General features: G+C 36.3%; 48 protein-coding genes and 1 pseudogene (1 of these 49 running past the window's edge). 35 read left to right on the plus strand and 14 right to left on the minus strand.

What is annotated here, in order from left to right; genetic code table 11:
* From ACTJIW_RS22485 to ACTJIW_RS22570, 18 genes are all read left to right on the plus strand, one after another.
* The coding region (locus ACTJIW_RS22485) for a DUF7507 domain-containing protein (protein WP_440718484.1) at positions 1-2,160 on the plus strand (2,160 nt) is incomplete at its 5' end.
* Between the two features lie 324 nt (positions 2,161-2,484).
* Complete coding sequence (locus tag ACTJIW_RS22490; RefSeq protein WP_440716383.1) at positions 2,485-2,925, plus strand: hypothetical protein; 441 nt, start codon at positions 2,485-2,487, stop codon at positions 2,923-2,925.
* Positions 2,926-3,094: 169 nt separating this feature from the next.
* On the plus strand, positions 3,095-3,391 hold the full coding sequence (locus tag ACTJIW_RS22495; protein ID WP_440716419.1) for a DUF4134 domain-containing protein: 297 nt from the start codon (positions 3,095-3,097) through the stop codon (positions 3,389-3,391).
* Entirely contained in the window at positions 3,391-3,705 is a 315-nt protein-coding gene (locus ACTJIW_RS22500; RefSeq protein WP_440716384.1) for a DUF4133 domain-containing protein, read from the plus strand. Before ACTJIW_RS22495 ends, ACTJIW_RS22500 begins: the two co-directional genes overlap by 1 nt.
* A gap of 33 nt (positions 3,706-3,738) precedes the next feature.
* Positions 3,739-6,210 carry a TraG family conjugative transposon ATPase gene (locus ACTJIW_RS22505; protein ID WP_440716385.1) on the plus strand — a complete coding sequence of 824 codons (2,472 nt, stop codon included), beginning with the start codon at positions 3,739-3,741 and terminating at the stop codon, positions 6,208-6,210.
* A gap of 9 nt (positions 6,211-6,219) precedes the next feature.
* Positions 6,220-6,903 carry a conjugal transfer protein TraI gene (locus ACTJIW_RS22510; protein WP_440716386.1) on the plus strand — a complete coding sequence of 228 codons (684 nt, stop codon included), beginning with the start codon at positions 6,220-6,222 and terminating at the stop codon, positions 6,901-6,903.
* Between the two features lie 23 nt (positions 6,904-6,926).
* Positions 6,927-7,541, plus strand: a complete 615-nt coding sequence (locus ACTJIW_RS22515) for a hypothetical protein (RefSeq protein WP_440716387.1) — start codon at positions 6,927-6,929, stop codon at positions 7,539-7,541.
* Between the two features lie 9 nt (positions 7,542-7,550).
* Complete coding sequence (locus ACTJIW_RS22520; RefSeq protein ID WP_440716388.1) at positions 7,551-8,192, plus strand: TerB family tellurite resistance protein; 642 nt, start codon at positions 7,551-7,553, stop codon at positions 8,190-8,192.
* A gap of 70 nt (positions 8,193-8,262) precedes the next feature.
* Complete coding sequence (gene traJ / locus ACTJIW_RS22525) at positions 8,263-9,396, plus strand: conjugative transposon protein TraJ (RefSeq protein ID WP_440716420.1); 1,134 nt, start codon at positions 8,263-8,265, stop codon at positions 9,394-9,396.
* Between the two features lie 22 nt (positions 9,397-9,418).
* Positions 9,419-10,039, plus strand: coding sequence for a conjugative transposon protein TraK (gene traK, locus ACTJIW_RS22530; RefSeq protein WP_433811303.1), 621 nt, complete (start codon positions 9,419-9,421; stop codon positions 10,037-10,039).
* 6 nt (positions 10,040-10,045) lie between these two features.
* Positions 10,046-10,246 (plus strand): hypothetical protein, encoded by a 201-nt coding sequence (locus ACTJIW_RS22535; protein WP_440716389.1) that lies wholly within the window; start codon positions 10,046-10,048, stop codon positions 10,244-10,246.
* 74 nt (positions 10,247-10,320) lie between these two features.
* Positions 10,321-11,592 (plus strand): conjugative transposon protein TraM, encoded by a 1,272-nt coding sequence (gene traM / locus ACTJIW_RS22540; protein ID WP_440716390.1) that lies wholly within the window; start codon positions 10,321-10,323, stop codon positions 11,590-11,592.
* Positions 11,593-11,613: 21 nt separating this feature from the next.
* Positions 11,614-12,471, plus strand: coding sequence for a conjugative transposon protein TraN (gene traN, locus ACTJIW_RS22545; protein ID WP_440716391.1), 858 nt, complete (start codon positions 11,614-11,616; stop codon positions 12,469-12,471).
* Positions 12,472-12,499: 28 nt separating this feature from the next.
* Entirely contained in the window at positions 12,500-13,282 is a 783-nt protein-coding gene (locus ACTJIW_RS22550) for a hypothetical protein (protein ID WP_440716392.1), read from the plus strand.
* A 5-nt stretch (positions 13,283-13,287) separates the two neighbouring features.
* Positions 13,288-13,599, plus strand: a complete 312-nt coding sequence (locus ACTJIW_RS22555; RefSeq protein WP_012024761.1) for a hypothetical protein — start codon at positions 13,288-13,290, stop codon at positions 13,597-13,599.
* Positions 13,596-13,931 (plus strand): helix-turn-helix domain-containing protein, encoded by a 336-nt coding sequence (locus ACTJIW_RS22560; RefSeq protein WP_440716393.1) that lies wholly within the window; start codon positions 13,596-13,598, stop codon positions 13,929-13,931. Before ACTJIW_RS22555 ends, ACTJIW_RS22560 begins: the two co-directional genes overlap by 4 nt.
* Positions 13,932-14,095: 164 nt before the next feature.
* Entirely contained in the window at positions 14,096-14,464 is a 369-nt protein-coding gene (locus ACTJIW_RS22565) for a hypothetical protein (RefSeq protein WP_440716394.1), read from the plus strand.
* A 420-nt stretch (positions 14,465-14,884) separates the two neighbouring features.
* A complete protein-coding gene (locus ACTJIW_RS22570; RefSeq protein ID WP_012024764.1) occupies positions 14,885-15,718 on the plus strand; it encodes a T9SS sorting signal type C domain-containing protein in 834 nt (277 codons plus the stop codon).
* Positions 15,719-16,070: 352 nt separating this feature from the next.
* Here ACTJIW_RS22570 and ACTJIW_RS22575 read toward each other — a convergent pair whose 3' ends face one another.
* The 5 genes and pseudogenes from ACTJIW_RS22575 to mnmE all read right to left on the minus strand — a co-directional run bounded on the left by ACTJIW_RS22575 (position 16,071) and on the right by mnmE (position 20,212).
* On the minus strand, positions 16,071-16,460 hold the full coding sequence (locus ACTJIW_RS22575) for a hypothetical protein (RefSeq protein ID WP_440716395.1): 390 nt from the start codon (positions 16,458-16,460) through the stop codon (positions 16,071-16,073).
* A gap of 203 nt (positions 16,461-16,663) precedes the next feature.
* Positions 16,664-16,726, minus strand: a pseudogene (locus tag ACTJIW_RS22580) (cold-shock protein); the annotation flags it as partial.
* 123 nt (positions 16,727-16,849) lie between these two features.
* Entirely contained in the window at positions 16,850-17,998 is a 1,149-nt protein-coding gene (locus ACTJIW_RS22585; RefSeq protein ID WP_440716396.1) for a tyrosine-type recombinase/integrase, read from the minus strand.
* Entirely contained in the window at positions 17,985-18,557 is a 573-nt protein-coding gene (locus tag ACTJIW_RS22590; RefSeq protein WP_440716397.1) for a helix-turn-helix domain-containing protein, read from the minus strand. The genes ACTJIW_RS22585 and ACTJIW_RS22590 overlap by 14 nt, the downstream gene beginning before the upstream one ends.
* Before the next feature lie 254 nt (positions 18,558-18,811).
* Complete coding sequence (mnmE, locus tag ACTJIW_RS22595) at positions 18,812-20,212, minus strand: tRNA uridine-5-carboxymethylaminomethyl(34) synthesis GTPase MnmE (RefSeq protein WP_440716398.1); 1,401 nt, start codon at positions 20,210-20,212, stop codon at positions 18,812-18,814.
* A gap of 182 nt (positions 20,213-20,394) precedes the next feature.
* On the opposite strand from mnmE, the gene ACTJIW_RS22600 reads away from it, so the two are divergent.
* The 10 genes from ACTJIW_RS22600 to ACTJIW_RS22645 all read left to right on the plus strand — a co-directional run bounded on the left by ACTJIW_RS22600 (position 20,395) and on the right by ACTJIW_RS22645 (position 39,041).
* Positions 20,395-21,228 (plus strand): universal stress protein, encoded by an 834-nt coding sequence (locus ACTJIW_RS22600; protein ID WP_012024769.1) that lies wholly within the window; start codon positions 20,395-20,397, stop codon positions 21,226-21,228.
* Positions 21,229-21,297: 69 nt separating this feature from the next.
* Entirely contained in the window at positions 21,298-23,070 is a 1,773-nt protein-coding gene (locus ACTJIW_RS22605; RefSeq protein ID WP_440716399.1) for a MutS-related protein, read from the plus strand.
* Between the two features lie 410 nt (positions 23,071-23,480).
* Entirely contained in the window at positions 23,481-24,491 is a 1,011-nt protein-coding gene (locus tag ACTJIW_RS22610; protein ID WP_121361135.1) for a LacI family DNA-binding transcriptional regulator, read from the plus strand.
* 283 nt (positions 24,492-24,774) lie between these two features.
* Positions 24,775-27,867, plus strand: a complete 3,093-nt coding sequence (locus tag ACTJIW_RS22615; protein WP_440716400.1) for a SusC/RagA family TonB-linked outer membrane protein — start codon at positions 24,775-24,777, stop codon at positions 27,865-27,867.
* 12 nt (positions 27,868-27,879) lie between these two features.
* Positions 27,880-29,394 (plus strand): SusD/RagB family nutrient-binding outer membrane lipoprotein, encoded by a 1,515-nt coding sequence (locus ACTJIW_RS22620; RefSeq protein WP_440716401.1) that lies wholly within the window; start codon positions 27,880-27,882, stop codon positions 29,392-29,394.
* 469 nt (positions 29,395-29,863) lie between these two features.
* Positions 29,864-31,825: a beta-mannosidase gene (locus ACTJIW_RS22625; protein WP_440718485.1), complete on the plus strand. Its 1,962-nt coding sequence runs from the start codon at positions 29,864-29,866 to the stop codon at positions 31,823-31,825.
* A 143-nt stretch (positions 31,826-31,968) separates the two neighbouring features.
* Complete coding sequence (locus tag ACTJIW_RS22630) at positions 31,969-34,230, plus strand: GH92 family glycosyl hydrolase (RefSeq protein ID WP_440716403.1); 2,262 nt, start codon at positions 31,969-31,971, stop codon at positions 34,228-34,230.
* Between the two features lie 138 nt (positions 34,231-34,368).
* On the plus strand, positions 34,369-36,648 hold the full coding sequence (locus ACTJIW_RS22635; RefSeq protein WP_440716404.1) for a GH92 family glycosyl hydrolase: 2,280 nt from the start codon (positions 34,369-34,371) through the stop codon (positions 36,646-36,648).
* A gap of 8 nt (positions 36,649-36,656) precedes the next feature.
* Positions 36,657-38,120, plus strand: a complete 1,464-nt coding sequence (locus ACTJIW_RS22640; protein WP_440716405.1) for a glycoside hydrolase family 125 protein — start codon at positions 36,657-36,659, stop codon at positions 38,118-38,120.
* 21 nt (positions 38,121-38,141) lie between these two features.
* A complete protein-coding gene (locus ACTJIW_RS22645) occupies positions 38,142-39,041 on the plus strand; it encodes an ROK family protein (protein WP_440716406.1) in 900 nt (299 codons plus the stop codon).
* Positions 39,042-39,095: 54 nt separating this feature from the next.
* Here the strand turns inward: ACTJIW_RS22645 and ACTJIW_RS22650 are convergent, their stop codons facing one another.
* Entirely contained in the window at positions 39,096-39,725 is a 630-nt protein-coding gene (locus ACTJIW_RS22650) for a DsbA family oxidoreductase (RefSeq protein ID WP_440716407.1), read from the minus strand.
* Positions 39,726-39,865: 140 nt separating this feature from the next.
* On the opposite strand from ACTJIW_RS22650, the gene ACTJIW_RS22655 reads away from it, so the two are divergent.
* The gene (locus ACTJIW_RS22655) at positions 39,866-40,522 is read left to right on the plus strand and encodes a hypothetical protein (RefSeq protein ID WP_149207172.1); all 657 of its coding nucleotides are present in this window, start codon (positions 39,866-39,868) and stop codon (positions 40,520-40,522) included.
* A 380-nt stretch (positions 40,523-40,902) separates the two neighbouring features.
* Here the strand turns inward: ACTJIW_RS22655 and dnaN are convergent, their stop codons facing one another.
* The 5 genes from dnaN to ACTJIW_RS22680 all read right to left on the minus strand — a co-directional run bounded on the left by dnaN (position 40,903) and on the right by ACTJIW_RS22680 (position 46,193).
* Complete coding sequence (gene dnaN, locus ACTJIW_RS22660) at positions 40,903-42,021, minus strand: DNA polymerase III subunit beta (protein WP_012024781.1); 1,119 nt, start codon at positions 42,019-42,021, stop codon at positions 40,903-40,905.
* Positions 42,022-42,128: 107 nt separating this feature from the next.
* Positions 42,129-43,814, minus strand: a complete 1,686-nt coding sequence (gene gldG / locus ACTJIW_RS22665) for a gliding motility-associated ABC transporter substrate-binding protein GldG (RefSeq protein WP_440716408.1) — start codon at positions 43,812-43,814, stop codon at positions 42,129-42,131.
* Positions 43,814-44,539 carry a gliding motility-associated ABC transporter permease subunit GldF gene (gene gldF / locus ACTJIW_RS22670; protein ID WP_121361145.1) on the minus strand — a complete coding sequence of 242 codons (726 nt, stop codon included), beginning with the start codon at positions 44,537-44,539 and terminating at the stop codon, positions 43,814-43,816. Before gldF ends, gldG begins: the two co-directional genes overlap by 1 nt.
* 203 nt (positions 44,540-44,742) lie before the next feature.
* Positions 44,743-45,039, minus strand: a complete 297-nt coding sequence (locus tag ACTJIW_RS22675) for an antibiotic biosynthesis monooxygenase family protein (RefSeq protein WP_121362868.1) — start codon at positions 45,037-45,039, stop codon at positions 44,743-44,745.
* A 326-nt stretch (positions 45,040-45,365) separates the two neighbouring features.
* Positions 45,366-46,193, minus strand: coding sequence for an SAM hydrolase/SAM-dependent halogenase family protein (locus tag ACTJIW_RS22680; protein WP_073411778.1), 828 nt, complete (start codon positions 46,191-46,193; stop codon positions 45,366-45,368).
* A gap of 311 nt (positions 46,194-46,504) precedes the next feature.
* Between ACTJIW_RS22680 and ACTJIW_RS22685 the strand changes: the two genes are divergently transcribed.
* From ACTJIW_RS22685 to ACTJIW_RS22710, 6 genes are all read left to right on the plus strand, one after another.
* The gene (locus tag ACTJIW_RS22685) at positions 46,505-47,455 is read left to right on the plus strand and encodes a PhoH family protein (protein WP_012024786.1); all 951 of its coding nucleotides are present in this window, start codon (positions 46,505-46,507) and stop codon (positions 47,453-47,455) included.
* 124 nt (positions 47,456-47,579) lie between these two features.
* Positions 47,580-47,942, plus strand: a complete 363-nt coding sequence (locus ACTJIW_RS22690) for a DUF1801 domain-containing protein (RefSeq protein WP_440716409.1) — start codon at positions 47,580-47,582, stop codon at positions 47,940-47,942.
* 138 nt (positions 47,943-48,080) lie between these two features.
* Entirely contained in the window at positions 48,081-48,911 is an 831-nt protein-coding gene (locus ACTJIW_RS22695) for a Cof-type HAD-IIB family hydrolase (protein ID WP_440716410.1), read from the plus strand.
* A 170-nt stretch (positions 48,912-49,081) separates the two neighbouring features.
* Positions 49,082-50,035 (plus strand): phosphoribosylaminoimidazolesuccinocarboxamide synthase, encoded by a 954-nt coding sequence (locus tag ACTJIW_RS22700; protein ID WP_073411773.1) that lies wholly within the window; start codon positions 49,082-49,084, stop codon positions 50,033-50,035.
* A gap of 32 nt (positions 50,036-50,067) precedes the next feature.
* Positions 50,068-51,219, plus strand: a complete 1,152-nt coding sequence (locus ACTJIW_RS22705) for a glycoside hydrolase family 26 protein (protein WP_440716411.1) — start codon at positions 50,068-50,070, stop codon at positions 51,217-51,219.
* A 466-nt stretch (positions 51,220-51,685) separates the two neighbouring features.
* A complete protein-coding gene (locus ACTJIW_RS22710; protein WP_440716412.1) occupies positions 51,686-52,069 on the plus strand; it encodes an ankyrin repeat domain-containing protein in 384 nt (127 codons plus the stop codon).
* A 179-nt stretch (positions 52,070-52,248) separates the two neighbouring features.
* Here the strand turns inward: ACTJIW_RS22710 and ACTJIW_RS22715 are convergent, their stop codons facing one another.
* The 3 genes in view from ACTJIW_RS22715 to ACTJIW_RS22725 are tightly spaced (at most 12 nt apart) and all read right to left on the minus strand, a layout consistent with a single transcriptional unit that may run on beyond the window.
* The gene (locus ACTJIW_RS22715; protein WP_440716413.1) at positions 52,249-55,347 is read right to left on the minus strand and encodes an efflux RND transporter permease subunit; all 3,099 of its coding nucleotides are present in this window, start codon (positions 55,345-55,347) and stop codon (positions 52,249-52,251) included.
* A gap of 3 nt (positions 55,348-55,350) precedes the next feature.
* The gene (locus ACTJIW_RS22720) at positions 55,351-56,436 is read right to left on the minus strand and encodes an efflux RND transporter periplasmic adaptor subunit (RefSeq protein ID WP_012024793.1); all 1,086 of its coding nucleotides are present in this window, start codon (positions 56,434-56,436) and stop codon (positions 55,351-55,353) included.
* Between the two features lie 12 nt (positions 56,437-56,448).
* Positions 56,449-57,671, minus strand: partial view of a TolC family protein gene (locus ACTJIW_RS22725; protein ID WP_012024794.1) — the 3' portion only. 25 nt of this gene lie beyond the right edge of the window; 1,223 of the gene's 1,248 nt are visible here — the last part of the coding sequence; the start codon falls outside the window, past its right edge — the gene reads right to left on this strand; the stop codon is at positions 56,449-56,451.

The following is a 57,671-nucleotide window of genomic DNA, read 5'->3' on the forward strand; positions in this document are numbered from 1 at the left end:
GATGGAGTCTGCGAGAATCTTCCCGGCACCCGGCAGGCCGTAACGGTAACAGTAAACGCTTTAGGGCAGGCTTCGGACATCGCCGTACCGGGTGCCGTAATCTGTTCAGGGTCTGCTGCATCGCTTACCGCCTCGTCTGTTACAGTGACAACGCCTGTATTTAATTGGTATGCCGATCAGACCAGCGGTGCCATTTTGAAAACCGGTGATACTTACGATGTTGTACCGGCAGCCACCACCACTTATTATGTAAGTGTCAGCGGCGATGGAGTCTGCGAGAATCTTCCCGGCACCCGGCAGGCCGCTACTGTAACGGTAAATCCTTTAGCAGTATCTGCTGATATTACAGCCTCGGTATCGAATCCTTCCGTTTGTACGGCAGGCACCTCTACCATAACAGTGTCAAGCGGGATCAGCAATCCTATATTCAATTGGTACCAAGATGCCGGTTTATCCGTACTGCTTTTTACGGGAAACGTATTTGTTACGCCTTCTCTTACTGCAAATGCATCGTATTATGTGACCGTACAGAATAACGCCGTCTGTGAGAACAGTATAGGAAATGCACTTCAAGTGGATATCAATGTGATCCCATGTTCTGATATTGCACTTACTAAAACAGCAGGCAGCCTTTCTCCTTTTGTCGGCAGCCAGATTGATTTTACCATCACCGTTACAAATAATGGACCCGATAACGCGGCGGGAGTAAGCACCAAGGATGTACTTCCTTCCGGATATACTTTTGTCAGTGCTGACAACGGGGGGACTTTAACCGGAAACACCATTACATGGCCGGCTTTAAGTATAACGGCCGGAACATCAGTGGCGCTGCAGTATACAGTGAAGATCAACGCTTCAACAGGAAGTCCTGATGAGTATAAAAATGTGGCTCAAATTATTGCTTCAGATAACTTTGATCCCAATTCGACCCCAAACAATAATGATCCGTTGGAAAACGATCAGGATAGTGAAACTATTACGCCAATAGTACCAATGCCTTCCCTTGAGGTATTAAAAGATGGTGCGTTTTCGGCGGCTGATGATACAAATGGGGATGGTTTTCCTGAAGCAGGCGAAACCGTTACATACACCTTTACGGTTCTCAATACCGGAAATATCAGATTAGAAAATGTAAAAATAAATGATGCGTATATTGGTGTGGCAAATCTTATTACGTCGCCTGATATACTAGAACCAGGGCAGACAGGGAATGCTCAGATACAGTATACTATTACACAGACTGATATTGAAAGCGGCGTGATTTACAACAGTGCAATAGGTCAGGGGAACACTGCTCCCACAGCGGATGATCCTGACGGCACTCTTGTCAATGATACTTCAACAGATCCTACCAATCCGTCCACGCCGGGTGATCCGTATTATGATCCGGCATGTCCAGACTGTACGGTAGTTCCATTACCAAATAATCCCAAAATTGCAATTGTAAAACAGATAGCCGCTTTCAGCGGAGATCTTAATAATGCCAAGGCGGGAGATAGGATCAGTTACTTGTTTACGGTAACTAATGCTGGAAATACGGTGTTAAACAATATACGGGTAAACGATCCAATGCCTGGGTTATCAGCCCCGGCTTTAGATCCCGCCAGTACAGCAGACAGCACGGGAGATCTTAACGGAAACGGAAGTCTGGATTTGAATGAGATATGGCTTTACAGGGCAGAATACACCATTACGACAAATGATATAGCTAAAGGTCAGGTAGTGAATCAGGCTCTGGCAGAAGCAACAGGGCCGCCAACACCGGCAGATCCGGCAGGAAAAGAAGTCTCTGATCTCTCTGACGGCTCTTCCCCGGCAGGAAACGGCCCGACAGTACTGGATATTCAGGGCTGTCAGATAATTGTGCACAATGCATTATCACCAAATGGAGACAGTCGTAATGATATTTTTAAAATCGATGGAATTGAATGCTATCCGCAGAATACCGTTGAGATTTACAACCGCTGGGGCGTTATAGTGTTCCATACCGATGGATATGATAATGAAGGGAATGCATTTAACGGCTATTCCAACGGTAGAGCCGTTGTAAAGCAGAGCGCAGGACTTCCTACAGGAACCTATTATTACATAATCAAATATCTTGATTCTGGCAGCAACCAGCAAAGTTATGCGGGATACCTTTATTTAAGCATGCAGTAGCGGTGTATCCGCTTGCTCAAATAAGACAAAGGAATTTAGATGAGTTTTAAACCTTTGCTTATTAATCCGGAATAATTTAAAGATGAGCCTCGCGCTCATCTTTTTTTTTAGGATTTGTAAGGGAACTGATAGATCAGTCAGGAGCGTTCACTCTGGGCATTACATCGTGATCCATTAGATTCACTCACTTTGCAATGGGTACAGAAGGGTACAGGAAAAGTTGTACTTGCAGAAGCTGTATTTCAAACGTTCCTTTGTCCTGTAAAACGATCAGAATTAAGACTGATTTTTTGAACGGATGTTTAATGATTAAATAGAGAGGTTATGCTCAGTACAATTTCATGGGAAGCTTATTGGATTACGGTTATCGTTTTGGTTGTTTTGTGGTACGGATTTGTGATTTTGCGATCCTATCCTGAGAAACTGAAGGACATTTTTAAAGGCGCCGGCAGGCCTGATTCTGATCAGGTAAAAAAAAGCAAAGCCGGTCCGTTTGCCCAGTACAATGAATCATTCAGCACTCTTGAAGACGCTGAAGAATTGTATCCTAAAATACTAGAGGTGTTTATTGAAAGTAATGATCGAGGTATTTCTAAAACGGAGTTTTGTCATTATCTGCAGTTTATATTCGCTGCATATCCTTTTGTAAAGCAGTCTGCTTTGCGTGAGAAAATAAATTCCCTTGTGGTTTTGGAAAGCCGGAAATATCCAGAGTTTGTACTTACTGAGGCAGAGGTGGACGGTTTATGGGAAAGTGAAGAGTAATCTTAAACAGAGAATGCCCCTGTTCGCTCTAGTGCGGTATGGCAGTTAGTGACAAAGAAATAGGTGTTGTAACAGCGGTAGTTCTCTGTTTTTATTTCAAGTAACAGTTTAATTTAAATGATAGGAGATGAGAAGGTGGAATTGGAAATTAAAATTCGTATGGAGCAGGATGAAAAATCTCGGTGCTTCCTCGCTTTTGATGCTGCTGGTCAGTCTGAAAGTTTACAGTCAGGACGGGGTTGCGGGAATCAACGAGGCCAACCAGAAGGTACGCAGTTATTTTGATGCAGGCACCGAACTAATGTATGCTGTGGGAGCTATTCTCGGGCTTATCGGAGCGGTTAAGGTGTATCAGAAATGGAATGCCGGAGATCCCGATACGGGCAAGGTAGCCGCAGCCTGGTTTGGCAGCTGTGTATTTCTTGTGGTGGTGGCAACGGTAATCAAATCCTTTTTTGGAGTCTGATGGCCGGCAGTATTTACCAGATCAATAAAGGCATTAATCGAAGCATTGAATTCAAGGGGCTGAAGGCGCAGTATATCTGGTATTTAGCAGGTGGCATGGTGATGCTCATGATTGTGTTTGCGGTGCTGTATATCATCGGGCTTCCTTCTGTTTTGTGCATCGGATTGGTTGGAGCTGCAGGTGCTTTTCTGGTATTCAAGATTTACAGCTTGAGCCGAAAGTACGGCCAATACGGCCTGATGAAAGCCCTGGCTTCCCGGCAGGTTCCCAGGTATGTAAAGGTGAGAAGCAGGGCTGTTTTTATTAAGTTATAGTTATGGAACGTTGAGAACACAAGTGGAGGGAAGATGGAGAAAAGGATGGAAGAAATACTGCCGATTATGGCAGTGGAGCACGACTGTATTGTGTCAAAACAGGGCGATGTAACGGTGGTATTCAAGGCGGAGCTGCCCGAGATTTTCACGCTGTCGGATCAGGAGTATGAGGCATTTCACCAGTCGTGGATCAAGGCTGTAAAACTGCTTCCCAAACATAGTGTTTTTCATAAACAGGACTGGTTTTTAGAGAAGAAGTATAAAGCGGATTTTTCGGGTTTGGACTGTAGTTTTCTAACCAGAAGCAGTGAGCGTTTTTTTAACGAAAGGCCTTTTCTGGAGCATTGCTGCTACATCATGCTGACCAAGAAACCAGCCGGCCGGAAAAATTCAACTTCGGTATTCTCCAGTCTGATTAAAAATACCTTAGTGCCGCAAGAAACTCTAAGTATGCCGCTGCTGCAGGATTTTATAGACTGCACCGGTCAGTTTAAAAGGGTTATGGAAGACAGCGGTTTTGTCAAACTGACCCGTCTGAACAATAATGCCCTTACAAGCGAGAGCAGAAGAAAGGGACTGGTGGAGCAATATTGTTTTTTATCGGAGCAGGAAAACACTTTTGTTTTTAATGATCTGAGCTTTGAGAATGGATTGACTGTTGGGGACAAACACTGCCAGCTTTTTACTTTGGGAGATGCGGCTGATCTGCCGGGTTTGTGCGGCTCGAGAATCAACTTTGACCGGTATTCGACTGATAAAACCAAATTCAGTGTGGGTTTTGCTTCCACGCTCGGACAGCTTTTGTCCTGTAATCATATTTACAATCAGTACCTCTTTATTGAAGATACGCAGAAGACCCTGCAAAAACTGGAAAGCAAAAGGCTGCGGCTTCAGTCCTTGGCGGCATACAGCCGGGAAAATTTGATTGCACGGGATGCAACAAATGATTTTCTCAATGAAGCCCTTTCGCAGCAGAGACTTCCCGTCAAGGCACATTTTAATGTGCTGGCCTGGAGCACGGATACCGAAGCGCTGAAAGAAATTAAAAACAAAGTTTCCTCGGCACTGGCGCAGATGGATGCGGCAGCCAAGCAGGAAACTGTTGGGGCGCCGCAGATCTACTGGGCCGGTATGCCGGGAAACGCGGCGGATTTTCCCATGAACGATACCTTTGACACCTTCACGGAACAGGCCGTCTGTTTTTTGAATATGGAGACAGGATATAGATCGTCTTTAAGCCCTGTTGGAATCCGCTTAGGGGACAGGCTTACCGGAAAACCGGTTCATGTGGATATCAGTGATGAGCCCGTCAGGATGGGGATCTGCACCAACCGCAATAAGTTTATACTGGGACCTTCCGGAAGCGGGAAATCTTTTTTTACCAACCATATGGTACGAAGCTACTATGAGCAGGGAACCCATATCGTGCTGGTAGATGTCGGGCACAGTTACAAAGGGCTGTGTGATATGGTCGGCGGTTATTATTTCACCTATGATGAAAGGAACCCGATCCGGTTTAATCCTTTTTATATTTCAGAAGGGGACAATTTGGATACCGAGAAAAAGGAAAGTATTAAAACACTGCTTTTGGCACTCTGGAAAAAAGACGATGAAACCTTTAACCGAAGCGAGTATGTGGCGCTTTCCAATGCACTGCAGCTGTATTATGAAAAGCTGGCTCTCAACGGTGATATTTTTCCCTGCTTTAACAGTTTTTATGATTTTTTGAAAGCGGATTTTGTATCGATTTTATCAGATGATAAAGTGAAGGAAAAAGACTTTGATGTGAGCAATTTTCTCTATGTACTGCGTCCCTATTACAAGGGAGGCGAGTTTGATTACCTGCTCAATGCCACAGAGAATCTTAATCTTTTAAAGGAAAGGTTCATTGTCTTTGAACTCGATAACATCAAGGATCATCCGATTCTTTTTCCGGTAGTCACCATTATCATTATGGAAGTTTTTATCAATAAGATGCGAAAACTCAAAGGCATCCGCAAGATGATTCTCATTGAAGAAGCCTGGAAAGCCCTGATGAAGGAAGGTTTTGCAGAGTATATCAAGTATCTTTTTAAGACAGTGCGTAAGTTCTTCGGAGAAGCTGTCGTGGTGACCCAGGAGGTGGAGGATATTATTTCTTCTCCTGTCGTGAAACAGGCCATTATCAACAACAGCGACTGCAAGATCCTGCTGGATCAGAGCAAATACCAGAACAAGTTTGACCAGATACAGGAACTGCTCGGGCTTACGGAGAAAGAAAAGGCACTGGTGCTTTCAGTCAATAAGGCCAATGATCCGGCTCGAAAATATAAAGAGGTATTTATATCTCTTGGAGGCATGCTCTCTAAAGTATACCGGACAGAGGTGTCGCTGGAAGAATATTTGGCCTATACCACAGAGGAGAGTGAGAAGGTGAAGATGAATGCCTATGCATCTAAGTTTGGCGGGGACATCAAAAAAGGGATCGCCGCAATGGCTCAGGATATAAGAAACGGAACAAAATGACAAGGAAAAATGAAAAAGAAAATACTACTGTGTTTGGTGTGCCTGCTTCTGGCCGGCAGTCCGGCAAGACCCGCTAATACTGCGGCAGTACTTCCTATACTGGAAATAGTCAAGACGGTGACGAAAAAAGTGATCAAGGCGATTGATCTGAGGATTCAGAAACTGCAGAACAAAACCATCTGGCTGCAAAATGCACAAAAGCAGGTGGAGAATGTGCTGTCTAAATTAAAGCTTGATGAAATCTCGGACTGGACGCAAAAACAGAAAGAGCTCTACAAAGGCTATTATGAGGAACTGACAAAAGTAAAATCGGTAATTACCTATTACCAGAGAATAAAAGAGATTAGCGTGAAGCAGACCCGATTGATCAGGGAGTATGAAAAAGCCTGGAACCTTTTCAAACAGGACCAACATTTTAAGGAGAACGAGATTCAGTACATGGACCGCGTCTATTCGGGGATTCTGGATGAAAGCCTTAAGAACATTGACCAGATCTTTTTAATTCTGGATTCTTTCACCACCCAGATGAGTGATCTGAAAAGACTGGAACTGATCAATACGGCAGCAGACCAGATCGAGGCCAATTATCATGACTTAATACTGTTTAACCAGCAGAACATCATGCTGAGCCTTCAGCGGGCAAAAACGGAAGCGGATCTGCAGCAGGTGAAGCAATTTTACGGTATTCGGTAATTGAAAATAAAATAAAATAAATCATGAAAAGAATGATTGCAGCAGTGCTGCTAGTACTGTTTTTTCAGCCTGTTGTACAGGCTCAGGCCAAGCAGCGAAAAGAGCTTCTCCTTCAGATTGCGGCACTTCAGGTCTATATGGATTATGCAAAGAAAGGCTATGCAGCTGTGTCTAAAGGCCTGAACTTTATTGGAGATGCCAAGAAAGGTGAACTGAAACTGCATGGGGATTATTTTACCTCGCTTTTGAAGGTCAATCCCAGGGTCAGGAATTATTATAAGGTTGGGGAGATTATCGCGCTGCAGTTGAAAATCATGAAGAACTGTAAAAAGAACTTAGCCGGTCTAAAGACTTCAGATCTGTTTTACGGGGATGAGCTGGATTACATCGAGCGTTCTTTTAACCGGCTTTTTGAAAATTGCAATCGGACTTTGGAGGAACTTTTAGTGCTTACCATCGATGCAGGGCTGGAACTGAAAGACGACCAGAGGATAGAGCGCATTGATGCGCTCCATGAAAGGATGCTTTCGGATTATACATTTTCTATTTCCTTCACTAATGAAGCCAGACTGCTTTGTATTTCCAAAGCAGGTGATCAAAAGGTTGCAAAGGTTGTGAAGGACATTTATGGACTATAAGCTAAAGAGATGAAAAAGATTTTGATTACGATACTAATACTGGTGCTGTGCTTGGGTTTGGTGCCTCAAAGAACATCGGCCCAGTCAGCCGAGATACAGCAGCTTGTTTTAAACATCGAGAAACTGTCCCAGTTCAAGAAGATTTTAAGCGATATGAAAAAGGGATATGAGCTGCTGTCCGGAGGCTACAACACCGTGAAGCAGATGTCTGAGGGAAACTTCAGTCTTCATAAGACTTTTCTCGATGCGCTGCTGCAGGTCAGCCCTGCGGTAAAAAATTATAAAAGGATCGGGGACATAGCCCATTTTCAGCAGCTGCTGGTAAAGGAAAGCAGAAACGGTCTGAATCGCTTTGTAAGCAGCGGGAGTTTCAGTCCGCAGGAGACCGCGTACTTTGAAAAAGTCTATGGTAATCTGTTACAGCAGAGCCTTAGGAACCTGGATGAACTTCTGATGGTGGTAACGGCCGATAAACTCCGAATGTCGGATGATGAGAGACTGCAGGCGGTAGACGGCCTTTATCTGCAGATGCAGGAAAAATTGTTATTCCTGCGCAGCTTTAATAAAGAAACCAGCGTACTGGCGCTTCAAAGAGTGAAAGAAACGGTTGATGTGCATGCTTTGAGAAACCTTCAGGAATTAAAAAACTAAAGTGATGAACAGTTACCAATCTTTTATACGCATGTTTTTTAATGTTTTTGTAGTACTGCTGCCTGTATGTATGCAGGCTCAGGCACTGGGCGGCGATAGTCAGAACCTGCATTCTGTTTTGGAACAGCTCTATGAGCAGATGATGCCTTTGTGCGGTAATCTGCTTGCAGTCGGGCAGGGGATAGCCGGGTTCGGTACGATCTGGTATATTGCTTCCAGGGTCTGGCGGCATATTGCCAATGCAGAACCCATTGATTTTTATCCGTTGTTCCGGCCCTTTGTAATCGGGTTCTGCATTATGATATTTCCATCAGTGCTGGCCCTTATCAACGCAGTGATGAAGCCCGCCGTTACCGCGACCGCTGCCATGGTTACGGGGTCGAATAATGCTGTGGCGGTGCTTTTAAAAGAAAAGGAAAAAGCAATACAACAGACCGATTCCTATAAAATGTACGTGGGCGTTACAGGAGCCGGGGACCGGGACAAATGGTACAAATATACCCATGATGAAGATCCTTCCCAAGAGGGCATGCTGGCAGGAATCGGCAACGATGTGAAGTTTGCCATGGAAAAGGCATCTTATAATTTTAGGAATTCTGTGAAGCAATGGATGAGCGAGGTTCTGCAGCTATTGTTTGAAGCGGCAGCACTCTGCATTGATACCTTAAGAACTTTTCAATTGGTGGTACTCTCCATTTTGGGACCGCTGGTATTTGGAATAGCGGTTTTTGACGGATTCCAGCATACCCTTACCGTCTGGCTGGCCCGATACATCAACATTTACCTCTGGCTTCCCGTCGCTAATATTTTTGGAAGCATTATTGGTAAAATCCAGGAACTCATGCTCAAACTGGACCTGTCCCAGGTACAGTCCTCGGGCGATACGTTTTTCAGCAGCACCGATAGCGCTTACCTTATTTTTATGGTAATCGGCATTATCGGATACTTCACGGTTCCCTCGGTAGCCAACTATATTGTGCATGCTGCAGGAGGAGGGGCACTGGGGCAGAAAGTCACCAGTCTTTTCAGCAGTTCGGCTTCTTCTGTCGTTTCGAGCACATCACAGGGAGCCGGAATGGTATTGGATGCTATGGGAAATACTGCAGGAAGAATGTACCAGAGCATGGCTTCCTCGGCGGGAAGTTCCCCCTACTTTAAAGAGAAAGGGAACTACCATCACGACAGGCTGAAAGGAAATTCCTGATAACATCTAAACAAATTGAATCATGTTTACCAAAATGAAAAATATAGACACGGCATTCCGCTATGTGAGAGGATTTACCATGCTGGTGATTGCGGGCTGTGTCGTGATATGCTGTTATACGCTCTACAAAAGTTTTGAGTCCGTAACACTCATGCAGAATAAGGTGTATGTACTGGCCGCCGGAAAAGCGCTTGAAGCCTACGCGTCGGAACGAAAAGACAATGTAGAGGTGGAAGCGCGTGATCACGTAAAAACCTTTCATCAATTCTTCTTTACCCTGGATCCCGATGACAAAGTGATTAAAACCAATATCACCAAAGCTCTGTATCTCGCTGATGACAGCGCCAAAAGGATTTACGATGATCTGAAAGAAAACAACTTCTATTCGGGGATTATATCAGGAAATATAAGCCAGACCATTCAGGTTGACAGCATCAGGGTGGACGTGAAAGACTATCCCTACCGCTTTACCTGTTTTGCCCGCCAGCACATTATACGGACAACCAGCATACTGAAAAGAAACCTGATTACCCAAGGCAGCCTGCGCAATGTCTCCAGAAGCGATAACAATCCCCACGGATTTTTAATCGAACGGTTCAGCACCATTGAAAATAAAGATCTGACGGTAGAGAACAGAAAATAAAGAGCCATGAAACCAGCATCGAATAAACCGGGACTGCTTTTCCTATTTGATAAATATTATCAGGCAGTGCAGGACAGGTGGGTGAGAGGGATGAATACTTTAACGGAAGGACGCTCCAGAAGCACACTGCTTTTGCTGCTGGTTTTCTTTGTCCTGTCTGCAGGAATTTACCTGATATGGAATCTTTACGCCTCGTTTAGCGGGTAATATATGGGCGTTAGGAAGTGATCGCCGATGGCTTTTACAGTATACAAGGACTTTTAATTTTAAATAGTACAATCATGATAGAGAAAACACCATCCATTAAAGCAGATAAAAAGCGTAAAATGTTTCTGGCAATGCCCTTTATAACGCTTCCTTTTATCACTTTTTTATTTTACACGCTGGGAGGCGGCACCAGGCAGTCGGCTGCTGAGCCTGCTGACCGTAAAGGGTTTAATGTAAAGCTCCCCATTCCCAAATTTAAGGAAGATGCGGCGCTGGATAAAATGAGTTATTACGATCAGGCAGCTGTAGATTCCATGAAACTTCAGGAACAGATAAAAAAAGATCCCAATTATGCAGGCCGACAGCTGTTGGGAGAACTGCCTCAGGATTGGGGAGAGGATGATTTTAAAACAAATGCCTTCCCAAAAAGGGGACAGGGACTGAATTCCTTTCAGGATCAAAAAGAGCGGCAGGTATATGAAAAACTTGAGGCATTACAGAAGATAATACAACAGCCCGCTGCACCGGATCATTACGGTCAGGATATGAGAGAATTTGAAAACTACGGCTCGTCTGATGAACTTTCCGCGCAGATCAAGAATTTAGAGCAGCAGATTTCCGCCATGGGCACATCGCAACAACCCGATCCCGAACTCCAGCAGCTAGGCGGGATGCTGGAGAATATTCTAGATATCCAGCACCCTTCAAGGGTAGAGGAAAGGTTAAAGCAGCGTGCCGCTGTTAGAAAAGAAAAAAGCTTTACGGTTATCCGTAAAAAAGAAGATGAGAATATGACTTTGCTGCAGCAGGATGTCGTGATTTTTCCTTTGAAAGCCAATGCATTTTATACCGCTGATGAGATTCAGGATGCGGGGCATCCGCAAAATGCTTTGGAAGCGGTACTGCATCAAACCCAGAGCATTATCAACGGATCGGTGGTAAAACTCAGACTGGTTACCGATATTATGCTGCAGGGAATTCTGGTTCCTAAGAATACTTTTTTATACGGAACCGCCTCTTTAAAAGGGGAACGGCTGGAAATTACCATTGCCAATATTCAGTACGACGGTTCGATTTTTCCCGTCGAGCTTGCAGTGTATGATCTGGACGGCATGAACGGCATTTATATACCCGGTGCCATTAACAGGGATGTGGCTAAGGCTTCGGCAGACCGTTCCATCCAGACGCTGGGACTTACAGGGGTAACGGACTCCTGGGGAGCGCAGGCGGCGGGAATGGGAATTGAAGCGGCGAAAAGTCTGATGAGCAGGAAAGTGAAACTGGTCAAGGTTGTCGTGAAGGCAGGCTACCGGGTGCTGCTGTATGATGAGAAACAGAAAAATTGAAAATAACCAAAAGAAATGAAGATGAAAAGGATGATAAAAGGGAATTGGTTTTTGCTTCTTGCAGTGTGTTTAAATGCGGTATCGGCCTTTGCCCAGTTCAGCACGCAGCAATGCAGTTTAAACGCTGAGCAGCTCAAAAATGTGCAGATTGCCCATTCAAAAACAACCAGTATTGTTTTTCCTTATGCAGTGAAAAGTATTGATAAAGGCAGCGCTGATGTTTTGGTACAGAAAGCGAAAGGAGTAGAGAATATTGTGCTTGTAAAAGCAGCAAAGCAGGATTTCACCCCCACCAACCTTACTGTTGTTACAGGGGATAACAGGCTGTATGTTTTTATGCTGCAGTATGATGAAACCTGTGCTGATTTAAATGTAAAGGCAGATCGGTCTTTTTTGGTTAATGAAGAAGTTTTGTTTTCCATGGACAATGACAACCAGAAGACTATCGAAGAGTATGCCGCACTGGCACTATCCAAAAAGAAAAAGATCCACGGACTGAGCCGGTCAAGATTTGAGATGCAGCTGCGTGTGACCGGAGTTTTTATCCATCGGGATGTGCTGTATTTCAGGCTCGTGCTGGGCAACAGATCCAAAATAGGGTATGATATCGATCAGCTTCGTTTTTTTATACGCGACCAGAGAAAATCAAAACGGACTGCCTCGCAGGAGATCGAAATACTGCCCTTATACTGTACATCTCCGTTGTCCGCCGTTCCTGATGCCTCTGAACTCACGCTGGTCTATGCGGTACCTAAGTTTACGATTCCCGAGAAAAAATACCTCACCGTGCAGCTTATTGAAAAAAACGGCGGCAGGCAGATTGAAGTGGATGTTAAGCATGAGGATCTTATTGATCTGGATATTCTCAATAGTTTGTAAATCAATATTAATTTAAAAATAGTATATCATGAATCAGAAGAATTTGGAATTTTTAGTTGATCAGATCAAGTACACCGGTTTCGGGGATACGTTGACACCTGCGCTGAAAGAGCAGATGGAAAAAGGGGAAAAGGAATTTACTATAGCGCATGAAGCTTCCTTTGGGAGCGGCACATTGTCTTCGGAGCTGTCTTTTAAAAAGTCGGACCAGAGTGAGCTGTATTTCTTTAATTCCTATAAGGCAGCACTGCAGAAGGAAGGCGCATCACATGCCCCTGAGCAGATTTTTTATGTCAGCAAAGACAATACCTTTACCATGAAAGAAGCTTTTAACCTGCTGGAGGGAAGGGCAGTCAATAAAGACCTTCGAAACAAAGAAGGAGAAATGTATAATTGCTGGACAAAATTGAATTTTACTGATGCCGAAAGTAATGGTAATTTCAAAATGAACCAGTACCATCAGAATTACGGCTATGATCTGGAAGCGGCAGTGTCCAAACATTCGATCAAGGAACTGGAGACCCCGAAATTTAAAGAAGATCTTCTAAACTCTTTAAAGAAAGGCAACCTGCAGTCGGTCACTTTTGTGGTTTCGGGTGTGGAAAGTAAGATGTATATTGAAGCCAATCCCCATTTTAAAACCGTGAATGTTTATGATGCAAATAGGCAGCGCATCAACCATCGAGAAAGCAAAGCCGAGAAACAGCAGCAAGGGGAAGATAAATCGGTATCCAGAGAACAGAAGAAAAACGTGGAAGGTGTGAAAGGGCAAGAGGAAAGGAAAAGAAACAAACAGTCGCATTCAATATAAAGATGATGGAAAGTTTACAGCCCCTGCTGGATTTCTTTTCTGCAATTGAAAAGGACTTTCGGATCAGCAGCACGCACATTGCCATTTATGCGGCGCTGCTGCGGTACCGTTCCCTTAAGGGTTTTATCAATCCTATTGAGGTTTTTAGAGTGGAGCTGGTTCCTGCGGCTAAAATTTCTTCTAAATCAACCTATCATAAATGCCTGCAGGAACTGCATGAGTACGGCTATCTGCGGTATGAACCTTCCTTTAAGAAAACCAGGGGCAGCAGAATATATTTTTTTGATTTTGAAATTAGTAAAACACATCTCTTATGAAACCATTTACTTTTGAAGATCTCCCTAATATCCTGGGAACACTATCCCTGCGAGTGGAAAATATAGAACGTCTCTTAAAAGAGATCCAAAACCGCTTCCCTGAGGATGAGGATGCGGGTCTGATGACCATCATTGAAGCCTCAAAACTGATCCGGCTTTCGGTTGCCACAATATACTCGAAAGTCTGCCGCAATGAGATTCCGGTAAGCAAGCAGGGCAAACAGCTGTATTTTTTAAGATCGGAGCTTTTGGACTGGATTAAGGCCGGACGGATCAAAACGATTTCAGAACTGCAGACGGAAGTAGATCAGAAATGCAAAAACAGGGATTGAATTTGTCCCTGTTTTTTGTTTTTATTCTAAGCAGGTTCTTTTTAGCGCAGTACTTCTGCAGTAGTACAATTCTGTATGGTATGTTAATGTTAGAATTTGGAACAATTTGATTTCATTTCGTGTCTGGTTTTGTAACTAATTTTGCTTTTTTAAATAACAGCATTATGACAGCACAGGAAGAAAAAAAAACGGATGCTTTTATACTGGCATCCACCAGGTTGAAAAGCACCTCAAAGGAATATCTGGCAGTAAAGACACTGCTGGAGCATGGAAATCTTTTGTACTGTTTTTTGGGGAAATGGGAAACACTGGATCTCACTAAGATATTCATTCAGATGCAGTTCACTTACCAATATGTGACCGGAGGTATTCAATTGCGTGAGAACAGTAAAGAAGAATACTATGCTAAATTTATAAAGCCTAAACCCGCTTTGCCGTCCGACTATTATCCAAATACTGTATTGGCAGTGAGAAAGATGGAAAAATATGATGAAAGCCAGCCGGGCTGGGTAGATAAAAGGACTAAAAAATAGGTGCTCAGCACACTTTCGTACAGACAATACTGTAACACTTTGGATCAGAAAAGATTCTGATACTTCTTTTAACACCGAAGACGGCCTATAAGTTTCCCATTTTTCTTTGCTTGAAATTTTAACTAATTTATTTAATGGGAATTCTAATTTGTATGAAAAAAATCGTACTTTAGATAAATCTCTGAACGTTTAAAGGTTAATTAATCAGATAAACAGCATCCTTTGCTGTTTAATAGTGTTGCAGCATTTTGCTTTTCTGCTGTTAACTGAATAGTGTGCTTTAATGTAATGTCAAAAAGAATCCTTGAAGTTGTCCTTAGTAAAAGGACGGCTGAGACGTAACTTGACAGCGGTGTAAGGAATTTTAGATTTTTTATTAAATAATTTTTAGTACTGTCATTAATTTTAAACTAGGGTCTTATGAAAAAACTTTACTTGTCGTTTGTGCTGCTTTTTCCTATTCAGTCTGTTCTTTTCTCTCATTCTGTTCAAGCTTGTGGACCTATCGTCACACAGAGCGGTAACGTTAAAAACAATGTCAGTTTATCTCCCGTATTCTCTGATGGGATAGAATATGAAAGACACCGTGTCTGGCTCAATTTGACCAATTCGCAGGGTTTATTCAAACAGATCTTAATTGCTTATGTGACAGGGGCTACCAATGGCTACGATCACAATTATGATGCTCCGACCATGGACGCCAATAAGTATGCTGATTTTTTCAGCATTATCGAATCCAATAAGCTGGTGATTCAGGGGCGTGCCGTGCCGTTTGATGTCTCCGATACCATTCCTGTGGGATACAGGTCGGAAATTACTGGAAAGCTGACCATTTCCATTGATCATACCGATGGCGATTTAGATGTGCTGAATATTTACTTAGAAGACAAAGAAACCGGTACTATGCATAATTTAAAATCGGGCAGTTATACTTTTTCAACTCTCTCCGGCACGTTTACTGATCGTTTTGTAATCCGCTATATAGCAGATAAAAAATTAGGAATAAATGAAATGGAAAAGCAGCTGCAGCATCTCAGCGTGGCTTCAAAAAATCAGGTCATCAGTGTAAAATCATTTCCTGCAGCTTTAAAGAAAGTTTCTGTTTTTGATATTACCGGAAAATTACTCTACAGCAGTCCGCATCTTGGATCTTCCGAACTTGAAATAGCAAACATTCTTACCGGTCCGCAGATTCTACTGGTCAAAACTACCTTAGAGAATGAAAATATAGTAACCAGGAAGGTGATTTTTTAAGTTTGAAGCATAGAAAAGCGCTAAAAAAAGAAAGGCTTAAAAATTGGCTGCCAAGATGCTGTGCCGACTACCATGAAAGGGTATGTCTTAGATAGCAGGGATGGATAAATTCCAAAACCCAATAAACGGTGCAATCAAGGTCAAATATCTGCAAATTGAAAGATAGTACACCTTTGCAGATTTCAAATATAACTGCAGCGGCACTATTGGAGCAATAGGAAAAGCAGAAGAGAACTGTTTCGGTTTTTCAAAACATCATTGTTCATTATTTGCACCGTGCCGCATCACACATACTTGTTTTAAAATAAAAAGCCCGCATTGTCAATGCGGGCTTTTTATTTTATTTTGGTAATTATACCCTTTTTACACCAGAAATTCTCTGTTTCAAGTTTTTTGCGGACATATAATTGTTGTAGTTAACTATATAAGATTTTGTTACACAATTGCCAATATGCCAATGACTTGTTGTTCCTATTTCCCAAGAATATGTTATTGTTGTAAAATCAACATTTTCGTAACATTTTGAGTTAAGTATTTCCTCTAATTTTAGAAAAATTTCATCTTGATTATCGTCAATAATTTTTTGTATTTGTTTATCTGATAAGAATTCGTTCTCTTCATGATCATAAGAAATCATTATTACCTGACCCTGATTTTCAATTATAGATTCCATCTCTTTTTCATCTTTAGCATAACCTACCAAAAATTTTCTTTGCCCTATTTTAACTTCTTTTACCGCCATGTTTTTCTTTCAAATTTAAGGACAATATAAACTCATTTTTAATTTGTCGTTAGTTTTAATTTTTTCAAGATATTATGAAATAAAAAAGCCTTACAATATAAGTAAGGCTAAGTTTTAACTTTTTGCTTCATTTATCATTTCAATTATTTCTTCAGGTACCAAAGATATAAAAATGAACTTTATCATATTCTCATTAGAGCACTTCATAGATCTGAAACATGAACAAAAACTTGGTTCCCGCCATTATTTGGTGCAATAAATCCAAATCCTTATTTCTTCATTAAAGATTTTACAGTAATTTATTGCATCTTAAAATTTTAATTTTTTCAAATTTGGTATTTTAAAAAGCGGCCGTTTTTTTGAAGTGCTTTTGTCAGGGCAGTCCTTTATTATTTCAAAGTTATTCTCTGGCTTGCTTCCCGTTTTTTCTCATCAATGATTTTAGTGTAAATCTGTGTCGTTTTGATGCTTTTGTGACCCAGCATTTTGGAGACTGTAAAAATATCCGTGCCTGAAGCAATCTGAAGAGTAGCATATGTATGCCTGAAACAATGAAAAGTGATGTGTTTGACAATACCTGCCCTGGCAATCCATACTGGCAGTGCCCTGTCTACATCCCACTTTTTTAAATCGAAAAAAACTTTCCCGGTTTTTACCGGCTGCGCCTTTTCTGCAAGTATTTCATAAGCTTCATTTGATATTGGAATGGTCTGAAGGCCTTCTGTCTTCTTTTGCTTGAATCGTATGTAATAACCGTCGTCTTCTATAAACATAATCTCTTCCCAGGTGAGTTTAGCAATATCGGAATACCGAAGGCCTGTCAATACCGAAAATTTTGAAATCTGGTGTACTATTCTTTTTGGACATGGAGTGCTGAATAATTTCTTGGCTTCTTTTAAAGTTAAAAAATTGCGCTGGGATTCCTGCTCTTTTATAGAATCAATCCCTGCATTAATATCAGTTCTTAGTTTTTGTTCTTTGTAGGCATTTTTGAGAGTGGTTTTTAGTTTATTATGATAAGAAAGGGCAGTGTTTCTTGCGATGGTGCTGCTGTTATTTTTTCGGTTTTTCGCTTTTAATAAGTATTCTTTATAATCTTCTATAAGGGTCACTGTCACTTCTTTAAAGGTTAAGTCATTTCCGTTTAAAAAAGCTTCAAAATGTACAATGGCCGTATCCCATATCAGACGGTTTTTTCCAACTTTTTTATCTCTTATCTTTTTGAAATACTCCAAAAATGAGCCTCTGCTGATTCTTTGAATTTCCAATTGCTCTTTCTCAAACTCATTATATACGTCGTCCTTGCGTAGTTCATTCTGCCTGCGGATCTGAATGAGCTGGGCAGTTTGAAGGCTCTCTGTGTTTGCAATCTTCTCAAGCTGATCTTTAGGTTTATCGAACAGATACAGTTTAAGAAATTCACGTCTGGTCAGCTCATTAGTCTCTGCATTTTGGATCGGCGGATAAAAATCCAGATAAAGTGATAATTTCCCATTTGCGATCTTCTTTTTTCTCAATGTTACATTAGTCTTTTTCATAATCTCCTGCATTAAATATAATATCGATATCTCTTTTAGCCACGTAATTAAATTTTCCGATGGAATATTTAGCCAGTCCGTGTCTCTGGATCAGCGTATAAAGTGCGCCTGCTGAAATTTTAAACTTCTGCTGTATCTGCATTATGTTGTAACAATTCTCTATTCCCGGAAATTCCTGAACAGGCCGCAGCAGTGCCTGGTCTAAAGGAGTTGAAAAGAAGCTGTCCAGATCACATCTTCGGATAATAGTTCTTCTTCCGAACTTTGCGATATCAAGTTCACCCCGCGCAATGAGCCTGTATATGGTCCTTTTGCTGATGCCGAGCAAATTACTGGCCAAATTAACATCGATATAATCTTTGGCTTTAATTGCTTCTAAATTGACATTTTTTACCTGTTTTGTCTCGTTTTCGCTTCTGTCAATTTTTGCCTGCCGAACCCTTGCTTTATAGGCCCTGGAGCTGCATTTAAGCGAACAGTAAAGTGTTTTTGTTGTGCGTGCTGTAAACTCATTTTTACAGAATTCGCAGATTCTGGTAATCTCGATTTTTGAACTCATAGAAATTGGACTTTAAGTGTCCCACTGTGTCTATGTGTGTCTCTACGTGCCATCATTTGTCCAAAAAAAATTTTTTTTTGTACCTCGCAAAAACGAGGTACAAATGAGGTACAAATGAGGTACAAATGAGGTACAAATTTAATCAAAACATCAACTAATATCCAAAAGAAAACGAATATAAAAATCGAGTTAAAACATTGTTTGTCAATATCTTAACTCGATTACTTGTTTTTATTTTGTGATATTTTGTCCCTTTACTTGCCAATACAGAAATTTGCAAAGATATTCCCTAGTAATTCGTCGTTGGAAACCTGACCTGTGATAAGTCCGAATTGATATAAGGCTTCTTTAATATCAAGTGCAATTAAGTCACTTGAAAGATTGGTTTCAAGACCAAACTTTACTTTTTGTATTTCATCTAAAGCTTTTAATAAAGAATCATAATGTCTTGTATTTGTAACAATTGTTTCATTATTTCGTAATGCTCCTGTGTTTACAAATAATAATAATTCGTTCTTTAATTCTTCAACGCCAATTTTTTGTTTTGCCGAAATCAATAGAAGTTTCGCGTTTAAGTTTTCGAGCTTTTGTGTAATATTTAAAACTTCATCTTCAGATAAAATATCCTTTTTATTGACCACAATAAGAAGTGGTTTTAAAGGATATTTGTTTTTAATTTGTTCAATTTCCGAAACAAATTCTGAACTCGATGCTTTAAATTTTAAACCATCAAACAAATAAATAACCACTTGTGCCTGATCTATTTTTTCGAAAGTTTTCTTGATTCCAATACTTTCTACAACATCTTCCGTTTCGCGTATTCCGGCTGTATCAATAAATCTAAAACCAATACCGCCAATAACCAGCTCATCTTCAATTGTATCACGGGTTGTTCCGGCAATGTCAGAAACAATTGCTCGCTCTTCATTTAATAAAGCATTTAATAAAGTCGATTTACCAACATTAGGTTCACCAACAATGGCAACCGGAATTCCGTTTTTAATAACATTTCCAACAGCAAATGAATCAATTAAGCGTTTTAAAACAAATTCAATTCTGTTTAATAATTCATGGAACTGAGTTCTGTCGGCAAATTCCACATCTTCCTCTGCAAAGTCCAATTCAAGTTCAATTAAAGAAGCAAAATTTAAAAGCTCTTCTCGCAATTTGGCAATTTCATTGCTGAAACCGCCTCGCATTTGCTGCATGGCAATTTGGTGTGAAGCTTCATTGTCAGATGAAATTAAATCGGCAACAGCTTCTGCCTGAGATAAATCTAACTTCCCATTTAAGAAAGCTCTTAAAGTAAATTCACCGGCATCGGCCATTCTGCAGCCTTTTCTCAATAATAATTGAATAATCTGCTGCTGAATATAAGTAGATCCGTGGCATGAAATTTCTATTGTATCTTCTCCAGTATACGAATTAGGGCCTTTAAAAACAGAAACCAAAACTTCGTCAAGTGTTTTTCCGTTGTCAACAATATGCCCCAAATGCAAAGTATGCGTTTTTTGCTTCGTTAAGTCTTTGTTTTTGATAGATTTAAAAACAGAATTTCCTATTGAAACAGCTTCAGCGCCCGAAATACGAATAACAGCAATAGCTCCGGCTCCGGATGGAGTAGCTAATGCAACTATAGAATCTTGATTTATCATGCTGCAAAGGTATGAAAAAAGCAGAAAATTGTAAAGTCTTAATAACCGGTAGTTTGATCAGATTCTCTACATAAAATAGTGTTTTATTAAGAAAAAATTAAGTGTTAAATTCCTGATAATTATCAGTTCAATTTGTTTTTAGAATGATTAAATTTGAGTAACAAACCTAAAATCTCAACAAAATGAAAAAGATATTATTCCCCACAGATTTCTCTGAAGCAGCAACAAATGCGTTTGTACATGCTTTAGAATTTGCAAAAATTGTCAAAGCCGAACTTGTTTTATTACACACATTTGAGATTCCGGTTTATGACAGCCAGTTTTTTCCAGAAAATTATGCGTCGATATACAGTTCTATAGAATTGGCAAAATTTGAAATGTTTAAAGACGAAATTCCAAAACTGCGCGCTATTGCAGCAGAACGTAAATTGGATGATATTGTAATAAAGCACCGTTTAATGGACGGCGACTTAATTTATAACTTAAGAAATGCAGTAGAAGAAGATCAGATTGACTTTGTTATTATGGGTACAACTGGTGTTTCAGACTGGACGAAGTTCTTTACAGGGTCTAATACAAATTCGGTTATTTCAGAAGTGAAAGTTCCCGTTTTGTGCGTTCCGGTAGATGCTAAATTCAAGAAAATCAAAACCATTGGTTTTACAACAAGATATCGTGAAAAAGACAAAGCCGAACTTAAAAAAGTGCTGAAAATTGCTAAAAAAACAGATGCAAAAGTCAAAAGTCTGTATGTTAAAACTTCAAGCACAGATGTTTCTGATGCAACAATAAAAGAGTGGGAAAGAGAGTTTGCAAATGATAATGTAGAATTCCTGGTTCTGCCAAGTGATGAAGTTAAAGAAACCATTCTTGATTTTATTCTTTACAAGGACATTGACATCCTGACTACAATTACGCACAAAAGATCTTTCTTTGAAGGAATTTTTGATTCTAGTTTTAGCCAAAAAATTACAAAAGAGGTTTCTATTCCAGTATTGATAATGCATGAGAATTAAATTCTGCTGTAAATGAATAGCTTTTTTGAAAGTGTAAAACCTATATTTGTATTTCATTAAATTTTAAAAATGGAAGTATATTTAAGCAAGGTCAGGCAGTATTCAAAAATATTTACTCAAATCAACAAAAGATACAACAGCATAAGTCTTTTAAGACTTTTAAGCATATTTTTTTGTTTGTTTATGTTGTTTTACTACATCAAAACCAATGAAGCTTTATATGTCTTATTTGCTTTTTTATCTTTTGTTGGTTTTCTTTTTTTAATGAGAATCCATTCAAAACTTTCTTTCCAGAAAGAATTGACAAAAGCTGTTTTAAAAATTAATGAAGATGAAATAGCATATTTAAAAAGAGAAAAACTTCCTTTTGAAAACGGAATTGAATTTAATGATTTTCATCATCCGTATGCTTACGATTTAGATATTTTTGGAGAACATTCCTTATTCCAAAATTTAAACAGAACAGCCACTTTTATTGGTAAAAAAACATTAGCGAATAAATTATTAAATCTATTTTCTAATGAAACAATTCTTGAAAATCAGGAAGCCATAAACGAACTAAAAGCTAAAATAGACTGGCGTCAGGATTTTCAAGCTCTTGCAATTGTCAGTACTGACAGCAAGAATTCGTATGACTCATTAATTCATTGGATTTCATTTAAAAATAATTCTTTATCTAAAGTTTTAATTGCACTTTCAATTATTCTTCCAACTCTATTTTTTGGTTTTCTAATTGCTTATTTTGTCACTTCAAAAGCAATTATTCTTTCCTATGTAACTTATATTTTTATTTTCAATTTAATCGTTTTGGGAAGATCACTAAAGCGAATTCAATCTGAAATTGCCAAAGCAGATAATATCGACAAAACCATAAAACAATATAGTTTATTGGTTCAGAAAATTGAACTTGAAAAATTTGAATCTAAAAAGCTGATTGAACTGCAAAAACAACTGGTTTCTAAAAATGCTTCTGCCAGTTCTCATTTAAAGCAGCTGTCAGAATTATTTTCAAGAATGGAGACTATCAACAATTTTGTTACTGCGACTTTGTTTAACGGATCTTTTTTGTTTAACCTGCACGTTTTAAAGGCTCTTTTAAAATGGAAAGACAATTACGCACATGAACTTGAAAAATGGATTAATATAATTGGCGAATTTGAAGCTTTAAATAGTTTAGCAAATCTATCGTATAATAGCCCTGATTTTGTTTTTCCTGAAATCAATTCAGAATATAAAATTGGATTTGAAAACTTAAGTCATCCTTTATTAAATCCGACGACCAGAGTAGGCAATGACACCTATTTTTATCCTCAGTCATTTATGATTTTAACCGGATCGAATATGTCTGGAAAAAGTACTTTTTTGAGAAGCTTAGGCATAAATATGGTTTTAGGCGGAATTGGTTCAGTTGTTTGTGCTTCAAAAGCTGACATACATCCACTTCCAGTTTTAGTTTCAATGCGATTATCTGATTCTTTAGCAGATAGTGAGTCGTATTTCTTTGCAGAAATTAAACGTTTAAAACAAATTATGGATGCTCTTGAAGAAGGCCCTGCTTTTGTTTTATTAGATGAAATTTTAAGAGGAACAAACTCTGATGATAAACGTAACGGCACTATTGAAGTAGTCAAAAAAGTAATTGCTAAAAATGCGATTGGTGCCATTGCAACGCATGATATAGAAGTCTGTTTGACTACAAACGAATATCCGGATATTTTAACTAATCAATGTTTTGAAGTAGAAATTCAAAATAACGAACTGCATTTTGATTATAAACTTCGCAGCGGTATCTGCCAGAATAGAAGTGCTACCTTCCTAATGCAGAAAATGGGAGTTATTTAGAATCTTAGAATTTAAGATTTTAGAATTTAAGATTTTTAAAAAGGCCAAAAGAGTAATCATTATTCTTTTGGCCTTTTTTGTATTTACATATTTTATCAGTTTTTACTTATTCTGTAAAATAATGCCTTTAAAAAAAATGAAATTTTGAGACTTTTTTTGAAATATTCTACATTAAAAATAGATAAGAAACACATCAAAAACCTATCAAATCTGTATGAAAAGCATAAAATCAATATTAAAAGTCAAAATGACAATAACTGATCAAAAACCTATATTTGCTGATTATTCTATTTTATTTTGGCAATAAAAAAACGATTTATTGAAAATAAATTTTACTAAAACGTTTTTGTAAGTTTCGTTTGCATATATTTGCGATGTACTAAAATATCCAATAATAAATTATTTACCAGATGAAAAAGATTACAATTAGAGATATTGCTAAACAAGCAGAAGTTTCTATTTCTACTGTGTCTTTTGTTATCAATGGTAAAGGAGAAAAAATGGCTATTAGTCCTGCTGTTATTAAAAAAGTTCAGGATGTTGCGCAAAAACTTCAATACAAGCCAAGTATGATTGCAAGCAGTTTACGAACTGGAAAAACAAGATCAATTGGGCTTATTGTAGAAGATATTTCAAATCAGTTTTTTGCTGATTTGGCAAGAGTAATCGAAGATGAAGCCAAAAATATTAACTACAGGGTTTTTTATTGCAGTACAGGAGATGATAATGATCGTTCTGAAGAATTAGTGCAGAGTCTTTTACAGGCAAATGTTGAAGGCTTTATTATTACCCCAACCCGAAATTTAGAAAAAACAATAAGCCAGCTTTTAAAATTGCAAAAACCGGTTGTGTTAATCGACAGGTATTTTGCAAACCAAAAAGTAAGTCATGTTGTAATGGATAATTATGAAGGATCTTATTCGGCTGTTAAATTTTTAATCAGCAAAGGACGCAAAAATATAGCTGTCGTGAATAACAAGTCTGGAATGATTCAGATGAAGTTACGTGAAAAAGGATATGTTGAAGCACTTAAGGAGGAAGGAATTTATAATGAAAATTATACGCTGCTTTTAGATTATCATTCGAGTGAGAAAAGCAGAATTGAAGAAATTATCAATTTCTTTAATCAAAACAAAGAAATAGATGCCGTTCTGTTTTGTGCAAACTATATGGGACTTGCGGGACTTCAGGCTTTTAGAACTTTAAATTATAAAATTCCCGATGATATTTCGGTTATCAGCTTTGATGACCATGACAGTTTTAAATTGCATACACCGACAATTTCGGTTATTGCCCAGCCAATAGAAGACATTGCTGTAAAATCAATCCAGTTATTGATGAGCCAGATGACAAATTTTGAAGATTTTAAAATAGAAAAAGTTCTCAAAAAAGGAACTTTGATAATAAGAGAATCCGTTTAACCAACCGAATAGCAGATTAAAAATTAGAAATGAAAAAAGTGGAGACTTTTTTTTAATCATTTCACTAAAACGATTTAGTAAATATTTTCCTTGATTTACTGCTGTTTACAGTTCGATAATTAAGGTGAGATATTTATTAAAAACCAAAACAGCCGCAATATTAAAATACTGATTGTGCTGTAATATTGAAAACAGAGTTCAAATTTTTATTAATTATTTAAAGCAAACACAAACACAAACAAACACAAAACGAAATCAAAACCAATAACCAAAAAAAATGCTTATGAAACGAATATTAGCAGTGTTAGGAGTGATATTGCTGAGCAGTTTAAGTGCTGCTGCGCAAAATCGATTAATAACCGGCATAGTTACAGATGCAGAGAACAAGGGAATTGTTGCTGCATCAGTCGAGGTTCAAGGAAAACCATTTAGTGCTATTACAGACGCCGAAGGGCGATTTAAAATGAATGTTCCAGAAGGAAAAGTTACCCTTAATGTATCTTCTATAGGTTTTCAGTCAAAACTGGTAGTACTTCAGGAAAAAGAGATTAGAGTTGCTGTGACATTAGTAGAAACTACACAGGAATTAAAAGATGTTGTTGTAACTTCATTTGGGGTTAAAAAACAAAAGAAAAGTTTAGGTTACGCAGTTGGAGAGCTTAAGGGCGAAGACCTGACAAAAAATAAAGAAATTAACTTAGGAAACGCACTTCAGGGCAAAATTGCCGGGGTAAACGTTTCGGCGCCGGTTACGGGACCATCTGGTTCAAGCCGAGTTGTAATTCGTGGAGCTACTTCGGCATCAGGACTTAACCAGCCTTTGTATGTTGTAGACGGAATTCCAATTGACAACACACAGCAGGGAAATGCAGGAATGTGGGGTGGAGCTGATAAAGGAGATGGTATGTCTTCTTTCAATCCAGATGATATTGCTTCGATGTCTGTTTTAAAAGGTAGTGCCGCTTCTGCTCTTTATGGGTATAGAGGATCAAACGGTGTTATCTTAATTACAACTAAAAAAGGTAAAAACGGAACGGGAATAGGAGTAGATTTCAGCACAAATTCAACTTTTAATACACCAGTAAGTCTTTTAAAATGGCAGGATCAATATGGTGCTGGAGCTCCAAATGCGAGCGGTGTGCCAACCAGATTCACTAATTTACAAGAACTTAGAGATTCTTACTATTTTGCTTGGGGAGGTAAATATGATGGAACGCCTTCATTATCTCTAGACGGTGCTACAAGACCGTATCAGGCTTATGGAAAAGATAATGTTGAAAATTTCTACAGAACCGGATATTCTTTCAGTAATACTTTGGCAATTTCTGGCGGAAATGAAACAACAAATTTCAGATTGTCTTTTGGAAACACTAAAGACGAATCGATCATGCCGGAAACTACTTTTGGAAGAAACAACGTAGCCTTGAGTTTAAACTCGGCTCCAAATAAAAAAATCAGCATTGAGACAAATGCTCAATACATTTCTGAGAAAAGTCATAACCGTCCATACTTAAATGATTCGCCAAGAAACCCATCTTTCCCAACTACTTTTATGACTCCGGGTACAGATATTAGATGGTTAAGTAATCCTTATGATGCAAATGGAGGAGAAGAAGATTATTTAGGAGCAAACGTATATCATACAAATCCTTACTTTGCTACAAAATCTCCTTTAAACGATGATTTAAGAAAGCGTTTTATTGGTTCTGCAAAAGTAAATTATAACATTACAGATAAAATTTATGCTAAAGCTGTTATTGGTATTGATGATATCAATTATGAATATACTGAAATTGAACCTACCGGAATAAATTACAGCCCTGGAGGATCAATTGAAAACAGAATAGAAACTCGTTCTGAAGTAAATGCTTCTGGTTTCTTAGGTTACAGAGGAGATATTGCTAAAAATATTTCGTTAGATGCTTTTGTTGGTGCAAACCGTCAGCATAACCGATACAGCGGCATTAAAATGAAAGGAAACAACTTTATTGTTCCATTCAAATATTTCTACGGAAATACACAGCCTGATAAAACTGAGAAATTATTTTCAGAAAGCGAAGTAAACTCTCTTTTCTATTCTGCAGATATTGGGTACAAAGATTTCTTATATCTAAGTTTAACAGGACGTGAAGATTGGTTTTCAACTTTAGATCCATCAAATAACAGTACTTTTTATCCTTCTGTAAGTTCAAGTTTTATTTATTCTGAAGTTATAGGTCTTCCTGAGTGGATTTCTTATGGTAAGATTAGAGCAGGCTGGGGTAATGTTGGAGGTGCACTGCCGGATGCTTACGCTTTAGCATTGACTTATACAACTCCAGACGGACAAACAGATTCATTAGGACAGCCAATTTTAGGTGTAAATGGAGAAACAATTCCAAACAGAACTTTGAAACCTTACAATGTAAGCACAATTGAATTTGGTTTTGAGAATACATTCTTCAATAACAGAGTAAGTACAGATTTGACTTTTTACAGCAAAAAAACTACAAATGATATTACTGATGCTGATGTTTCTCAGGCTTCTGGTTACAGAACTACAAAAATCAATGTGGGAGAAATCCTGAACAAAGGGGTGGAGTTTGCTATTAATGTAAAAGCAGTTAAAACACCAAGTTTTGCATGGAGCGTAGGTTACAATTTTGCTTACAACCATAGTGAAGTTTTGAATCTTTCAGATAAAATCACAACTAAATCATTAGAAGGAAACAGAGACGGTAGAGCTTCTGTAGTTTTAGAAAAAGGACAGCCTTTTGGTGTTATTAAAGCTTATGATTATTTAAGAGATGCACAGGGAAATATCGTTCTTGATACAAACGGAAAATTCTTAAGAGGAAATTTAATTATTGCTGGTCAAGGTGTTGCGCCAACATCAATGGGGCTTTCAAATGATTTTTCATATAAAAATTTCACACTTTCTGTTTTTGTTGATGCTAAATTTGGAGGAGAAATCTATTCAGCTACAAATCAGTTAGGAACACGTTACGGATTATCTGAAATTACACTTCCGGGCCGTGAGGGCGGAGTAGCAGTAAGCGGAAAAGATGTTAACGGAAACCCGGTTAACACAACAGTTTCGGCATACGATTATTGGAGAAGTTACAGCGATGTTACATCAAACTTTGTTTACGATGCTGATTTTGTTAAGCTTAGAGCAATTTCATTTGCTTACAACTTCCCAAAAACATATTTGCAAAAAACACCATTTCAGTCTGTAAGTTTATCATTCTCAGCTCATAATTTATGGACTATTTATGACAAAGTTCCAAACATTGATCCAGAGTCAAACTATTCAAACAGTAATGCTCAGGGTATGGAGAGAGCTTCAATGCCGTTGACAAGAAATTATGGTTTTGCACTTAATGTCAAATTCTAATACTTAAGAAAGATGAAAAATAGATATATAAAAATATTTTGTATCGCAATTGTTAGTGCCATGACATTAGCTTCTTGTGACAAAGGATTCGAAGAAATGAATAAGAATCCAAATGCTTTGACAGATCCGGCTGTAAAATCAATGTTTACGCTTGCTGAGATTTATGTTGATGGGCAGGACTTTTCTAACACCAGAGGAAACAATTTATATGCAGCGCAAATCGTGCAGCAATTTTCTTCACTTGGAGGGCCAGGTTCAAAATACACGTATTCTTCGGAATATTCGGCAGCTCTTTTTGGAGAAACTTACGGAAAAGGATTAAACCAAATTTTCCAGTTATTATCTGTAGTTGATAATACGCCGGAAAACACCAATATGATTCAGGCATTAAGAATCATGAAAGTTTTCTTGTTTCAAAAATTGACAGATACTTATGGTGAAGTTCCTTATTTTGAAGCTGGAAAAGGATACAACGGAAACGTATTTTCTCCTAAGTATGATACACAGGAAGCGATCTACAATGATCTTTTAAAAGAATTGGACGAAGCCGGAACAGCTCTTGATGCGACAAAACCATTTGTTGGCAATGCCGATTTGTATTATCAAAGTGATGTTGCAAGATGGAAAAAATTGGCAAACTCTTTAATGTTGCGAGTAGCAATGCGTTTGTCTAAAGTTAATCCTGCAAAAGCAAAAGAATTTGTAGAAAAAGCATATTCAAAAGGTGTTTTTACATCAAATGATGACAGTCTTGTTTTACAGCATGATGCAGGGCCTCCGGGAGTTAAAACCAATCCAATTACTTCGGCTTGGGTAAGAAATGATTTAAATGGAGGAGAATCTAATATTAAATTCAGTAAAACATTTATCGATTTATTGAAAAACACAAACGATCCTCGTTTAAGAATTTATGCAAAACTTGAGGCAACAGGAGATAATAATCCGGCAAGTCAGCAAGGTTTGGCAAATGATGCAAAAGAATTTCCGGGAGGAGATAAAAAACTTTTCTCAGACCCAAATACTTCTACAGTATTGCGTTATGATGCACCAACTTTAATCATGTCGTATGCAGAAGTTCAGTTTTTATTGGCAGAAGCATCTGTAAAAGGATGGAGTGTTGGCGGATCGGCTCAGACTTATTATGATAATGGGGTAAGAGCGGCAATGAATATTTTAACCATTTTTGGAGATAAAGTACCTGCTGTTACGCCGGCAGAATACAACACCTATATCACAACTTATCCGTTTAAAACTGCAGGAACAGAAGCAGAAAAAATAGAACAAATTATTACTCAAAAATGGATCGTATTGTTATTCAATGGTTTTGAAGCTTTCTCAGAATACAGAAGAACAGGTTATCCTGTATTAGTTCCTGTTAATGATCCAACTGGTGATACAAAAGGAACAATTCCTAGAAGGTTAATTTATGATCAGTCAGAACTTATTACAAATGAGGCTAATTATAAAGAAGCAATTCAACGTCAAGGTTTAGATTTAATGACCACAAGAATCTGGTGGGATAAATAATTTTTAAATTTGGTTGGTTAGTTAAGATAAGTCGGGTACTGAGCATGCCCGGCTTATTTTTAAATCATTTAATTAAATGACCTTAAAAAGCAATTGAACCCTTATTTTGCAGTTTCAAATACCTTTTTTTCGCATAAAACCAATACAGTTTCTGCTGAAAAAGATGGATTTATTTTCTGCATTTTAAAAAAAATCAAAATGCTGTATTTAAAGTTTATTTCAATTATTTGAATTTAAAATGATCCAAATCAAAACCAAAATAAAACCTAAGGCAGTGGTAAAGAAGATATTTCTAGTTGTATTTTGAGTTAATAACGAAAAATAAATTCTAAAGAGAAGGAATGATTTAGTGCGTCCTTTTCCTTCTCTAAACTGCCAATAGTCCGAATTACTTACCTTTTTACTAATTTTAGAAGGTATTAATATATTACTCAGTAAAATGAATTATCAAAATAAACTTCATTGTATAATGTCCTTTTGTCTGGCAGGTTTTACATCAATTGCCTTTGCACAGAAAATTGACTTAAAAAACAATTGGACGTATCGTGAAGAAAAAACACAAAAATGGTATTCAGCCAGCGTTCCGGGAGAAATCCATACCGATTTGCTAAACAGCAAATTAATACCAGACCCATTTTACAGAGATAATGAAAAAAAACTGCAGTGGATCGAACGTAAAAACTGGGAATACAAAACTGCTTTTCAGGTTACGGCAAATATGCTGAAAAAGAAAAATACAGAATTAGTTTTTGACGGATTGGATACTTATGCAGCTGTTTATGTAAACAATCAGCTGGTTTTAAAAGCCAATAATATGTTTCGTCAATGGCGGGTTGATGTAAAAAAAGTCTTGAAATCAGGAAATAATGATTTACGAATCGTATTTCAATCGGCACAAAATGTGGTCGATTCACTGGCAAAAAAAGATTATCCGTTTGTAATACCAGACAATCCGCGTGCTTATGTACGCAAAGCACAATACCATTTTGGCTGGGATTGGGGACCAAAATTCACAACCTGCGGCATATGGAAAACACCAAGATTTGAAGCTTATGATGAAAAAGAACCTGAGAAACCGTATGTTTTAAATCGAAAAATCGAATTAATACAAGACAAAGACAGTCTTGGCAGTTCGTTTTATTTTAAAATTGACGGAAAGCCGGTTTATATGAAAGGAGCTAATTATATTCCATCAGATGCTTTTCTTTCAAGAGTATCTAAAAAAGAATATGAAAAAATAGTTTTATCTGCCAAAGAAGCCAATATGAATATGCTTCGCGTTTGGGGCGGCGGTATTTATGAAGACGATTATTTCTATGATTTATGCGATAAATACGGCATAAATGTCTGGCAGGATTTTATGTTTGCAGGTACTATGGTTCCCGGAGACGATGCTTTTTTTGATAATGTAAAAAAAGAGGTTCAATATCAGGTAAAAAGACTGCGTCATCATCCAAGCATCGTTTTATGGTGTGGCAACAACGAATCTGATGAAGCCTTTAAAAACTGGGGCTGGATGAAAAATTTCAAAATTTCAAAGCAGGATTCCATTCGTTTGTGGAAAGATTACACACGTTTATTTCATGACAGTATTCCGAAATGGGTTAAAGAAGTCGATGGTAAACGTCCGTATTTAAGCTCTTCGCCATTATACCATTGGTCAAAACCAAAAAGTGTAACCGAAGGAGACAGCCATTATTGGGGAATCTGGTGGGGATTGGAAGATATTGAAGCGGTACAGAAAAAAACGGGACGATTTGTGAGCGAATACGGAATGCTGTCGATGCCAAATTATTCGTCTGTAGAAGCATTTACCCTGCCTGAAGACCGCTATTTATATTCGGATATAGTATTGGCGCATCAAAAATCAGGAAAAGGATTTGAAAAGCTGGATTCCTATTTAAACAGGTATTTTATTGATTCGGCTAAAATAAAAAACATAAGTTTAGAAGATTATACCTATTTAACGCAATGTCTTCAATACTATTCTGTTAAAAATATCGCAGGCACACATCGTTCTAAAGCGCCTTACAATATGGGAACTTTAATCTGGCAGTTAAACGACTGCTGGCCAACAGCAAGCTGGAGTATTACAGATTATTATAACCGCGAACCACGAGCTTCGTGGTATGCCATACGAGAAGCGTACAGAGACGATATAAAACCAGAAACTGATTTTATACGCCCAAGAGATTTATCTTTAGAAGATCCAAAAATCAGCTGGGAAATAAAAGGAAATAACGTAATTATAAAAGCTCAAAAAATGGCAAAATACGTTTACATCTCTATGAAAGGATATAATGGAAAATGGAGCGATAATTATTTTGATCAAAAAGCAGGAGAAGAAAAAACAATTTCGTTTGAAGGGAAAATAACGAAGCCAGAGATTAAGATTTATTCTTTGTTTGAGGTTTTGGAAAAGTATAAATAAAGTTACAAAGGTTCAAAGAGACAAAGGGGCAAAGTTTTTTTAAACAGTTTAGTCTATCTGTAGAAATTAAAAAACGTCAGCGTCAATCAGTTTAATCCGTTTCATCAGCGGGCTAAACAATGCGCAATCAAAAATAAAAATATATGAAAATAGTATTTAGTGGTTTCCTGGCTTTAAGTTTACTTTTTGTCAATCCAGCAGTTTCACAGCAAAAAAAGGCAAAACAAGCAGATGTAAATTATACGAAATATGTCGATCCGCTTATTGGTTCGGCTGGACATGGCCACGTATTTGTGGGAGCAAATGTTCCTTTTGGAGCCGTACAGCTTGGACCTGTAAATATTTTTGAAGGCTGGGATTGGTGCAGCGGGTATAATTATGCCAGTAATACAATTTTGGGCTTCACACACACGCATTTAAGCGGAACCGGAATTGGAGATTTAAATGATATTTTGGTGCTTCCTGTCAGCGGAAAAGTCGGTTTAACCAAAGGAACAAAAGAAGATATGGTAAACGGTTACGGTTCGTATTTCTCTCATAAAAACGAAGTCGTAAAACCAGGATATTATAGTGTTTTATTGGATAAATATAAAATCAAAGCCGAATTAACAGCCAGCGAAAGAGTCGGTTTTCATAAATATACTTTTGAAAACACAAACGATTCGCATATTTTAATTGATCTAGCCGACGGAATTGGCTGGGACAGACCCGTAAAAACGTTCATTAAAAAAATAAGTGAAACCAAAATAGAAGGTTACCGTTATTCGGCAGGTTGGGCAGCAGATCAGCGTATTTATTTTGCAATGGAATTCTCTGAGCCCATTACAAACATAAAGGTTTATGACAGCACAGCGGTGGTAAAAGGAACAGAGGGCGAAGGCTTAAAAATAAAAGCGGTTTTAGATTTTAAAACCTTAAAAAACAAACAGATTCTGGTAAAAGTGGGAATTTCTCCAGTAAGTGCCGAAAATGCATCTGCCAATATAAAAGCAGAAATTCCGAATTGGGATTTTGAAGCTGTCGTAAAATTAGCAGATTCAAAATGGAACAAAGAGCTTAATAAAGTTCAGATAAAAGCAGACGATAAAACAATGAAAGTTTTCTATACTTCATTGTATCACACCATGTTTGCACCTTCTATTTTTAATGATGCGAACGGAGATTATCTTGGAACAGATAAAAAAGTCTACGAAAAAGCCAATTTTACCAATTACACTACTTTTTCGCTTTGGGATACTTACCGCGGACTGCATCCATTGTACACGATTACGCAGCCTGAAAAAATCAATCATATTGTAAAATCGTTTTTAGCGATTTATCAGCAGCAAGGCAGATTACCGGTTTGGCATTTAATGGGCAACGAAACCAATACCATGAACGGAAATCATTCTATAGCCGTTATTGTCGATGCTTACTTAAAAGGATATCGTGATTATGATGTCAGCTTAGCTTACGAAGCTATTAAAAAAACGGCAATGCAGACGCGTGAGGGAATGGATTACGTTCAAAAACTCGAATATATTCCTGCTGATAAACTATTAGAATCTGTTGGAAATGCTTTAGAATATGCAATCGATGATTACTGTATTGCTTTGATGGCTAAATCTTTAAACAAAACAGACGATTATAATTATTTCACGAAAAGAGCCAATTTATACAAACTGTATTTTGATAAGGAAACCACTTTTATGCGTGGTAAATTAACAAATGGAAATTGGAGAACGCCATTTAATCCGCTTTCATCAGCGCATCGTAAAGACGATTATGTTGAAGGAAATGCGTGGCAGTACACCTGGCTGGTGCCGCAGGATCCGTATGGTTTAATCGATTTATTTGGAAGCGAAGATAAATTTATCGCCAAACTGGATTCACTTTTCCTGCTGACTGATAAAGTAGAAGGTGAAGACGTTTCACCAGATATCAGCGGTTTAATAGGGCAGTACGCTCACGGAAACGAGCCAAATCATCATATTCCGTATTTATATGCTTATGCAGGACAACCGTGGAAAACAGCAAAATTAATTCGAGAAATCGACGAGAAATTCTACTCAACAAAACCAGACGGATTGTGTGGTAATGAAGATTTAGGGCAAATGTCGGCTTGGTATATTTTATCTTCTATGGGATTCTATTCGGTTAATCCGGCAAACGGCATTTATGTTTTGGGAAGTCCGCTGGTAAATACTGCTGTAATTCATCATAAAAAAGATATTTCATTTACGATAAATGCGGTTAATAACAGCGCTTCAAATATGTACATTCAAAAAGCAGAATATAACGGAAAGCCTTACACAAAATCATATATCACGCAAGAAATGATTGTAAAAGGCGGAGAGCTGAAATTGTATATGGGAAGCAAACCGTCAACGACATTTGGAGTTAAGAAAGTGGATAGACCTAATTGATTTTAGATTTTAGAGTGTAGATTTTAGATTTAAGAACTAAGACCATTCAGTTTCCTGCAAGGTTTTTAAAACCTCATAGGTATAAAATTAAAGTTCAGTTTTAAAGCTTAAAGCGTATAGCATAAAAAAGTAAAAACTATGAAAATAAAGAGTTTAATTTTTTTTGGATTAATATACTATTGCATTTCTGTAAATGCACAAGTTAAAGAACCAGTAGAATATGTAAACCCGTTAATGGGAACACAATCTTTGCATAATCTTTCAAACGGAAATACATATCCCGCAATCTGCAGGCCGTGGGGAATGAATTTCTGGACGCCGCAAACCGGAAAAATGGGCGACGGATGGGCGTATACTTATACAGCAGAAAAAATCAGAGGATTTAAGCAGACACATCAGCCTTCACCGTGGATGAACGATTACGGTCAGTTTTCGATTATGCCGGTTACGGGTAAATTGGTTTTTGCTGAAGACGAACGTGCGAGCTGGTTTAGTCATAAAGCAGAAGTTTCAAAACCCTATTATTACAGCGTTTATCTCGCAGATTATGATGTTACAACCGAAATTACAACAACAGAAAGAGCTGCGCATTTTCAAATTACATTTCCTGAAAATGAACATTCGTCAATTGTAGTGGATGCTTTTAATAAAGGATCTTACATAAAAATTATACCTTCTGAAAATAAAATTATTGGTTATACAACTCGTAACAGCGGCGGTGTTCCGGATAATTTCAAAAACTATTTTGTACTTTATTTTGATAAGCCGTTTGCGGTAAATTCAACCTTTAATGATAAAACTTTAGAAAAAGGTAAATTAGAACTCACAGCCAGTCATGCTGGTGCTGTGGTAAGTTTTAAAACTAAAAAAGGAGAAAAAGTAAATGTAAAAATTGCATCGTCTTTTATCAGTTTTGAACAAGCAGAATTAAATTTAAAAAATGAATTGGGAACTGCTTCATTCGAAGAAACTGTGGCTCAGTCTAAAAATGAATGGAACAAAGTTTTAGGAAAAATTACAGTAGAAGATACAAATGAAGAGCAGTTAAAAACCTTTTATTCTTGTTTGTACCGCACAGTTTGTTTTCCTCAAAAACAATATGAAATCAATAAAGACGGCGATATAGTACATTACAGTCCGTATAACGGAAAAGTTCTGCCGGGTTATATGTATGCAGGAACCGGATTTTGGGATACTTTCCGTGCCTTATATCCTTTGTTAAATCTGGTTTATCCTTCTATCAATAAAGAAATGCAGGAAGGATTAATAAACGATTACAAAGAAGGCGGATTTCTGCCAGAATGGTCAAGTCCGGGTTTTAGAAATGTAATGGTAGGAAATAATTCTGCCTCTGTAGTTTCTGATGCTTATATGAAAGGATTACGCGGTTATGATATCAATACTTTGTACGAAGCTTTACTTCACGGAGCCAATAATGAAGGGCCAATGGATGCTGTAGGCAGAAAAGGTGTTCAGTATTACAACTCTTTAGGATATGTTCCGTATGATGTGAAGATCAACGAAAATGCAGCGAGAACACTGGAATATGCTTATGATGATTTTACGATTTGGAAATTAGCCAAAGCCTTAGATCGTCCCAAAAAAGAAATCAATCTGCTTGAAAAGCGAATGATGAATTATAAAAACCTTTACAATCCTTCTATCGGATTAATGAGTGGACGTAATAAAGACGGCAGTTTTCCGCCTAATTTTAATCCGTTTAAATGGGGAGATGCTTTTACCGAGGGAAACAGCTGGCATTACAGCTGGAGTGTTTTTCATGATATTCAGGGTTTGATTGATTTAATGGGCGGAGAGAAAAATTTCACAGCAAAATTAGATGCTGTTTTTACAACTCCTCCGGTTTTTGATGATAGTTATTATGGCTCTGTAATTCATGAAATCCGCGAAATGCAGATTATGAATATGGGACAATACGCTCACGGAAACCAGCCAATTCAGCACATGATTTATTTATACAATTATGCAGGCGAACCTTGGAAAACACAATATTGGTCAAGAGAAGTAATGAATCGTTTATATAAACCAACTCCAGACGGTTATTGCGGAGATGAAGATAACGGGCAGACTTCTGCCTGGTATATATTTTCAGCAATGGGATTTTATCCGGTTTGCCCGGGAACAGAAGAATATGTTTTGGGAGCGCCTTTGTTTAAGAAAACAACTTTGCAGTTAGAAAACGGAAAACAGCTTATTATTAGCGCACCTGATAATTCAGAAACCAGCAGATATGTAAACGAATTAAAATGGGATAATACTCTTTATTCTAAAAATTATATCAATCATTTTGATGTATTAAAAGGAGGAGAATTAAATTTTGATATGACAAGTTCTCCTAATTTAAAAAGAGGCACAACAAAAGAATCGTTTCCATATTCTTATTCAACTTCAAAATAAAAATATATATGCAGTCACGTAGAAAATTTATAAAAAACGCAGGCATTTTTTCAGCAGGTTTATTAGCAATTCAAACAGAAGCTTTTGGATTTAATTCAGATACTTTTCAGTTTCCGCTAAAAGATTTTGTTTCTAAAAGACCACCTGTTGCCGAAAGAAAATTTACAAGTAAGGCAATTGAAGCTGCAATCGTACGTGTTAAAAAACAAATCGCCAATCCAGAATTAGCATGGATATTTGAAAATTGTTTTCCAAATACACTAGACACAACAGTCGATTTTGAAATTATTGACGGAAAACCAGACACGTATGTGATTACGGGAGATATTGATGCCATGTGGCTTAGAGACAGTACAGCGCAGATATGGCCGTATATTCCGTTTGTAAAAGAAGATCCAAAACTGGCAGAACTGGTAAAAGGAGTAATCAATCGTCAGGTGAAATGTATTCTGCTAGATCCGTATGCGAATGCTTTTTATAAAGATTTTACGAAGGAAAGCGAATGGAAAAATGACCTTACTAAAATGCAGCCCGGAATTCATGAAAGAAAATGGGAAATTGACAGTTTGTGTTATCCCGTTCGATTAGCACACGGATATTGGAAGGAAACAGGAGATATCAGTTTATTTGATGCCAAATGGAAAGAAGCCATGCTTTTAATTCTTCAGACTTTTAAAGAGCAGCAGCGAATGGACGGCAAAGGCGGACCGTATAGTTTTCAGCGTCAGACGGCTTGGGCAACAGATGGAGTTCCGTTAGGCGGTTACGGTTATCCTGTAAAACCTTGCGGATTAATTGTTTCGACTTTCAGACCAAGCGACGATTCTACTTTGTTTGGTTATTTGATCCCGAGTAATATGTTTGCGATTGAAATACTAGGTTATTTAATCGAAATTTTCTCGTTACCGGCTTTAAAAGACAATGATCTAGTTGCAAAAGCCACAAAATTAAGAGATGAAGTTCAAAAAGGGCTTAATGAACACGGAATTATCAATCATCCAAAATTCGGGAAAATTATTGCTTTTGAAGTAAACGGATATGGCAGTTTCCACATGATGGATGATGCTAATGTACCGTCTCTATTATCATTACCTTATTTAGGCGCAATTGCTCCAAATGATCCTTTATACTTAAATACACGAAAAGTGGTGCTTTCAGAAAACAATCCGTTTTTCTACAAAGGAAAAGCAGGAGAAGGTATTGGCGGTCCGCATACCGGGGTCGATACAATCTGGCCTATGAGTATTGTTTTGAGAGCCATTACAAGCGTAGACGAGAAAGAAATAAAAGCTTGTATCAGTAATTTAATTAAAACCAATGCAGATACAGGATTTATGCACGAATCATTCCATAAAGACGACGTGAATAAATTTACCCGTAAATGGTTTGCGTGGGCCAATACACTTTTTGGAGAAATGATTGTACATACAAGCATTCATTATCCTCAAATTTTAAAAGACAAAAATATCTAGTACTAAGCAAAATAAGGAAAAATGAATACATCATACGCCATTGGGCTAGATATAGGCGGAACACATATTACAGCTGGAGTTATCAATAAAACAGAAATGAAAATTGTTGATGCTTCAATTTATAAAGAATCATTCGATTCTAATTTGCCTGTAAATCAGGTAATGGATATTTGGAAAAGAGTGATTGATACTGCAATTGAAAACTCAAAAGTTGAAAATATAACTGGAATAGCGGTTTGTATGCCTGGGCCTTTTGATTACGAAAAAGGAATCTGCTGGATTAAAGATCAATCTAAATATGAACATTTTTACGGATTGAATGTGCGGGAACTGCTTCTAAAAAGTCTAAACTTTCCTGAAAATTTCCCTGTTCTTTTTGAAAATGATGCCGTTTGTTTTGGAAAAGGTGAAGTTTTTAAACAACAGGAAAACCTTTCTAAAAAAGTTATGGCAGTTACTCTAGGAACCGGACTTGGTGCTTGTTTTATTGATAAAGGTGTTTCGATTAACTCAGGCAGTTCTGTTCCTGCCGACGGTGAAATTTATAATCTGCCTTACAAAAAAGGTATTGCAGAAGATTATGTTTCAGCACGAGGTCTTTTAGCTGATTATAAATCTTTAACGAATATTGATCTCAACAATGCTCTGGAACTTTATAATTTAGCCTTGCAAGGAGATCAAATGGCTATAAAAGCTTTTGAAAAAATGGGAGAAGATTTAGCAGAAGTTGTTATTCCGTGGATAAAGAATTTTGCAGCAGATCATATCATTATTGGCGGTAAAATAGCCAACGCAAGCGAATTATTCCTTCCATTATTCAATAAAAAAATAAAAGAATTTAATTTAGAAACAGCAGTTTCAATTTCTACTGATAATGAAATTGCAGCTTTATTGGGAGCGGTAAGTTTTCTTTGCGATTAAACTATAAAAAAACGGATGAGTAAATTGCTCATCCGTTTTTTTATAATTGAAATCTTATTTTAAACCTTCTTTTATTGTTTGTACAAAAGCTTCAACCGGCTGAGCACCAGAAACAGCATATTTTCGGTCAAAAACAAAGAAAGGAACACCCTGCACGCCAATTTGCTGTGCTTCTTCAATATCGTGTTCAACTTCTTTTAGATACAAATTATCGCTTTTTAATACTTCTAAAACATCATTTTTATCTAATCCGGCTTTTTCAGCTAATTCAATTAAAGTCGGGCCGTCGTTTAAAGCCCTTCCTTCTGTAAAATAAGCTTTAAAGAAAATTTCTTCGATTTCGTCGCCTAAATTTTTAGTTTTAGCCAATTGGATAATTCTATGTGCTTCTAAAGAATTTGAAATAACTGCTTTGTCAAAGTTATACTCTAAACCAACGCTTTTAGCGCGTTCTGCGACACCTTTGTGCATTTCTTTAGATTGCTCGACTGTCATTCCTTTTCGTTCCGCTAAATACGTATAAACGTCTTTTCCCGGCTCAGGCGTAATAGTTGGATCAAGCTGAAAACTTTTCCAGTCAATTTCAAAGTCGTTATCTGGAAACTGTTCTAAGGCCGTTTCCAATTGCCTTTTTCCGATATAACAAAACGGACACATGATGTCCGACCAAATTTCTATTTTCATTTTACAAAAATACAGAAAAATTTATTTAAGGCCTGAAGTTTAAGATTTTGTTGGCTGTAAATAATAGTAAACGAAATTCATTTTTGTATATAAAAAGAAAGTATTTTAGTGTAAAAAATAACCAGTTACTTAATTATTTTATGAAGAAAAACTTACTCTGTTTTTTATTGATTTTGTTATCAGCCGGTTTAAATGCCCAAATAAGAGGTTTAATTGATTTATCACTTTATCGAAATACTGAATTTAAAGGGAATACTTATTTTCAGGGCGGATTAGGGATTGAAGTCAGAGCTTTTAAATTTTTGAAACCTGAATTTACGACAACTTATTATTACGGTAGTCTTGAAGATTATAATAAACCAGATGCAGCGGGAAATATTATAAGCACATCACAATTGAGTGCAGGTGCTTTAAATTTTGGTTTTACACCTAAAATATGTCTTTCCTGTGGTGAGTATAGTGCAGGAGATGCGCTTCTTCAAATTCTGCCAATTTATAATATATCAAGAATTGAAGCTCAGGAAAATTATACTTTAATCAACCAGAATAATCCGTCTCTGTCAAAAACTGAAAAGAAAATTGTAACCGAATGGCAGCAATCTATAGGAATAGGAATTGGAGTAGACATTATTCTTTCAGATAACAATTATGATTCATTGGCGGTCAATCTATATTATACAGGAGTAAATATGGGAAAAGCTTTAACTGAAGCAGACAGAACACAAACAAGATACGACAGTAGAACTTTAGGTTTTGGAATGAATTATTATTTAGGATTTAAAAAGAAGAAGGATTAAAAAAGACTGGTAACTTGTTTCAGGTTTGAAGTTTCAGGTTTGTTGTCAAATTTAACCGCAAAGAGCGCAAGGTTTACGCAAAGTTCACAAAGTTTTATACAAAGCTTTGCGAACTTTACATTATTTATAAATCCTGCATAGTAAAAAAACTTGCGTGCTTTGCGGTAAAAAAAAGACACAAAGTTTATGCAGTGTAAACTCTGCAGTTGAGATTGCTTGGTTCCTCGCAATGACTAAAACTAAAAAACCGCAACTCTCAAAAAAGAATTGCGGTTTCTAGGTATAAAAAATGGTTGGTTAATAGCGATATTTTTTTTTACAATGATATGTCTTTAATTTCAAATTAAAAAAAATCCCTGTAACATAAAGAAACTTTAATGTTAACTATTTAACATTACGGGCATTACCAACATTGTTACTGTTTCACCTTCTTCTAAACCATCAGCAGGCGTTAAAATCCCGGCTCTGTTAGGTAATGACATCTCTAACATAATCACATCAGATTGAAGGTTTGTCAGCATTTCGATTAAGAAACGAGAGTTAAAACCAATTTGAAGATCATCACCTTGATAATCACAAGTTAGTCTTTCCTCTGCTTTGTTTGAGTAATCGATATCTTCAGCAGAAACATTTAATTCAGCTCCTGCAATTTTTAAACGAATTTGGTGTGTAGTTTTGTTTGAGAAAATCGCAACACGACGAACAGAACTTAAAAATAAAGAACGATCGATTAATAATTTGTTTGGATTTTCTTTTGGAATTACCGCTTCATAATTAGGGTATTTTCCATCGATTAAACGACACATTAAGATATAATTGTCAAATGAGAAAGTCGCATTTGAATCGTTGTATTCAATTTTTACTTCAGCATCAGAACTTCCTAAAATACTTTTTAAGATATTTAAAGGTTTCTTTGGCATAATAAAATCAGCAACCTGAGATGCTTTTACATCTGCACGTGCATATTTTACTAATTTATGAGCATCTGTAGCAACAAAAGTTAAACCTTCTGGAGAAAACTGGAAGAAAACCCCAGACATAACAGGACGTAAATCATCGTTTCCGGCAGCAAAAATGGTTTTACTTACCGCAGTTGCCAATACATCAGCAGGAACTAAAGTTACAGATGGGTCTTCCAGATTTACAGACTTAGGAAATTCTTCTCCGGCAGCATACGCTAATGCATATTTTCCTGAATTAGAGCTGATTTCAACTGTATTATTGTCTTCAACTGTAAAAGTTAAAGGCTGCTCTGGAAATGTCTTTAAAATTTCAAGTAAAAGTTTTGCCGGTACAGCAACACTTCCTTTACTTGTAGAATCGATTGATAATGTAGCAGACATTGTAGTTTCAAGGTCTGAAGCCGAAACTGTCAACTCATTATTGTCTAGTTCAAATAAAAAGTTATCTAAAATAGGAAGTGTATTATTACTGTTAATAACGCTTCCTAATACTTGTAATTGTTTTAATAAGTACGAACTCGATACTATAAATTTCATCGTCTTTTGTTTTATTTTTTGCTCTTTTTCTCAGTTTTTCTGTAACTAAGTAAGGTTTTACAAATATATCGTAAACATTCTTAGTTTCGCAATTTTTTTATTAACATCTATTTACTGTACTTTCTTTTTCTGATAAAGGTAAATACCAATCCGAAAACCAATAAAATAAGGATTGGAAGCCCGATAGTTATGAATTGCGTTGTGGTGTAATTTTCGTAAACTTTTTCTTTATCCAATAACGGCAGTTCGACATCTTTGCTTCTAATGTTAATAAGTCCTGTATCGTCAAGAAGATAATTTACACAGTTCATCATAAAATCTTTATTATCATAAAGATTCCCTGTTCTTTGATCGTAACCAAGCTCAACAGGCATCATGTTTTTGTCTAATTGGTTTCTGGCTATATCTCCATCGGCAACGACAATCATCTTAGTTGGTTTTCCTTTTGGCAGAAACGAACTTTCTTTAAAAGGCAGTACACGATTTTCAAAAACCGAATTAAAACTTCCTTCTAATAAAACGGAAAGAACCAGATTTCCTTTATTCAGATAATCCTTAGGAGACGTTTCTTCGGTTACCATGTTCAGATTAATTTCTGAAGGTGTTCCAATTTGTTTTGAATATTGAGACGATTGTAATAAAACCGTCTTTTTAATTCCGTTTTTCAAAGTATCAATTGGACTTGCAAAATCGAATTTAATGCCGCCCAGATTTTTTACGATAGGATGCTGGCTTGTTGGATAAACCTGAGGTGCAAATTTCCATATAAAATCCTGATATTGTGTTGCGCTTCCTTGTTCTCCGGTTGCCAGTTTTATTGGACTTCCGTTTTCGTCTTTAACCAAATCAGGATTAATTCTGAAACCGTATTTGAAGAACATATCATTTAAATTCAAATCTCTTGGATAAGCAAGAGTTGCTCCGGCATCATTATATAAGCTGTCCATATCTGCAGCAACCTGATCGATCAGCCATAATGTTTTTCCGCCGTTCATGATAAATTGGTCCAGAACTTGTTTTTCTTCGTCAGAGAAAGTTTCTGTTGGCTTAGAAATAATTGCTAGATCATATTTTTTAAGGGCATCTAAAGTTCCGTTTGGATCTTTAGCAACAGAATCCAGCGTAAAAGGGCCAATGTAATAACTCTCTTTGATTTGTCTTAATAATTTACCAATATGAATTTCAGACAATTCACCATTTCCTTTTATGATGGCAACTTTCTTTTGTCTGTCTTTCGTAATTTTATTAATCGCATCAGCGATTGAATATTCTAAATGCTGAATAGATCCTATTACTTTTTGAGTAGTAGAAGCTCCCATAATGTTTTTTAACAAAGGAATATTAACTTCTTTGTTGTTATAAACCGCAATTGCCCACGGAAAAACCATTGCCTGCGATTGTTTTCCTTTATCGTCAACTGTTATATTTACAGGAGTAAGCCCTTTTTGGTAAAGTGATTTTACCATTTCCATGCTTTCGTCTTCGTTTTCCATTGGGTTTACGAATTCAAAAACAATATTATTGTTGTAAGCCTGAAATTCTTCTAATAATTGTTTGGTTTCCTGCTGTAAACGTCTAAAGTCTGCAGGAAGTTCTCCCTGCATATAAATTTTAATTGACAACGGATTTTTAACCTGTTTTACAATTTTTAAAGAAGTTTCAGATAAAGTATATCGTTTGTCTTTGGTCAAATCGAAACGATGAAAAAATAAGCTTCCGAGTACATTTAAAACAATTAAAATAAAAATTGTAATGCCTAATGTTTTAAGATTTAATTTATTAGATGCTTTCATTACGCTTTAAAAGATTTTAATTGATAAACGGTAAAAGATAAAAACAAAACGCTGATACTTAAAAAGTAAATTACATCGCGGGTATCAATAACGCCTCGGCTCATACTTTTAAAATGATCCTGCATTCCAAATGCCGAAATGATATTCGATTGTCCCGGAACTAATGAAGCCAGTCCTTCGAAACCAAAATAAAACAAAAAGCATAAAAATACGGCAATAATAAAGGCAACGATTTGATTTTCTGATAGAGTAGAAGTAAAGATTCCAATTGCAGAATAAGAAGCAATTAAAAACAGCAATCCGAAATAAGAACCAATTGTGCTTCCCATATCGATATTTCCTTCCGGAGAACCTAAACTAGAAATTACTTTTACGTAAATAAAGGTTGGAATTATGGCTAAAATGATAAGGAAAAATGATCCTAGAAATTTTCCGTTTACAATCTGCCAGATAGATAATGGTTTGGTTAAAAGCAATTCCAGTGTTCCTTGTTTTCTTTCATCAGAGAAACTTCTCATTGTAACGGCCGGAATCAGGAAAATTAAAATCCAAGGTGTTAAAGTGAAAAACGGAGTCAAATCTGCATAACCTGTATTCAATATATTGTAATCACCCTCAAATACCCATAAAAACAGCCCGTTGCTGATTAAAAAAATCGCAATGACCAAGTAGCCGATAGGAGAGCCAAAAAAAGATTTTATTTCTCTTAAAATGATTGATTTCATGTATAACGTTTATTCGTTTATTTGTTTAATCGTGTATTTGTTTTTTGTTTCAAGCCTCACGTTGTGCTTTGTGTTTTTTTTTTAACCGCAAAGAACGCAAAGGATGACGCAAAGTTCGCAAAGTTTCTGCTCAAAGCTTTGCGAACTTTGCGTTTTTGCAAAGCTTTAAAAAAAACTTGCGTTCTTTGCGGTTAAATATTGTTTTAATTTAAACTAACTAATTTATCTACGCTCCAGGCTTCTGGTTTTGCATTGAATAACTTTTTTGTAAAATCCCAAACTGTATTAAACAGTTCAGATTGTCTGTAATTTTCTAAATCAGCTTCAGTTTCCCAATAACTATAGGTAAAGAAAATACATTTGTCATTTTTATCCTGATACAATTCTAAAAAACGATTTCCGTCTGCATTTCGTATTTTATCTTTCACAGATTCAAAATTTTCCAAAAAATCAGGAATTTTTTCTTCATGAAAACTCATTTTTACTATTCTAACAAACATGTGTTCAATTTTAGATTTTAAATTGCTGCTTTAGATTTGTTGAAGTCTAAAAGCATTTCTGGTGCGCAAAAATACCAAAATTGATTGTTCTTTTTAAGAAAAAATAAAATATTATAAATATAGTTTTTCGGTAATATTGTTATTGCGACGAACGAAGCAGCCGCACTAATAAAAGATCTCTAATTGCTTAAGTTAATGAGATTGCTTCGTTCCTCGCAAAGACAAATCTTTGTAGAAATTCTCGCGATTGACAAAATATGAATGTTATCAGTATAAATCTGTTCAATCAGCAAAATCTGCGAGCTATTAAATCTGAAATCTATTTTTTATGAAAACTTAATCGTAATTACATCGCGATAATTCAAGCCAAGCAGACTATTTGCAGAACCAACTTTTGAAGGATTGCTTCTAAAAATGGCAATTTCAAGGAATCCGGCTTCATTAAATATGGCCAGTTTTTCGCCTTCATAGGTTTTGATAGGATATTTGTCTGAAGTTGCAATTGCCGAATAATTAGGCAGAATCGTTTTAATGCTTTTTGGCTTCATTACAATTTCATACGGACGCCCTTTTGCTACTTCTAAAAACTGTTGTTTTGATATATTCGTAACTACGTTTCCAAAATGATCAATATAAATAACGTAACCTTTTAGTGAATTTCCATCGGCAGCAACAACAGCTTGTAATTCGGTTACTTCTTTAACAGTTGGGATTTCTTTGCCAATAACATTCAGCAAACCGCCTTTTGCAATATGACAGGCCACTTGAATAAAAATATCCAAATCGCTGAATTCAGCCGGGAAACGATCATGAATATTAATTTCAACAATCTTTTGCGGTACAATCTTCTGCGTAAGCATACTTAAGATTCCGTTATCGGCACAAATAAAGAAATGATCGTTCCACTGCATGGCAATATGCTGGTTCTCTTTATTGCGTTCGATATCAACACCTATTAAGTGAACAGTACCTTTTGGGAAGCTCAAATAAGATGCTCCAATTACGTAACTGGCTTCGGCAGTGTTGAATGGATCAATGTCGTGTGAAATATCAATAATTCTTGCATCTGGAAGTTCAGAAATGATTTTACCCTTCAGCGAACCAACAAAGTGGTCTTTTAAGCCGTAATCAGTAGTAAGGGTAATTATTGACATCATTTTGTTTATAACTATTGATAGTATTTAACTCGAATTTTTATTAAATTTGAGAAATGCAAAGCTAGTAATAGTAAATGCAAATTGAAAGAAAGAAAAGACAAATTGCGATAAAATTATAGTAAACGTATATAGTAGTCACAGTTAGCAGTTTCAGTTTTCAGTCTTTTAATAAAAAGTTGATTTTAAAGAAAATTTTAAGTACTTTTTTGATAATAATAAAAACTGCAAATTGGCGATAACTGCGACTTAAAGAACCCGACAGCAATAGATTTAAAAAACAAATTTATTTTTAATTTAAAATTACTCATTTGAACGAAAGAATTATTGAGCTAGTAGACATCGCTCCAAAAGACTTTTGGGGCGCGCAGGATTCTCATCTTGAAATAATAAAAAAGTACTACCCAAAGCTTAAAATCGTAGCGCGAGGGACAACTTTAAAAGCCTTTGGCGAAAAAGAAGTTTTAGATGAATTCGAAAAGAGATTTCAGAGGCTTATGCTTCATTTTACCAGATACAACAACATTGATGATAATGTAATTGAACGTGTAATAATGAGTGATGGTCAGGATGAAAAAAAAGCATACGATCATGACAAAATATTAGTTCACGGTGTAGGCGGTAAAATAGTAAAAGCTATGACGCCTAACCAACAGCTGCTGGTAGATACAATTAAAAAAAACGATATGGTTTTTGCGGTTGGACCAGCCGGAACAGGAAAAACGTACACGGGAGTTGCAATGGCAGTAAAAATGCTGAAGGACAAAGAAGTAAAAAGAATCATATTAACAAGGCCGGCTGTAGAAGCAGGTGAGAACCTGGGATTTTTACCGGGAGATATGAAAGAAAAACTTGATCCTTATATGCAGCCGCTTTACGACGCATTGCGTGATATGATCCCTAATGAAAAGCTCGAAGATTATATCCTGAAAGGAATTATTCAGATTGCACCTCTGGCTTTTATGCGCGGGCGTACACTTGACAATGCTTTTGTAATTCTTGACGAAGCGCAGAACACTACACATTCGCAGATGAAAATGTTCCTGACGCGTATGGGAAAAAATGCCAAGTTTATGATTACAGGTGATCCCGGACAAGTCGATTTACCGCGTAGAACAATTTCTGGTCTAAAAGAAGCTCTTTTGGTTCTGAAAGATATAGAAGGCATCGGAATTATCTATCTTGATGATAAAGATATCGTGCGCCACAGATTAGTGAAAAAAGTAATTGACGCTTACAAACAGATAGAAAATCACGACTAAATTCAATTTTTAGTGAAATGTTAAATGTAAATCGTAAAATGTGTTTTAACATTTATTAATATTCGTTTTATTCATTTTTTTAGAATGAGTAAAACGAATATTTTTTTAAATAAAATTCAGGAAAATGAAACAGCTGGATGATTTTTACATTAAACAGGAAGAACCAATAAAAGAGGTATTTCTGGCTTTGCGTAATATTATCTTAAAACAAGACAAAGATATTACACACGTTTTAAAATACGGAATGCCATTTTTTTGTTATAAAGAGAAAATGTTCTGCTATTTATGGATTCACAAAAAAAGTGGTCAGCCGTATATTGGTATTGTCGAAGGAAAACATTTCAAAGAATCTTTTCTAATTCAGGAAAAACGTTCCAGAATGAAAATTATGATGCTGGATGTTAAGGAAGATCTTCCTTTGGAACAAATTGAATTAGTAATTCAAAAAGCAGTAAATCTGTACAAATCTGGAATAATAAAAGTTTAAATTGTGTATTACGCAATGCTTAACCAAATAGTTAAATAAATAATAAACTTATCTCAATTATGCCTATCGAGGCTTGTAATCTTTGCTCAACTGAGCTTAAAGCCGTAAATTTGCACATCATAAATCTTTGATATTAATATGACAAAACTTAAAAATATAAAAGTTGTAGTGAGTGACCTTGACGGAACTTTACTTAACCCTCAACACAAAATTTCAGATTACACCAAATCAATTTTTCAGGAACTTCACAACCAAAATTACCTTATAGTTGTTGCAACAGGCCGTCATCATCTTGATGCTATGGCTATTATTGAAACGCTGGAAGTGCCGGTATATTTAGTAAGTTCAAACGGAGCGAGAATCCATTCGCCAAATAAAGAAGAATTATTTGCTTTTAATTTAGACAGCGATGTAGTAAAAGCAGCATTAAATGTTGAAATTGATCCGGCAATTACGGTAGTTTTATTTAAAGAAAATGTTTGGCAGACCAATAAATGGAATGAAAGACTTAATTCTTTTCAGGCTGAATTAAAATACCGTCCGGAATTAGTTGACTATAAAAAACTGGAAGATTTTGGAGCCATTAAAATTTTCTTTTCATGTGACGATCATGAGAAATTAGTAAAATTAAAAGATGCCGTTCTCGCTAATTCATCAGAACATCTGCATCATGCTTTCAGTCTGCCGACTTGTTTGGAATTTATGGATAAATCTATAGATAAAGCCGTTGCAATTGAACAAGTACTGGAAAAAGAAGGTTACACTTTAGAACAAGCCGTTTCATTTGGAGATGGTTTTAACGATGTTCAAATGTTGTCAGCATCTGGAAAAGGTTTAATTATGGGCAACGCTCCGGCTGTTTTAAAAGAAACACTGCCAGATTTAGAAATTATTAAAACAAATGCCGAAGACGGCGTAGCAAGATATATTGCTTCAAAAATATTAGATAAAGAATTAGCAGCAAGCTGATTTTAATCTCAATTAGAACATTAATCCCTGACAATTGTTTAGGGATTTTTTATTTCAAAAACTTTAAAATTGAAATATTTTACATTTCTTACTTTATCTCTTTCTTTTGATGATGTAACTCTGTGAAATAATTTTAAATTTGCATTCATAAAAAACAACACAACAAGATAATGAGTAATACAATCACAACCACAAATTTTAATTTCCCGAATCAGAAATCAGTTTACCGAGGAAAAGTTAGAGAAGTTTACAATATTAACGACGAACTTTTAGTAATGGTAGCAACAGACAGACTTTCGGCGTTTGATGTGGTTTTACCAAAAGGAATTCCGTACAAAGGACAAATTTTGAACCAGATTGCAACAAAATTTATGGAGTTAACTCAGGATATTGTTCCAAACTGGTTAATTGCAACTCCAGATCCAAACGTTGCTGTTGGGCATTTATGCGAACCTTTTAAAGTAGAAATGGTTATTCGAGGTTATCTTTCAGGACATGCAGCACGTGAATATGCTGCAGGAAGAAAACAAATTTGCGGTGTAACAATGGCCGAAGGTTTAAAAGAAAACGATAAATTTCCAGAACCAATCATTACGCCGACTACAAAAGCAGATAATGGTTCGCATGATGAAGATATATCTCGTGAAGCTATTTTGTCTAAAGGAATTGTTTCTGAAGAAGATTATTTAGTTTTAGAAAAATATACACGTGCTTTATTTCAAAGAGGAACTGAAATTGCTGCTTCCCGCGGGTTAATTTTAGTTGATACTAAATACGAATTTGGAAAAACAAAAGACGGTGTTATTGTTTTAATTGATGAAATTCATACTCCGGATTCTTCTCGTTATTTTTATGCTGATGGATATGCTGAAAGACAAGAAAAAGGAGAGGAGCAAAAACAGCTTTCAAAAGAGTTTGTTCGCCGCTGGCTGATCGAAAACGGTTTTCAGGGGCAGGAAGGACAGCAGATTCCGGATATGTCAGATGAATATATCGAATCTGTTTCTGAAAGATATATTGAATTGTATGAAAATATCTTAGGAGAAAAATTCGTAAAAGCTGATATTGACAATATTGATCAACGTATTGAAAAAAACGTATTACAATACCTTACTTCTAAATAGTAATTTTCGGGTTTAAACTAACTATTTAAACCATGAAAACTAACTTAAATAAAACAAATGCCTTGTTATCTCTATTTATGATAACAGGGCATTTTCTTTTTGCACAAATTGATAAAAGCGCAACAAGAGAAACAAAAAACTTATATCGCAATCTAAAAAGTATTTCAAAAGAGCATATCTTATTTGGGCATCAACACGCTTTAGAATACGGACACGGCTGGTCAAACGAACCTAATAAATCGGATGTTAAATTGGTTACAGGTTCACATCCTGCAGTTGTAGGAATAGATTTCAGCGATTTTTCGGGACGGTCAAGAGAAGAAATTAAAAAAGCAAAAGAAACTTTAAGAAAAAATGTAATTGATACTTACGAGCGAGGCGGTATCACAACGGTTTCCTGGCATTTCAATAATCCTGCTTCGGGTGGTGGATTTTACTGGAAAGATTCTATTTCAGCCCCATCCATGTCTTTAATAAAAAAAGGAGGTTCGCATCATGAGCAATACAAAGAAATTTTAAAAACAATCGCTGACTTTGCAAATTCTGCTAAAGCAAAAGATGGTAAATTGGTTCCAATGATTTTTAGACCTTTTCATGAATTTGATGGTGATTGGTTCTGGTGGGGAAAAAAATATACATCGCGTGAGGATTTTATAGAAGTCTGGCAATTTACTGTATCATACCTGAGAGATACTTTAAAAGTTCATAATTTTATTTACGCATTTTCACCAGATAATCGATTTAATTCTGAGTCAGAATATTTAGAACGCTATCCTGGCGATGATTATGTTGATATGTTTGGGATAGATAATTATGGAGATTTTGGACGTGACGGGAAATATGACTTAGAAAACGGAATAAAAAAGCTCAAAATCATTTCTGACATTGCAATTAAAAAGAACAAATTAGCAGCTTTTACAGAAACCGGCTTAGAATCAATAACAAATAAAAACTGGTGGACAGAAGTTTTACTTCAATCTATAAAGAAAGAAAATATTAAGCTTTGTTATGTCTTAGTCTGGCGAAATGATGCAGTAAGTTTAACGCATTATTATGCACCTTTTCCGGGGCAGATTAGTGTTCCTGATTTTCTTCAATTTTATAATGATCCGTATACTTTATTCGAAAACGATTTGATAAATGTATATGGAACTAAATTTTCATTAAAAAACACCGCAAAATAGCTTAAAGAATACATGTTAAAATGATTAAATGAGTGATTACTATTTCGATGTAAAATAGGTATTTTCTTTCTTTTTGTGTTTTTTACTTACATTGATAATTTTCATCACAAATCCATAAAAAACGGTTTATTTTTTTTCTTTTAATGAAAAATTTCTGCCTTTTTTATACATGCTGTTGTTGTATAGTTAAAAGAGTATAGTTTTCTCTTTCATTTTTGATACTTTCTTGATCACAAATTTTAAAAAAATATTCGTTTTGGTGTAACATTTCTACATTTGTTGCGTCTTTTATAGTGAATTTAAATTTTAGAAGAGTAATATTTCGAATTCATTAATTAAAAGTTAAGAATTAGTTAAAACAAGGTACTTTGTTATACAATATACTGCTTTTTAATTTACATTTGTATAGAATTTAAAATTCATTATCAATCAAATAATTATCAATCAATTTAACAACCCAATCATTATGAAAAAATCAGTTATTTCTTTAGGTCTTGCTTTAGTAGCATTTGCAAATGTTTCTATGGCTTCAAACAGCACATCAGTTGCTAAAAATGAAATTACAGTATCTGCTGTATATGAAGGAACACCTCTTGTAGTTGCAGTAGCTAAAGGAGATATCGACACAGTAAAGAAATTTATCGAGTACGGTGCTAATGTAAATGAAAAAGCAGACGATATGTCTCCTTTAATGACAGCAGCTCGTTACAATAAAGTAGAAATTATAAAAGTTTTATTAGCAGCTGGAGCTCGTCCATCTGATAAAAACGAAAAAGGATATACTGCATTAAAATATGCTGAATTATCAAATGCAGCAGATGCAATTGCACTTTTAAAAGATGCAAAATAAGCTTTAAAAAGTTTAAACGTTTGAGTTAGTATAGCGGTCTTCTTTGAGCAGAAGGCCGTTTTTTTTTGCTGCTTGTTTTTAAGAGAGTATCTAAATCAAAAAAGCACCATTAAAAATAATGATGCTTTTTCTTTCTAAACCAAATTAATCTAACCAAATTAATTTTATCATAAAACCGTTTATTCTATCGGTGCGTGTTTTTTTCGATTGAAAATCCAGAATAAAATTGGGAAAACCAATAATGTCAAAATTGTTGCCGTTACTAATCCTCCAATAATTACAATTGCAAGAGGTTTTTGAGATTCTGATCCAATTCCGGTTGAAATTGCTGCCGGCATTAAACCTATAGAAGCCATAAGTGCCGTCATGACTACTGCTCTTGTTCTGGCTTTTACTCCCATAAAAATGGATTCTTCTAATGAGAATTTTGCCTTTATATTGTGATGAAATTCTGATATCAGGATTACACCATTTTGAATACAGATTCCCAGTAAGGCAATAAAACCAACTCCTGCAGAAATTCCAAAATTCATTCCCGTTAAGTGTAAAGCTATAATCCCGCCAATTACAGCAAATGGCACATTGGCTAAAACAAGTAATGAATCTTTAAAGTTTCCAAACAGAATGAATAACAAGACAAATATTCCAATTAAACTGATTGGTACAACTTGCGCCAAACGTGCACTGGCACGAACCTGATTTTCAAATTCTCCTGTCCATCCAGTTGTATATCCAGGAGGCATTTTTACTTCTGCAACTTTTGATTGTGCTTCTGCAATTGTACTTCCTAAATCTCGGTCACGAACAGAAAATTTTACTCCAATAAAACGTTTCGTATTATCTCTGTAAATAAATGCCGGACCAGTTATGGTTTTAATGTCGCAGATTTCTTTTAACGGGATTTTTGCACCGCTTATAGTTGGTACTTTTAATTCTGCTAAATCTTCTTCGTCTTTACGATACTCTTTAGAAAAACGAACTCGTACATCAAATTTCTTTTCATCTTCATATTTTTGAGTAGCAGTTTTTCCTCCAAAAGCTAATTCTAAAACAGCCTGAGCATCGCTTAAAGTTACACCATAAGCAGCCATTTTTTCTCTGTCAAGAATTACACTAATTTCTGGCTGACCAACATTTCTAAGAATTCCAACATCTTTGATACCTGGAATATCTTTGATTTTTGCTAAAACTTCATTAGAAAGTTCATCTAATTTATCTAAATCATCTCCGTAGATTTTAACTGCATTTGAAGCTTTGAAACCAGCAACAGATTCAGCAACGTTATCAATTACAGGCTGAGAATAGTTATAAGTAATTCCCTGATGAACTTTTAATTTTTCGTCCATTTGGTTAATCAGTTTATCCATACTGATTTTTCGTTTCCAGTCGGCTTTTGGTTTCAAATCGACTTGGAGCTGAATAAATCCAAATCCGTTTGGATCTGTTCCATCGTTACTTCTTCCAGTTTGTGAAAGTACATTTTTAACTTCAGGAAAACTTTCAAGATCTTTTCTGATCATTGCAGCTGTTTTTACACTTTCAGGCAGAGAAGTACTCATTGGTAATTCTGCCGTAACCCATAAAGCTCCTTCATTTAACTGAGGCAAAAATTCTGTACCTAAAAATGAAGCAGAGAAAAATGTAGCAGCAATTACAGATAATGAAATAACTAATGATTTTATTTTATGCTTAAATGTCCATGCAAAACCTTTGCCTACAATTCTGTCCCAAAAGTTTACAAACGGATTATTCTTTTCTTTTACATTTTTATTCAATAAAATATGAGATAAAACCGGCACCAGAGTAAGTGTGAAAATTAATGCTCCCATTAAGGCAAAACCTAAAGTATAGGCAAGGGGAGAGAACATTTTTCCTTCAACCTTCTGAAATGAAAATATTGGCAGTAAAGCGGTAATGATAATTAATTTAGAAAAGAAAATAGCTTTACCCATTTCTGTTCCGGTTTTTTTAATGATGCTTCCTTTTGCAATTTTATTATAAGCTGTCATTCCCAGCTGATGCGCCCTATGATCCAGAACCACAAATAATCCTTCGACCATTACGACGGCACCATCAATGATAATTCCGAAATCGACAGCACCTAAACTCAGCAAGTTGGCGCTCATCCCCATCATTTTTAAACACAAAAAGGCAAATAATAAGGAAAGCGGAATAACTATCGAAACTGTAAAAGTAGTTCTCCAGTCGGCCATAAATAGAAATACGACGCAGGTAACCAAAATAATACCTTCAAATAAATTGTGCATTACCGTTTCGGTAGTGAAATTCATCAAATTGTCACGATCGTAAAAAGTTTCAATTTTAATATCTTTTGGCAGGATATTATCATTTAAATCTTTAATCTTATCTTTTATTAAAGCAAGAGTTTCCTGTGCATTTTCGCCTTTACGCATTACAACGATCCCTTCAACCGCATCATCATTATTTCCAATTCCGGTTTGTCCTACTCTTGGCATAGAACTCTCGTAAACCGAAGCAACGTTTTTAACCAAAATTGGATTTCCTCCTGCTTCGTCTACGATAATATTTTCAATATCTTTTCGGGATTTTAAAAGACCAACACCGCGAACCACAAATGCCTGTCCGTTTTTTTCAATAATATCACCGCCCACGTTTACATTTCCGGCATCAACAGCATTATAAACCTGTAATGGTGTAATATTGTATTTAGCCAGTTTTATAGGATCAACTCCAACTTCATAAGTTTTAGTTTGTCCGCCAAAAACGTTCAAATCGGCAACGCCAGGAACGGCACGTAATTGTTTGTCTATAACCCAGTTTTGGTAAGTCAATAATTCACGACTGTCACGACTGTTGCTTTTTACAATATATCTGAAAATTTCTCCAGTCGGCCCATAAGGAGGCTGAACGTCTGGTTCAACATCATCTGGAAGTGTAACATTTTTAAGTAAATTATTTACCTGAAATCGGGCAAAAGTATCGTCGACACCATCATCAAAAATAATTTTGATTACAGATAAACCAAACATAGTAATACTGCGCACACTCGTTTTTTTCTGCACCGAGTTCATCGAAATCTCGATTGGTGTTGTTACAAAACGTTCTACTTCTTCGGCACTTTTACCATTCCACTGTGTAATGATAATAATTTGAGTATTTGTTACGTCTGGAAAAGCATCAATTGGCATATTTTTAAAGGAAATAAATCCTGCAACAGCCAATATTCCTACCCAGAAAAAGGTAAATGCTTTATTCTTAAGGGAAAAAGCAATTATATTTCGTATGAATTTGTTCATCTTTTAATCGTTTAAAGCGCGATAAATAAATAATTGATTGTTGGTAATGACTTTTTCATTTTCCTTTAAACCGCTTGAAATATAAGTTGTATCACCTACAACTCGGTAAACTTCAACTTGTCTTGTTTCAATATTATGACGATCTTTAAAGATCATGACGAAATTTTTACTTTTATCAAAAACAATGGCATTGCTGGGAATTGCAATCATTGATTCATTTTCGTTGTAGGATAATTTGATATTAGCATTCATATCCGGTTTTAATAAAAACCCAGGGTTTTGAAGTTTAATACGCGCCTGCATTGCTTTGGTTTCAGGATCAATTACGTTAAAGATTTTATCTACTTTTCCTTTAAAAACTTTATCAGGGTAACTTAGAGTAGTTACGCTGGCATCAATTCCAAGTTTTATTTTATTAATGTCGATTTCATTAATATTGGCCATTGCCCAAACTTCGCTGATTTCTGCAATGTCAAAAATATTTTCAGAACGATCAGAACGTAAAAGCATATCCTGATTAATGCTTTTTTGAATAACAAAACCACTTATTGGCGCCGTTACTTCGTAAATAGAACCGGCTTTAATATTGTAAATTTTATAAGTTTCCTGAATTTTGCTTAGCTGTGACTGTGCTTTGTTTACTTCAGATTTTGCTTCAAGAACATCGCTTTCAGAATTTAATTTTCCGTCGTATAATTCCTGAGCAACTTTTAGTTTGTTTTTTGCAACAAGCAAATCATTTTTTGCATCGATAGATTGTTTTTCAAAATCAGCGACATCAGTACTTTTTATGGTTGCTAATACCTGGCCTTTTTTTACATAATCTCCAAGTTCAACATTTACTTTAATCACGTTTCCGCCCACAAGCGGATAAACATCGATTAATTTATTATTATCGGCAGTAATTTTTCCATAAAAACTCAGCTCATTTTTCACTGTCTGGGTTTTCGCATCTGCCGTAGTAGTAGTTTTCAGCATATTATCGCTTAAGGCGAAAGAAGTATTGGTTTGAGGATTTTCTACTTCCTTTTTGCAGCTGGCAAGTGATAAACTTACTATTGCAATTCCTATAATTAGTGTATGTTTCATTATTATTTAGTTTTAAAATAAATCCTTGTTGATAGTAGTATTTAATTCTTCGCCGGATAAAGCCAATTTTTTCTTCAATTCATTAACCTGAATATTAGCCTGATTGTAACTTTCCATAAAATCGGTAAATTCTAATAAGCTGATATTTCTTTTTTGGAAATTGGTTAAGATTCCGTTATAAACCGCTTCAAAGTCTGAGTTTACAGTTGGTTTTATAACTGCATAGTTTTTTCGGGATTCATCCCATTTATTCCATGCCGATGTGATTTCGGTTTCCAATTGAAGATTAAAGTTTTGCTTTTCTACTTTAGATTGGGCTAAAACGGCCTGAGCATTTTTGATATTTCCTTTGTTTTTGTTCCAAAGCGGCAGCGGAATTCCAACAGAAATATTAGCTTCATTATTAAATGCACCGCTTCGCTGATCATAATTAGCACCCAAAGTGATATCTGGAACAGAAAGCGATTTTTGCCATTTTACATTCAGTTCATTAGCTTCAATTTCTTTTTGTTTGGCTAAATAATCCGGACGATTGGCAATTGCTTCATCTTCAAAAGATTTTAGATCAAAAGGAATTATTTTTAAGTATTTATTAAAATCGTCTTTAGAAACATCCGGAATAATAGTTTCAGTTGAATTTAGCAGTAATTTTAAATTTGCCTGCTCTTCAATGCTGTTGTTAACAACTTCCATTCGTTCGTTCTTAAAGTTTAGATACAGAGACTGTAAACGCACAACATCTCGCAGAGGAATATTTCCTTTTTGAGCCTGAATAGAGTAGGAGTTTATTAAATCTTCAATATGAACCAATTGTTTATCAGTTATTTCAAGACTTTTTGTGTTGTAATAAACCGTGTAAAAACTCTGGCGCAGCTGCAGTTTTAATGTTCTTAATAAATCATTGAACTGAAGTTCTGCTAATTGTTCGTTAGTTTTTGCCAATTTAACTTCATTGCGTTTCTTTCCGCCTAAATAGATTAACTGTTCGATACCAAATACTTTTTGTCCTTGCTTGCCAATGTCAAAAAACTTATCCCTTTCTGGATTATAGGCATTTAATTCTGCAGTAAGGTTTGGATTATCCCATATTCGGGCCTGAATGGTCATGGCTTTTGCGGCATCAATATTATAATGAGAGGCTAGCAAAAAAAGATTGTTTTTTAAAAACTGGCTCTCACAATCTTGAAGAGTGACTGTTTTTTGAGCCATAACTACCTGATTAAAAAGTACAAGTA

Source organism: Flavobacterium sp. 22659 (genome assembly GCF_052044235.1).
Taxonomy (GTDB): Bacteria; Bacteroidota; Bacteroidia; order Flavobacteriales; family Flavobacteriaceae; genus Flavobacterium; species Flavobacterium johnsoniae.

Bases quoted from the DNA above. Each gene is read 5' to 3' on its own strand.
- ACTJIW_RS22490 (WP_440716383.1), top strand. From the start codon at position 2,485: ATGCTCAGTACAATTTCATGGGAAGCTTATTGGATTACGGTTATCGTT.
- ACTJIW_RS22495 (WP_440716419.1), top strand. From the start codon at position 3,095: ATGAAAAATCTCGGTGCTTCCTCGCTTTTGATGCTGCTGGTCAGTCTG.
- ACTJIW_RS22500 (WP_440716384.1), top strand. From the start codon at position 3,391: ATGGCCGGCAGTATTTACCAGATCAATAAAGGCATTAATCGAAGCATT.
- ACTJIW_RS22505 (WP_440716385.1), top strand. From the start codon at position 3,739: ATGGAGAAAAGGATGGAAGAAATACTGCCGATTATGGCAGTGGAGCAC.
- ACTJIW_RS22510 (WP_440716386.1), top strand. From the start codon at position 6,220: ATGAAAAAGAAAATACTACTGTGTTTGGTGTGCCTGCTTCTGGCCGGC.
- ACTJIW_RS22515 (WP_440716387.1), top strand. From the start codon at position 6,927: ATGAAAAGAATGATTGCAGCAGTGCTGCTAGTACTGTTTTTTCAGCCT.
- ACTJIW_RS22520 (WP_440716388.1), top strand. From the start codon at position 7,551: ATGAAAAAGATTTTGATTACGATACTAATACTGGTGCTGTGCTTGGGT.
- traJ (WP_440716420.1), top strand. From the start codon at position 8,263: ATGCAGGCTCAGGCACTGGGCGGCGATAGTCAGAACCTGCATTCTGTT.
- traK (WP_433811303.1), top strand. From the start codon at position 9,419: ATGTTTACCAAAATGAAAAATATAGACACGGCATTCCGCTATGTGAGA.
- ACTJIW_RS22535 (WP_440716389.1), top strand. From the start codon at position 10,046: ATGAAACCAGCATCGAATAAACCGGGACTGCTTTTCCTATTTGATAAA.
- traM (WP_440716390.1), top strand. From the start codon at position 10,321: ATGATAGAGAAAACACCATCCATTAAAGCAGATAAAAAGCGTAAAATG.
- traN (WP_440716391.1), top strand. From the start codon at position 11,614: ATGAAAAGGATGATAAAAGGGAATTGGTTTTTGCTTCTTGCAGTGTGT.
- ACTJIW_RS22550 (WP_440716392.1), top strand. From the start codon at position 12,500: ATGAATCAGAAGAATTTGGAATTTTTAGTTGATCAGATCAAGTACACC.
- ACTJIW_RS22555 (WP_012024761.1), top strand. From the start codon at position 13,288: ATGGAAAGTTTACAGCCCCTGCTGGATTTCTTTTCTGCAATTGAAAAG.
- ACTJIW_RS22560 (WP_440716393.1), top strand. From the start codon at position 13,596: ATGAAACCATTTACTTTTGAAGATCTCCCTAATATCCTGGGAACACTA.
- ACTJIW_RS22565 (WP_440716394.1), top strand. From the start codon at position 14,096: ATGACAGCACAGGAAGAAAAAAAAACGGATGCTTTTATACTGGCATCC.
- ACTJIW_RS22570 (WP_012024764.1), top strand. From the start codon at position 14,885: ATGAAAAAACTTTACTTGTCGTTTGTGCTGCTTTTTCCTATTCAGTCT.
- ACTJIW_RS22575 (WP_440716395.1), bottom strand. From the start codon at position 16,460: ATGGCGGTAAAAGAAGTTAAAATAGGGCAAAGAAAATTTTTGGTAGGT.
- ACTJIW_RS22585 (WP_440716396.1), bottom strand. From the start codon at position 17,998: ATGAAAAAGACTAATGTAACATTGAGAAAAAAGAAGATCGCAAATGGG.
- ACTJIW_RS22590 (WP_440716397.1), bottom strand. From the start codon at position 18,557: ATGAGTTCAAAAATCGAGATTACCAGAATCTGCGAATTCTGTAAAAAT.
- mnmE (WP_440716398.1), bottom strand. From the start codon at position 20,212: ATGATAAATCAAGATTCTATAGTTGCATTAGCTACTCCATCCGGAGCC.
- ACTJIW_RS22600 (WP_012024769.1), top strand. From the start codon at position 20,395: ATGAAAAAGATATTATTCCCCACAGATTTCTCTGAAGCAGCAACAAAT.
- ACTJIW_RS22605 (WP_440716399.1), top strand. From the start codon at position 21,298: ATGGAAGTATATTTAAGCAAGGTCAGGCAGTATTCAAAAATATTTACT.
- ACTJIW_RS22610 (WP_121361135.1), top strand. From the start codon at position 23,481: ATGAAAAAGATTACAATTAGAGATATTGCTAAACAAGCAGAAGTTTCT.
- ACTJIW_RS22615 (WP_440716400.1), top strand. From the start codon at position 24,775: ATGAAACGAATATTAGCAGTGTTAGGAGTGATATTGCTGAGCAGTTTA.
- ACTJIW_RS22620 (WP_440716401.1), top strand. From the start codon at position 27,880: ATGAAAAATAGATATATAAAAATATTTTGTATCGCAATTGTTAGTGCC.
- ACTJIW_RS22625 (WP_440718485.1), top strand. From the start codon at position 29,864: ATGTCCTTTTGTCTGGCAGGTTTTACATCAATTGCCTTTGCACAGAAA.
- ACTJIW_RS22630 (WP_440716403.1), top strand. From the start codon at position 31,969: ATGAAAATAGTATTTAGTGGTTTCCTGGCTTTAAGTTTACTTTTTGTC.
- ACTJIW_RS22635 (WP_440716404.1), top strand. From the start codon at position 34,369: ATGAAAATAAAGAGTTTAATTTTTTTTGGATTAATATACTATTGCATT.
- ACTJIW_RS22640 (WP_440716405.1), top strand. From the start codon at position 36,657: ATGCAGTCACGTAGAAAATTTATAAAAAACGCAGGCATTTTTTCAGCA.
- ACTJIW_RS22645 (WP_440716406.1), top strand. From the start codon at position 38,142: ATGAATACATCATACGCCATTGGGCTAGATATAGGCGGAACACATATT.
- ACTJIW_RS22650 (WP_440716407.1), bottom strand. From the start codon at position 39,725: ATGAAAATAGAAATTTGGTCGGACATCATGTGTCCGTTTTGTTATATC.
- ACTJIW_RS22655 (WP_149207172.1), top strand. From the start codon at position 39,866: ATGAAGAAAAACTTACTCTGTTTTTTATTGATTTTGTTATCAGCCGGT.
- dnaN (WP_012024781.1), bottom strand. From the start codon at position 42,021: ATGAAATTTATAGTATCGAGTTCGTACTTATTAAAACAATTACAAGTA.
- gldG (WP_440716408.1), bottom strand. From the start codon at position 43,814: ATGAAAGCATCTAATAAATTAAATCTTAAAACATTAGGCATTACAATT.
- gldF (WP_121361145.1), bottom strand. From the start codon at position 44,539: ATGAAATCAATCATTTTAAGAGAAATAAAATCTTTTTTTGGCTCTCCT.
- ACTJIW_RS22675 (WP_121362868.1), bottom strand. From the start codon at position 45,039: ATGTTTGTTAGAATAGTAAAAATGAGTTTTCATGAAGAAAAAATTCCT.
- ACTJIW_RS22680 (WP_073411778.1), bottom strand. From the start codon at position 46,193: ATGTCAATAATTACCCTTACTACTGATTACGGCTTAAAAGACCACTTT.
- ACTJIW_RS22690 (WP_440716409.1), top strand. From the start codon at position 47,580: ATGAAACAGCTGGATGATTTTTACATTAAACAGGAAGAACCAATAAAA.
- ACTJIW_RS22695 (WP_440716410.1), top strand. From the start codon at position 48,081: ATGACAAAACTTAAAAATATAAAAGTTGTAGTGAGTGACCTTGACGGA.
- ACTJIW_RS22700 (WP_073411773.1), top strand. From the start codon at position 49,082: ATGAGTAATACAATCACAACCACAAATTTTAATTTCCCGAATCAGAAA.
- ACTJIW_RS22705 (WP_440716411.1), top strand. From the start codon at position 50,068: ATGAAAACTAACTTAAATAAAACAAATGCCTTGTTATCTCTATTTATG.
- ACTJIW_RS22710 (WP_440716412.1), top strand. From the start codon at position 51,686: ATGAAAAAATCAGTTATTTCTTTAGGTCTTGCTTTAGTAGCATTTGCA.
- ACTJIW_RS22715 (WP_440716413.1), bottom strand. From the start codon at position 55,347: ATGAACAAATTCATACGAAATATAATTGCTTTTTCCCTTAAGAATAAA.
- ACTJIW_RS22720 (WP_012024793.1), bottom strand. From the start codon at position 56,436: ATGAAACATACACTAATTATAGGAATTGCAATAGTAAGTTTATCACTT.